Source organism: Parazoarcus sp. PS-13 R2A (assembly GCF_057621855.1).
The window spans coordinates 1-55,601 of the sequence record NZ_JBYEXN010000024.1; the positions used below are offsets into that span (position 1 = coordinate 1).

The 55,601-nt window shown below is 60.3% G+C and carries 57 protein-coding genes and 1 tRNA gene (1 of these 58 running past the window's edge); 22 read left to right on the forward strand and 36 right to left on the reverse strand.

All coding sequences use genetic code 11. From position 1 onward, the window contains the following. Positions 1-181 precede the first annotated feature (181 nt). Together AC22G6_RS18325 and AC22G6_RS18330 are read right to left on the reverse strand one after the other, a co-directional pair. The gene (locus AC22G6_RS18325; protein ID WP_487367971.1) at positions 182-802 is read right to left on the reverse strand and encodes a DNA-binding protein; all 621 of its coding nucleotides are present in this window, start codon (positions 800-802) and stop codon (positions 182-184) included. 41 nt (positions 803-843) lie between these two features. Next, positions 844-2,586, reverse strand: a complete 1,743-nt coding sequence (locus AC22G6_RS18330; protein ID WP_487367972.1) for a recombinase family protein — start codon at positions 2,584-2,586, stop codon at positions 844-846. Positions 2,587-2,920: 334 nt separating this feature from the next. Between AC22G6_RS18330 and AC22G6_RS18335 the strand changes: the two genes are divergently transcribed. Further along, positions 2,921-4,513 (forward strand): tyrosine-type recombinase/integrase, encoded by a 1,593-nt coding sequence (locus AC22G6_RS18335; RefSeq protein ID WP_487367973.1) that lies wholly within the window; start codon positions 2,921-2,923, stop codon positions 4,511-4,513. A gap of 8 nt (positions 4,514-4,521) precedes the next feature. Here AC22G6_RS18335 and AC22G6_RS18340 read toward each other — a convergent pair whose 3' ends face one another. Beyond that, positions 4,522-5,409, reverse strand: a complete 888-nt coding sequence (locus AC22G6_RS18340) for a hypothetical protein (protein ID WP_487367974.1) — start codon at positions 5,407-5,409, stop codon at positions 4,522-4,524. Further along, a complete protein-coding gene (locus AC22G6_RS18345; protein ID WP_487367975.1) occupies positions 5,402-6,709 on the reverse strand; it encodes a tyrosine-type recombinase/integrase in 1,308 nt (435 codons plus the stop codon). The genes AC22G6_RS18340 and AC22G6_RS18345 overlap by 8 nt, the downstream gene beginning before the upstream one ends. Before the next feature lie 259 nt (positions 6,710-6,968). On the opposite strand from AC22G6_RS18345, the gene AC22G6_RS18350 reads away from it, so the two are divergent. After that, on the forward strand, positions 6,969-8,222 hold the full coding sequence (locus AC22G6_RS18350) for a tyrosine-type recombinase/integrase (RefSeq protein ID WP_487367976.1): 1,254 nt from the start codon (positions 6,969-6,971) through the stop codon (positions 8,220-8,222). Between the two features lie 170 nt (positions 8,223-8,392). Here the strand turns inward: AC22G6_RS18350 and AC22G6_RS18355 are convergent, their stop codons facing one another. After that, positions 8,393-8,536, reverse strand: coding sequence for a hypothetical protein (locus tag AC22G6_RS18355; RefSeq protein WP_487367977.1), 144 nt, complete (start codon positions 8,534-8,536; stop codon positions 8,393-8,395). A gap of 729 nt (positions 8,537-9,265) precedes the next feature. Between AC22G6_RS18355 and AC22G6_RS18360 the strand changes: the two genes are divergently transcribed. From AC22G6_RS18360 to AC22G6_RS18390, 7 genes are all read left to right on the forward strand, one after another. Then, positions 9,266-9,850: a recombinase family protein gene (locus AC22G6_RS18360; RefSeq protein ID WP_487367978.1), complete on the forward strand. Its 585-nt coding sequence runs from the start codon at positions 9,266-9,268 to the stop codon at positions 9,848-9,850. A 205-nt stretch (positions 9,851-10,055) separates the two neighbouring features. Then, positions 10,056-10,331: a hypothetical protein gene (locus AC22G6_RS18365; RefSeq protein ID WP_108974332.1), complete on the forward strand. Its 276-nt coding sequence runs from the start codon at positions 10,056-10,058 to the stop codon at positions 10,329-10,331. Then, complete coding sequence (locus AC22G6_RS18370; protein WP_487367979.1) at positions 10,328-10,642, forward strand: hypothetical protein; 315 nt, start codon at positions 10,328-10,330, stop codon at positions 10,640-10,642. Before AC22G6_RS18365 ends, AC22G6_RS18370 begins: the two co-directional genes overlap by 4 nt. 16 nt (positions 10,643-10,658) lie before the next feature. Then, on the forward strand, positions 10,659-10,925 hold the full coding sequence (locus AC22G6_RS18375; protein ID WP_487367980.1) for a hypothetical protein: 267 nt from the start codon (positions 10,659-10,661) through the stop codon (positions 10,923-10,925). 6 nt (positions 10,926-10,931) lie between these two features. Continuing rightward, positions 10,932-11,762 (forward strand): hypothetical protein, encoded by an 831-nt coding sequence (locus AC22G6_RS18380; protein ID WP_487367981.1) that lies wholly within the window; start codon positions 10,932-10,934, stop codon positions 11,760-11,762. A gap of 91 nt (positions 11,763-11,853) precedes the next feature. Further along, complete coding sequence (locus AC22G6_RS18385) at positions 11,854-12,498, forward strand: hypothetical protein (protein ID WP_487367982.1); 645 nt, start codon at positions 11,854-11,856, stop codon at positions 12,496-12,498. A 27-nt stretch (positions 12,499-12,525) separates the two neighbouring features. Then, a complete protein-coding gene (locus AC22G6_RS18390) occupies positions 12,526-12,930 on the forward strand; it encodes a hypothetical protein (RefSeq protein WP_487367983.1) in 405 nt (134 codons plus the stop codon). A gap of 637 nt (positions 12,931-13,567) precedes the next feature. Here the strand turns inward: AC22G6_RS18390 and AC22G6_RS18395 are convergent. The 3 genes from AC22G6_RS18395 to AC22G6_RS18405 all read right to left on the reverse strand — a co-directional run bounded on the left by AC22G6_RS18395 (position 13,568) and on the right by AC22G6_RS18405 (position 15,162). Further along, positions 13,568-13,984 carry a KilA-N domain-containing protein gene (locus AC22G6_RS18395; RefSeq protein WP_487367984.1) on the reverse strand — a complete coding sequence of 139 codons (417 nt, stop codon included), beginning with the start codon at positions 13,982-13,984 and terminating at the stop codon, positions 13,568-13,570. A gap of 682 nt (positions 13,985-14,666) precedes the next feature. Then, a tRNA-Ser gene (locus AC22G6_RS18400) sits at positions 14,667-14,756 on the reverse strand. A gap of 58 nt (positions 14,757-14,814) precedes the next feature. Further along, positions 14,815-15,162, reverse strand: coding sequence for a carboxymuconolactone decarboxylase family protein (locus AC22G6_RS18405; protein WP_487367985.1), 348 nt, complete (start codon positions 15,160-15,162; stop codon positions 14,815-14,817). 122 nt (positions 15,163-15,284) lie between these two features. Between AC22G6_RS18405 and mltF the strand changes: the two genes are divergently transcribed. Next, the gene (gene mltF / locus AC22G6_RS18410) at positions 15,285-16,715 is read left to right on the forward strand and encodes a membrane-bound lytic murein transglycosylase MltF (protein WP_487367986.1); all 1,431 of its coding nucleotides are present in this window, start codon (positions 15,285-15,287) and stop codon (positions 16,713-16,715) included. 10 nt (positions 16,716-16,725) lie between these two features. On the opposite strand, the gene serS is transcribed toward mltF, so the two are convergent. Beyond that, complete coding sequence (serS, locus tag AC22G6_RS18415; RefSeq protein WP_487367987.1) at positions 16,726-18,018, reverse strand: serine--tRNA ligase; 1,293 nt, start codon at positions 18,016-18,018, stop codon at positions 16,726-16,728. A gap of 260 nt (positions 18,019-18,278) precedes the next feature. Between serS and AC22G6_RS18420 the strand changes: the two genes are divergently transcribed. Continuing rightward, complete coding sequence (locus AC22G6_RS18420; RefSeq protein ID WP_108947904.1) at positions 18,279-18,542, forward strand: hypothetical protein; 264 nt, start codon at positions 18,279-18,281, stop codon at positions 18,540-18,542. A 34-nt stretch (positions 18,543-18,576) separates the two neighbouring features. Here AC22G6_RS18420 and AC22G6_RS18425 read toward each other — a convergent pair whose 3' ends face one another. The 4 genes from AC22G6_RS18425 to AC22G6_RS18440 form a co-directional block, all read right to left on the reverse strand. After that, entirely contained in the window at positions 18,577-19,911 is a 1,335-nt protein-coding gene (locus AC22G6_RS18425) for a replication-associated recombination protein A (protein ID WP_487367988.1), read from the reverse strand. Between the two features lie 10 nt (positions 19,912-19,921). Continuing rightward, positions 19,922-20,545, reverse strand: a complete 624-nt coding sequence (lolA, locus tag AC22G6_RS18430) for an outer membrane lipoprotein periplasmic chaperone LolA (protein WP_487368041.1) — start codon at positions 20,543-20,545, stop codon at positions 19,922-19,924. Between the two features lie 2 nt (positions 20,546-20,547). Then, the gene (locus tag AC22G6_RS18435) at positions 20,548-22,839 is read right to left on the reverse strand and encodes a DNA translocase FtsK (protein ID WP_487367989.1); all 2,292 of its coding nucleotides are present in this window, start codon (positions 22,837-22,839) and stop codon (positions 20,548-20,550) included. A 142-nt stretch (positions 22,840-22,981) separates the two neighbouring features. After that, positions 22,982-23,653: a Crp/Fnr family transcriptional regulator gene (locus AC22G6_RS18440; RefSeq protein WP_108947901.1), complete on the reverse strand. Its 672-nt coding sequence runs from the start codon at positions 23,651-23,653 to the stop codon at positions 22,982-22,984. A gap of 266 nt (positions 23,654-23,919) precedes the next feature. Here AC22G6_RS18440 and trxB point away from each other — a divergent pair, with 266 nt between their 5' ends. Together trxB and AC22G6_RS18450 are read left to right on the forward strand one after the other, a co-directional pair. Next, positions 23,920-24,873 carry a thioredoxin-disulfide reductase gene (gene trxB / locus AC22G6_RS18445; RefSeq protein WP_487367990.1) on the forward strand — a complete coding sequence of 318 codons (954 nt, stop codon included), beginning with the start codon at positions 23,920-23,922 and terminating at the stop codon, positions 24,871-24,873. 21 nt (positions 24,874-24,894) lie between these two features. Continuing rightward, on the forward strand, positions 24,895-25,938 hold the full coding sequence (locus AC22G6_RS18450) for a Smr/MutS family protein (protein ID WP_487367991.1): 1,044 nt from the start codon (positions 24,895-24,897) through the stop codon (positions 25,936-25,938). A gap of 34 nt (positions 25,939-25,972) precedes the next feature. Here the strand turns inward: AC22G6_RS18450 and AC22G6_RS18455 are convergent, their stop codons facing one another. Next, positions 25,973-26,311, reverse strand: a complete 339-nt coding sequence (locus AC22G6_RS18455; protein ID WP_108951141.1) for a P-II family nitrogen regulator — start codon at positions 26,309-26,311, stop codon at positions 25,973-25,975. A 48-nt stretch (positions 26,312-26,359) separates the two neighbouring features. Next, a complete protein-coding gene (locus AC22G6_RS18460; RefSeq protein ID WP_487367992.1) occupies positions 26,360-27,976 on the reverse strand; it encodes an NAD+ synthase in 1,617 nt (538 codons plus the stop codon). Between the two features lie 196 nt (positions 27,977-28,172). Here AC22G6_RS18460 and AC22G6_RS18465 point away from each other — a divergent pair, with 196 nt between their 5' ends. From AC22G6_RS18465 to AC22G6_RS18485, 5 genes are all read left to right on the forward strand, one after another. Further along, complete coding sequence (locus AC22G6_RS18465) at positions 28,173-29,303, forward strand: GNAT family N-acetyltransferase (protein WP_487367993.1); 1,131 nt, start codon at positions 28,173-28,175, stop codon at positions 29,301-29,303. A gap of 222 nt (positions 29,304-29,525) precedes the next feature. Beyond that, positions 29,526-29,795 (forward strand): hypothetical protein, encoded by a 270-nt coding sequence (locus tag AC22G6_RS18470; RefSeq protein WP_487367994.1) that lies wholly within the window; start codon positions 29,526-29,528, stop codon positions 29,793-29,795. 56 nt (positions 29,796-29,851) lie between these two features. Next, on the forward strand, positions 29,852-30,466 hold the full coding sequence (locus AC22G6_RS18475; protein ID WP_487367995.1) for a TetR/AcrR family transcriptional regulator: 615 nt from the start codon (positions 29,852-29,854) through the stop codon (positions 30,464-30,466). A gap of 114 nt (positions 30,467-30,580) precedes the next feature. Then, on the forward strand, positions 30,581-31,738 hold the full coding sequence (locus tag AC22G6_RS18480) for an iron-containing alcohol dehydrogenase (protein WP_487367996.1): 1,158 nt from the start codon (positions 30,581-30,583) through the stop codon (positions 31,736-31,738). A gap of 13 nt (positions 31,739-31,751) precedes the next feature. After that, positions 31,752-32,786 carry an NADP-dependent oxidoreductase gene (locus AC22G6_RS18485; RefSeq protein WP_487367997.1) on the forward strand — a complete coding sequence of 345 codons (1,035 nt, stop codon included), beginning with the start codon at positions 31,752-31,754 and terminating at the stop codon, positions 32,784-32,786. 85 nt (positions 32,787-32,871) lie between these two features. Here the strand turns inward: AC22G6_RS18485 and AC22G6_RS18490 are convergent, their stop codons facing one another. The 4 genes from AC22G6_RS18490 to AC22G6_RS18505 form a co-directional block, all read right to left on the reverse strand. Further along, positions 32,872-33,159 (reverse strand): type II toxin-antitoxin system HicA family toxin, encoded by a 288-nt coding sequence (locus AC22G6_RS18490; protein ID WP_487367998.1) that lies wholly within the window; start codon positions 33,157-33,159, stop codon positions 32,872-32,874. Between the two features lie 243 nt (positions 33,160-33,402). Then, positions 33,403-33,930, reverse strand: coding sequence for an inorganic diphosphatase (gene ppa, locus AC22G6_RS18495; RefSeq protein ID WP_108947891.1), 528 nt, complete (start codon positions 33,928-33,930; stop codon positions 33,403-33,405). Positions 33,931-33,979: 49 nt separating this feature from the next. Next, a complete protein-coding gene (locus AC22G6_RS18500; RefSeq protein WP_108947890.1) occupies positions 33,980-34,189 on the reverse strand; it encodes a heavy-metal-associated domain-containing protein in 210 nt (69 codons plus the stop codon). 30 nt (positions 34,190-34,219) lie between these two features. Then, positions 34,220-36,454 (reverse strand): heavy metal translocating P-type ATPase, encoded by a 2,235-nt coding sequence (locus AC22G6_RS18505; RefSeq protein ID WP_487367999.1) that lies wholly within the window; start codon positions 36,452-36,454, stop codon positions 34,220-34,222. Between the two features lie 71 nt (positions 36,455-36,525). On the opposite strand from AC22G6_RS18505, the gene AC22G6_RS18510 reads away from it, so the two are divergent. Then, positions 36,526-36,936: a MerR family transcriptional regulator gene (locus AC22G6_RS18510; RefSeq protein WP_487368000.1), complete on the forward strand. Its 411-nt coding sequence runs from the start codon at positions 36,526-36,528 to the stop codon at positions 36,934-36,936. 41 nt (positions 36,937-36,977) lie between these two features. Here the strand turns inward: AC22G6_RS18510 and AC22G6_RS18515 are convergent, their stop codons facing one another. Continuing rightward, positions 36,978-37,691 (reverse strand): sulfite exporter TauE/SafE family protein, encoded by a 714-nt coding sequence (locus tag AC22G6_RS18515; RefSeq protein ID WP_108947887.1) that lies wholly within the window; start codon positions 37,689-37,691, stop codon positions 36,978-36,980. A gap of 68 nt (positions 37,692-37,759) precedes the next feature. Next, a complete protein-coding gene (gene hemN / locus AC22G6_RS18520; RefSeq protein ID WP_487368001.1) occupies positions 37,760-39,151 on the reverse strand; it encodes an oxygen-independent coproporphyrinogen III oxidase in 1,392 nt (463 codons plus the stop codon). A gap of 122 nt (positions 39,152-39,273) precedes the next feature. Here hemN and fnr point away from each other — a divergent pair, with 122 nt between their 5' ends. Continuing rightward, positions 39,274-40,014, forward strand: coding sequence for a fumarate/nitrate reduction transcriptional regulator Fnr (gene fnr / locus AC22G6_RS18525; protein ID WP_487368042.1), 741 nt, complete (start codon positions 39,274-39,276; stop codon positions 40,012-40,014). A 17-nt stretch (positions 40,015-40,031) separates the two neighbouring features. On the opposite strand, the gene AC22G6_RS18530 is transcribed toward fnr, so the two are convergent. Beyond that, complete coding sequence (locus tag AC22G6_RS18530; protein ID WP_487368002.1) at positions 40,032-40,421, reverse strand: SirB2 family protein; 390 nt, start codon at positions 40,419-40,421, stop codon at positions 40,032-40,034. 121 nt (positions 40,422-40,542) lie between these two features. Between AC22G6_RS18530 and AC22G6_RS18535 the strand changes: the two genes are divergently transcribed. Next, positions 40,543-41,229: a Crp/Fnr family transcriptional regulator gene (locus tag AC22G6_RS18535; protein ID WP_487368003.1), complete on the forward strand. Its 687-nt coding sequence runs from the start codon at positions 40,543-40,545 to the stop codon at positions 41,227-41,229. 118 nt (positions 41,230-41,347) lie between these two features. Here AC22G6_RS18535 and AC22G6_RS18540 read toward each other — a convergent pair whose 3' ends face one another. Next, positions 41,348-43,033, reverse strand: a complete 1,686-nt coding sequence (locus tag AC22G6_RS18540; protein ID WP_487368043.1) for a PHA/PHB synthase family protein — start codon at positions 43,031-43,033, stop codon at positions 41,348-41,350. 145 nt (positions 43,034-43,178) lie between these two features. Beyond that, a complete protein-coding gene (locus AC22G6_RS18545; protein ID WP_487368004.1) occupies positions 43,179-44,588 on the reverse strand; it encodes an MBL fold metallo-hydrolase in 1,410 nt (469 codons plus the stop codon). A 121-nt stretch (positions 44,589-44,709) separates the two neighbouring features. Between AC22G6_RS18545 and AC22G6_RS18550 the strand changes: the two genes are divergently transcribed. Further along, on the forward strand, positions 44,710-45,153 hold the full coding sequence (locus tag AC22G6_RS18550) for a universal stress protein (RefSeq protein ID WP_487368005.1): 444 nt from the start codon (positions 44,710-44,712) through the stop codon (positions 45,151-45,153). 132 nt (positions 45,154-45,285) lie between these two features. Here the strand turns inward: AC22G6_RS18550 and AC22G6_RS18555 are convergent, their stop codons facing one another. From AC22G6_RS18555 to AC22G6_RS18610, 12 genes are all read right to left on the reverse strand, one after another. Then, complete coding sequence (locus AC22G6_RS18555) at positions 45,286-45,531, reverse strand: hypothetical protein (RefSeq protein ID WP_487368006.1); 246 nt, start codon at positions 45,529-45,531, stop codon at positions 45,286-45,288. A gap of 138 nt (positions 45,532-45,669) precedes the next feature. Beyond that, positions 45,670-45,825: a DUF3149 domain-containing protein gene (locus AC22G6_RS18560; protein ID WP_487368007.1), complete on the reverse strand. Its 156-nt coding sequence runs from the start codon at positions 45,823-45,825 to the stop codon at positions 45,670-45,672. A gap of 23 nt (positions 45,826-45,848) precedes the next feature. Further along, a complete protein-coding gene (locus AC22G6_RS18565; protein WP_487368008.1) occupies positions 45,849-46,361 on the reverse strand; it encodes a FixH family protein in 513 nt (170 codons plus the stop codon). A 12-nt stretch (positions 46,362-46,373) separates the two neighbouring features. Beyond that, positions 46,374-47,801 carry a cytochrome c oxidase accessory protein CcoG gene (ccoG, locus tag AC22G6_RS18570; RefSeq protein WP_487368009.1) on the reverse strand — a complete coding sequence of 476 codons (1,428 nt, stop codon included), beginning with the start codon at positions 47,799-47,801 and terminating at the stop codon, positions 46,374-46,376. Between the two features lie 75 nt (positions 47,802-47,876). Beyond that, positions 47,877-48,773, reverse strand: a complete 897-nt coding sequence (gene ccoP / locus AC22G6_RS18575; protein WP_487368010.1) for a cytochrome-c oxidase, cbb3-type subunit III — start codon at positions 48,771-48,773, stop codon at positions 47,877-47,879. Then, a complete protein-coding gene (locus tag AC22G6_RS18580) occupies positions 48,766-48,954 on the reverse strand; it encodes a cbb3-type cytochrome oxidase subunit 3 (protein ID WP_487368011.1) in 189 nt (62 codons plus the stop codon). Before AC22G6_RS18580 ends, ccoP begins: the two co-directional genes overlap by 8 nt. Positions 48,955-48,970: 16 nt before the next feature. Continuing rightward, positions 48,971-49,606, reverse strand: coding sequence for a cytochrome-c oxidase, cbb3-type subunit II (gene ccoO / locus AC22G6_RS18585; protein WP_487368012.1), 636 nt, complete (start codon positions 49,604-49,606; stop codon positions 48,971-48,973). A gap of 15 nt (positions 49,607-49,621) precedes the next feature. Next, complete coding sequence (gene ccoN / locus AC22G6_RS18590; RefSeq protein WP_108947874.1) at positions 49,622-51,052, reverse strand: cytochrome-c oxidase, cbb3-type subunit I; 1,431 nt, start codon at positions 51,050-51,052, stop codon at positions 49,622-49,624. A 378-nt stretch (positions 51,053-51,430) separates the two neighbouring features. Continuing rightward, the gene (ccoS, locus tag AC22G6_RS18595; protein WP_487368013.1) at positions 51,431-51,664 is read right to left on the reverse strand and encodes a cbb3-type cytochrome oxidase assembly protein CcoS; all 234 of its coding nucleotides are present in this window, start codon (positions 51,662-51,664) and stop codon (positions 51,431-51,433) included. Between the two features lie 2 nt (positions 51,665-51,666). Further along, on the reverse strand, positions 51,667-54,156 hold the full coding sequence (locus AC22G6_RS18600) for a heavy metal translocating P-type ATPase (protein ID WP_487368014.1): 2,490 nt from the start codon (positions 54,154-54,156) through the stop codon (positions 51,667-51,669). 165 nt (positions 54,157-54,321) lie between these two features. Next, entirely contained in the window at positions 54,322-55,089 is a 768-nt protein-coding gene (locus AC22G6_RS18605; protein ID WP_487368015.1) for a 3-hydroxyacyl-CoA dehydrogenase, read from the reverse strand. Between the two features lie 102 nt (positions 55,090-55,191). Next, a protein-coding gene (locus tag AC22G6_RS18610; RefSeq protein ID WP_487368016.1) for a LysR substrate-binding domain-containing protein crosses the window boundary here: on the reverse strand, positions 55,192-55,601 show its final stretch. 493 nt of this gene lie beyond the right edge of the window; only the last 410 of its 903 coding nucleotides appear in the window; its start codon lies off the right edge, out of view; the stop codon is at positions 55,192-55,194.

Below are 55,601 nucleotides of genomic sequence, written 5' to 3' on the forward strand. Positions count from 1 at the left end.
GCCGACGACCAGCCTTCGGCCTTGGCTTACAAATCGTACTGGCGCTAAAAATCTTTGGCTCAAGTCACCACTGCGACGATGAGAGCGTATTTCGTAGCCACTGGAGAACCTTCGCAACCCTCGTGCAGTCCCGAAACCATGCCAAAAGATTGAGATTACCCCTACTCCCGAGACTGCACAGCTAGCTGCTTGCACTGCGTTGCTTTGGTCGTGCCAACCGCCGCCGCAGTTCGATGACTTCTGCAGCCATTCGCGATGTCCGTTCTGACTCCAAATTTGATTGAAGTTCGGCTACCTTTGCGGATAGCGCCTCCGCCTCCTTTACCTTGGCACGTAACGCAGCAGCAGCCTCGGCAGCCGTCAACGCCCGCAGCTGCCATTCGCTAAGCTCTTGCCTGATTAGCGAGAGCTGACCATCTGATTTCGACAAATGATCCTGAAGCCGCTGGATCTCCTGCTCCCTCATCTCAAAGCGGGCAAGCAAGTCCGCCGACTCCGCAAGAAGGTCCGAATTGTCGCGACGCGACGCGTCGAGCGCTAGGCGAAGCCCGGCTGTCTCACGAGAAACCTGCTCAACGAGATAGCTCTGAATCCCGCGCTCGATCTCCTCCGGAAGTGTTACGGGTGAGAGTTTCTGCCGCTCACGCACCTCGCTCCACTCGTTCAGAAACCTCAGTATGGTATCCATACTTCCCCGACCTAGCGCTGCGCGCATAGCGCGCGCGGTCGGATGCTCACCCCGTGCAAGCATCTGCTCCGCATGCCCTCTTACTTCAGCCGCTGTAATCGTCGTCTGTCGCATCTCTTGCGTCCGCCAGCGTGTGTAGTTTGTGCCCCGTTACGTTATGGAACGTTGCGATTGACCTCGTGACCCGGACCTGAGGGTAGCGGTGAGCGCGGCTTGACCCGCTGCGTCTCAAGTTTCCACTCGACCGGCCGTTTTGCGCTGCACGATATGCGCACTTCGAGGGCGCAAATGCTCTCGTCCACAACGGCACTATCAGTCAGCCATGCGGCAGCCACGCCCGGCCTAAACTCGATATAAAAAATCGAGACACGGCCTTCCCGTCCGGTCAGCACGAAGTACGAGAAAAGCTTAGATAGAACAGTTCTGACATGTGCGACCTCAAGTTCCCCATCAAGCAGCTTCCCGGCCAAATCCTCAGGTGTGAGGCTCAACTGGGCCACCAGATCTCGCTTCAGGAGCACGTCTGCGGACCCCTCCGCTCGTTTGAGCGCCTGCTCCGCGACTTTCAACGCATCCTTTGCTGCGGCGTATTCGGTCTCCGCCAGCTCGTCCGACTCGGGATCCAGGCTGATCAAGCGCAGCACCCTCTGCGCACGTTGCTTCGCGTGCTCACGGGCAAGCCGCAGTCGTTTGAGTTCGGACTCAGGGTCCTCGGCAAGGCGCTCCTTCAAGCGCTTACGAAGCTCGTCCAACCGATCAGCACTCAGCGTGTAGCTGAGGGCGTGTCGAACGACCTGTTCGATGCCTCTCTTCGAGATTGTGGGAACCGCAGCAGGTGCCGCCGGATCAGCCGCTCGCCGGTTCGAGATACACCCCCCGCACGAGAACGCGCTTCCGCCTGACGTCGCTGATAGCAAAGAACCACAGTGACCACAGCGCATCCACCCCGAGTAGATATTTCGCCCACCTCCGTACTGAGTGCGTCCCTCACCACTTCTTGAACGGGGTTGAGCTGCGTACCACACTTCATCGGAAACAATCCTGAGCAGCGGGCGATCGAACGAGACCGCCTGCGGGGCCAATTTTGCTTTTTTCCGAAGCTTCCTCGCCTTTGTTTTCGCGAATGAGCTACCGTTCAGAATGAATTCACCGCGATAAATTGTGTTCTCTAGCAGCCGCTGTATGCCAGCCGCTCGCCACAGTCGACCGTTGCGGGGCGTAGGAACTCCGCACCCATTGAGCCAAGCAGCCATGCTTCCGAACGACTCACCTTTGCCGCGCCGCGCGTACATTTCACGCACGAGGCTGGCACTTGCCTCATCTACACTCCACCTTGTACCGAGCTCGCGGCCATTCTCAAAGACCCGCTCTGATTGATAGCCGATCGGGGGCTGCGCAATCATGTAGCCGCGTTCAAGCTGCCCGCGCATCCCGCGTATCACGCGAAAGCTCGTCGCTCTGCTCTCCTCTTGAGCCATCATGCCTTGTATGTTGAAGACCAACCGCCAACCCTCAAGAGCTGAGTCAATCCCGTTCGCTGTTAAAAAGCGGACCCCGGTCGAGTCGATCGACTCAAACAGCTCGAGTTGCTGGCGCCCGTTCCGTGCAAGTCTGCTCAGTTCATCGACGATCAGTATGTCGATCCGCCCCTGCTCCCAGGCCTCCATGAGCTTGCGATAGCCCTCGCGAGACGCAGCTTTGTCAGCTCGAAAGCTCGACACTTCTTCGTCAGTAAATACCAGGGCGTTGGATGTCGGGTAACCGTGCCGATCGGCGATGTCCCTGCAACGTCGAAGTTGATCGTCGATCGACGTCGGGCTTTGTGATTCATCAGAGTAGCGCGCATAGAACGCCAAACTAGTCGCTGCCACTTGCAGCAGTGTTGCCGAAGTACTCATTCCGTATTTTCTCCAGATCTTGACGTCGCCCTCGCATGCTCAAGATCAAGCACGAGACGTTCGACGAGGAGCGAAATGAGCGCGTCGACCGGGGGCGGCAGTCCGACCAACCTGCCGGAGGGTCCATCAGTGAAGACTGCACTCCGTATAGCCAATGACGCCACTCTTTGAGATTTTTTCTGCTTCCCCATGACTTATCCCCTCAGCGCACTATTTTCGTTCCGCCCCGCGTAAACCGCGCCCTAGTCGCTAGACTTTCCGTCAGCAGCTCACAAACACGTGACGCACCCCCTTCGTCTCGCTGCTGATACGAGGAGGGTCCGTGAGACGTTGAATGAGTAAAGCGAACTACTTGACGTATGAGACCAAGCGAGAACGGTGGGTTTTTCAGATCCGGGTGCCGACTGGACTCCGTTCCAACTTCGGGAACAGAACGACGATCCGAGTCGCGATCGGCAAAGTATCGGAGGGGGCTGCAAAACTTCGTGCGCGGGAACTGTTGGTGCTTTGGATAAATCGCTTTGCCGAGGCAAGAGGCATATCCACGGTCGAGCGACAGTCTATGCGGAAGCGCGTCAAGACAGAACGCATTCACATCGACGAACGAATGACCGACCGAGTGCTTGCGTCGATTCGAGCAGTCCACCTTAGAGCATTGAAGCGGCGACTCGATGCACTTCGGACGTCCGGTGCAGACGCTTGGGACCGGGAGGAAAGCGATAGTCGCAGGACGCTTCTGGCGCTCAAGCATGCTGCAAGACGCGCAGAAACGACTGCGGCTACGTGTGCCCTTCGCGAACTGGAAGCAAACCACTCGGTTGTTTTCGACATGAGTGAGCTTGAGAAGCGGGCCTTCGTTGATGCATTCAATGCTGATCAGGTTGCAATCTCGATACACTGGCTCGATGTTCTCGACGGCACGCGAAAGTTGACGGACTTGAGCGTCAAAGCGGACGAAATGCTGCCCCTTGTCGAAGTGTTCGGTACAGATGCGGCAAAACTCGAGACCCTGTGGCGTGATCGGCTCAAACGGCTCGGCAAGCAGGTTCGGCCGAAAACAAGCGCCAAGTTTGAGCGGATCGCGCTCCAGCTTGCGGTCGTGCTGCAACGACGGCCTGTCGAATTGCTGACCGTGGCAGATCTCGAACGCCTTGCACTTCAGTGGCAAGAAGATGGAAACACGGCAACTACAATTCGCGACAAACTGACGATTTTGGCATCGTTGATAACGCCGGTTTCGGAAGCAGGGGGAAAACTGTGCAAACGCTTCGTTCCCCGGACTGCCCTCGTGCACCGCAAAAGACACCCGTTCACGGGCAAAGAGCTTCAGGCCTTCCGGACAGCCATTGAAGACCGCGAGCTTCCGGAGGACGACGTCCGCCTGGTGGAGCTCATGACGCTCACCGGTGCACGACTGGGCGAAGTCCTCCAACTGAAAGCGACGGATATTGAGCATCTCGCCGGGAATCAGTTCTCCGTGGCTTTCAGCGATGATGAGCACACTCTGAAAAACGGCACATCGGTCCGTGAGATCCCAATCGACCTCACTGGGCTCACGGAGTTTAGAAAGTGGATCGACGCGAGAGTGGCGTCCGGTGAAAAGCTCTTTCCTGATGCGACCCCTGACAAGTACGGGCACTTGGGGAACGCCGAGAGCAAGCGTCTCAACCGCACCCTCCGCATGATCACATCTGATCGCAGACTTGTTCTCCAATCCACGCGCAACACTGCCGGGGTGAACCTTCGCCGCGCTGGAGTTGATCCGCGTGTACGGCGGCGTCTCCTCGGGCACGCGGACATCGACATACACGACCGGCACTACGATCCCGCTGAGCTGTTGACGGCTGAAGACCTGATGTGTGCAGCCCCGACCCTGAACAGTCTCGTTATCGGCACTCAACCCGCCCGTTCGGAAATGACAAGCTGAGGGGGGCATCATGTACCCTCCGGGCCGTGCCAGAGCGAGGTCGGGCTGAGTAACTGAGCAAGCGTGGGCGCATCTTCGCTTCGCCCGACCCCGGCGCGCCGCAGCTGGATTCGAACGTGCTGCATGAATGCAACGACACTTCCGGGCTGTTCAATGAGCGACGCGCTGAGTTCAACGTAATGCCAGCCTCTTTGCGCTGAATCATCGCTCACGCATGCGCTGTCGAAGTGGAAGATTACGCCCCTTGAAACGAGCTCGAAGCTCACCAGGCTGCTAGCCGGATCACGAACCTCGAAGCTTTCGCTTTGGTGCTCTAGGTAACGCGCGAACATCAACTCGGGCAAGAGAAACACCTCGCCCCCAACAGTCGGCCAGCCCACGGAGCGCCGCCTGATTGCGTCAGCCAAAAGCGGGATGCTCGCGGATACATCCAAGGCACGAGACGCTTGTGCATCCAGAGCAACTAGCTGCAGGATGCATACTTCGAGATGATGCTTTGGCGGTAGAGACCCCTTGCAGGCAGCGTCGGTGCCATTCAGATCAATGGAAAGAAAATCGAAAGTCAGGTTGAGGAACCCGTGCTCGAGGTACTGCTCGCAAAGGTCTGGCACTTCAAGCCAGACCTCCAGCGCATTCTGATATCCGCGACACAAGAGGCAATCAAGATCCGCAGCAAAACCAGCTAACGAGCCAGCAAGCCCAGAGACCGCCGTATTCCAACCCTGATCTACTGCAATGTGCCGACGCACCAGCGGTTCAATACATAAACGGGTCCAGAGCCCGGGCGCGCGAAGGGCACAGTCAACAAACCCGGTTATCTGCCTTTTCAGTATTCTTTTGGTCGCTTTCCGATACAGCCGAGATTGCTCATACGACAAACATGCGAGCTCAGTCATTGCGAACACCTCCCACAATTCGCGGCAGGTTGACAGGAAGCTTGATCCGTTCAACAGCACGAACGAGTGGAGCAATGGGCATTTCGCCATACGTGCGACTGACTGAACCCGAAACATGCCCGGTCAACGCGTCGTGCACGTCTTCAGAAATTTCTGCAGCACGGCAAAGCGTCTTGAACGTGTGGCGAAATGAATGAAAGACGAGTCGTGGATCCTGAACATTCACCCCACCTCTGGAGCGCAGTTGGCGCATGAACCACTTCCCAAAGTTCGCGCCTCGGCGACCGTCGTGGTCAGGGTCAAGTGCGGGAAATAGCCACTTTTGCCGAGCTGCGCGGACGTCAGAGATGTAATCTACGAACCCGGACTGGATCAACTGAGCGTGGGCTGGAACGATCCGCTTTGAGCCCTCGGTCTTGACCCGCTGCTCGGGATCTTCATCTGTGACGCGAATCAGTACGCCGTGCTCGGGGTCGTTCAGGATGTCGATGGTACGAAGCTGTGCGATCTCCTCAAGCCGCAGACCACTTGCGAGGGCAATCATCGGGATCCAGATGCACGCCTCCCCGCCGGCGCCAGCAGGGCGAACACCCGTTCGATAGGCAGGGAGATCAAACAAGCGGGTGAGTTCGTTAGCCGTGAAGATTCGGCGCACGATTGTTGGGATGTCCGCCTTGGGTATCTTGAGGCCTCGTGCAACATTTGAGGGCAATACCCCGGCATCGAAACCGGTCTGAAGCAGCGTCGAGATCATGCCGACACGTTTCGCAACGGTCTTTCGTGCAAGCCCTTTCTTTAGCTGTTGATCGCGAAAACTTGCGATGTCTGCACGGGTCACTTCGGACCAAGGCAGTTTGCATTGGGCACGAAAGAAACGGATCGCAGCACGCATTTCCCGAACCGTCGTTGACGCGCGGTCGGGATCGATGCGTTTCCAACCAACGAGCAAGCTGTCGTCAGATACTGTGTTGGCAGCCGATGCGGGCGGCTTTCGCTTCGGTAGCGGTGAGGGAATGGATCCGATACTGACGTCGTTGTCGTTTCTCGTGGTTGAAATGTCCACGTGCTGAGGCGCAAGGGAAGATCCAATCGCTTCAACCGCGGATGAAGCCAGACCAGCGAGATCTGCTTCGAAACGAGAGAGCCAGTCGCCTGCAAGTTTGAGCGCAACTATCTTCGCGAAACGCTCATCTACGGTCTGAAGATTGGTTCGGATCAGCGGACCGTGGTGCTCAACGAGGGGCTTGGGGACGCGAAGCTGGAAGTAGTAGGAACCGTGGTGAAACGTCAAGTAACTCATCGCAACATCTCCTAAAAATCAGAAATGCTGCTGGTGCTTGTACGCCACCGAGTAACACCACGTGCAGAAGCGCTAGACGCGCTTTACCTAGAAACGGCGCCGGATAGCGCCGTTATGGTGTTACTGGCGGAGAGGGTGGGACACTCCGCACTTCGACCCTTAAGCCCAACAACCACGGCATTTGTGGGCTTTCAGAGGTATAGCGTGTGGTAACTCCGTGTGGTAACTTCACCACTCCCGAGACCTATTCATCACTGCAATGCCGAATATCGAGAAGCGTCGAAACGTCTGGTATGCAACGCTCCATGTCCCCGAAGATGTCCGCTTTCAGCTGGGCAAGTCGAAGCTGTTCCAGTCCCTCCAGACAACCGACAAGAGGACCGCTGAGAGCCGAGCGGCAATCGTGGTCGCCAAGTGGAAAGCGGAGATTGCCCAAGCAAGAGGGACGTCTGATCCCTTCCTGAACGAAGCCATGAACTGGCGACGAAGTGTCGAGCAATACGACGACAAGGATCTTGCAGAGTCCATCCTACTGGAGCATGTCGAGACCGTTGTCGAACCGGTGAAAGGCTTCCAGACCGCCAAGCAGTTCTACGACATCGCCTCAGGGCAGCGCCGAGCGTTGGCTCTGATTGTTCCCGAGTGGAAGGCAGGCCTGCAGCTGGAACCGAAGACAATCGATCAGATGGTGAAAGACGTCGGTCGCATGGTTGAGAAGTTTCCGACCACCGAGGGGCTGGACCGGAAGTCCGTCCGCAAGTGGCTTGAAGGACTGTCGACAGGACCAGAGCAACTGTCCCCCTCCTCCATCCGGCGCATTGTCGGGTTCTGTCGGAACTTCTGGCGATACCTGCAGGAGACACAGGAAGTGTCCGCCGACAGTGACTCACCGTTCGTTGTCCCCTCCTTCGCCAAGGAGTCGAAGCGGAGCAAGACCTCCTCCAAAAATGGCTGGATACCGTTCCATCCTGCAGACGTCATGAAGCTCCATCAGAAGGCCACCGAGAAGAAGGACCACCAGCTGGCCGACCTGATCCTGATCGGTGCCTATACCGGCGCACGAATCGAGGAGATCTGCTCCCTCAAGGTCTCGGATGTTGGTCTCGACTTCCTGAAGATCACCGACTCGAAGACCTCCGCAGGGGTGAGGACCATTCCGATCCACTCATCACTGATAGACACGGTCGAGAGGTTGACGAAGGAGTCGACCGACGGCTACCTCCTGTCGGGCCTGACGTTCAACAAGTACAACGACCGGTCCAACGCTGTCGGGAAACGCTTCGGGCGACTGAAGGACGCTTCAGGGTATGGCGAGAAGCAGGTCTTCCACTCGATACGGAAGACCGTGGTCACCCTGCTGGAGAACGCAGGAGTGAGTGAGAACCTGACGGCAGACATTGTCGGACACGACAAGCCACGCATCACATATGGGCTGTACTCTGGAGGGGCCAACTTGGAGGTGATGCGAGAGGCACTGGAGAAGGTCAGGTATCCAAAGGACTTTACAAATTGACGCGACTTGCTCGTCTACGAGCAGCAAAAATTTCACGAAAACGACTAGGCCTACGGCAATCCCTCGTTGACGCCCGATAGATCGATCCGTAATCTGTCAACTGGTAGCTCACTGCTACCAAAAAAAACCCCGGCCATCACGACCGGGGAACGAGGTAGATACGTTTGAAATTACCTGATGCCACCAAGGAGGTGGTGGAACACCTCCAACACTTGCTGAATAAACACCAGCAAGTGGGTGGCAGTCAGGAGCAGTTTGCTTGTTTCACTCATCAGTGCGACAAGCAACTTCAAGATGACAATAGCTTCTGTCATTTTGACTTCTCCTTTTGCTCGGTTGAATTCAGCGTTGGGCCTTGTGGGCTTCGACTGACTACCGTGCCCCACTGCACGGAGCACGATAAGCGTACATCCGGCACGCCGATTCCGCAAAAAAATTAAAGCCATTAAAAACAAACAGTTAAAATAAAGGCTTGTGCGTCAAGCTCTATTTTTGACTATATACAGGCTGTTTTTTGCGCGAAGTATCAGTTTTCCCTAAAAACTTCCGTTCTCATTTATTCCGCGGTGTGGATTCCCAACCCCGGATGGCCCAGTTTTGGTCTTGTGGACTTTAGCTGATCACCGTGCCCAACTGCAGGTGACGAAACAAGCGTACCGGACAGAGGCCACTACTGACAATTACCGCAAGATGAAGAGGCGCGAAGTTGTCCGTAGCTTTAGTTTTTCCTGAAAATTTCCGTGACCATATCTTCCCCAGCGCGGATTTCCAGTTACCCCCCGGCGGCCCAGTAGCCCCCTCCCAGCGGCACCTCTCCTTTTCCTAGGCCTACCGGCAGCAAGACCGACTGCGACCTCTCGTCCAGCCCAGCCGGGAACAGCAGCACCTCTCCAACCTGGGACACACTGTCCGTTTGAGCTACACCCTAACCTGACGTCAGACACTGCGCTCTAATGTGTGTATCTAGGGTCTGTTCTGCCATTGCTTGACACTCTGATTTGTGGGTCTTAGAGTCTATCCTGACACTTTCAGGAGGCGACACCATGAACACCAACCAGACACCCAAGGGCCAGACTGTCGGATACATCCGGGTCTCCTCGGTCGACCAGAACACAGACCGCCAGCTTGACGGGCTTGTCGTCGATCTCGTCTTCACAGACAAGGCCAGCGGCAAGGACACCGAGCGCCCCCAACTTCAGGCAGCACTGGCACACGTCCGAGCGGGTGACACCTTGGTCGTCCATTCGATGGATCGACTAGCCCGGAACCTTGATGACTTGCGGTCCATCGTGAAGGGGCTGACCGGTCGGGGTGTCGTTGTCCAGTTCCAGAAGGAGGGGCTGACCTTCACCGGGGAGAAGAACCCGATGGCAGAACTCCTGCTGTCGATGCTGGGGGCTGTCGCACAGTTCGAGCGGGAGTTGATCCGAGAGCGTCAGCGCGAAGGGATCGCCATTGCGAAGACCAAGGGTGTCTATAAGGGACGCAAGAAGGCCTTGGATGACACCAAGGTGGCCCAGCTGCTGGCCCGAGACAAAGAGAACGGAGGCAGGAACAGAGCGGCACTGGCGAAGGAATTCGGGATCAGCCGAGAGACGCTCTACACGTATCTGAAAGGCGCTCAGTAACCTTTTAGATTTCAGATACTTACGAGAGGTTGAATTAATGCAGGAGATATTTCCTGTACTGGCTTACTGACGTTGCTCCATTCCTTGGTGTGTGTCGATTCAGGGGTTGCACTTCAATGTGCGCCCCTGTTTCGCATTCTGGGCTTTGGGAAACGGTCGGTTGAGCCTGTTCCTTTTTTCAGTTCAACTCCTCAAGGACCACGCAATGTCCCTCCGTAAGTTCCACTTCCAGAACCCCGCATCCCTTTCGGCCTACTTGGTCACCCTCTATTCAGACCACACCGGCAAGATCTCCGGCCATGCCAACCGGCAAGCCCTCAAGAGCGACCGAGGTCTCAACGCTGCCGAGATCCCGACCGTCTATCTCAAGGTCGACCAGCAGATCGGCTCGATCCTCCTCGGTGCCGGTGCGACCGACAGCTACCTGTCCCAAGTTCGAGCCTTCGACGACGGCAAGCTACTGGCAGACGTCCTCCCATGAGCTTTCGAGACTCCCACCGGCAGCTGACCTATCAGAACCCGAAGTCCTTCTCGGTCTGGGCTGTCCGCATCGCTTGCACCCCTGATGGTGTGAGCAAGGCTGTTCAAATATCGCAGGACGGCGTTCGTATCGCCTCACAGTCCGGCCAGTGGCTTGAATCCAGTCCGCTGCCTCGCGTGGTCTTCCATGTCCACCCGAAGAAGCTTTCCGACATCCTCGGCAAGACCGAGAGCCTGATCCACCAGATCCCGGCCTTCATTGCCGACCCAGAAGACCAGAAGCCCGTCCGACTGGCAGACCTCCTCCCGTAACTCACTGAGACACCGAATGCACACCACACCTCACGAACAGTTGTGCGCCCTGCTTGGGCCAATTCAACCGCGTCCGATCCAGATCGCCCCTGTCCTCTCGACAGAGAAGAAGGCCCACCACCTTGGTCTCCACCTGTCGGCAGAGGAGCACGAAGCTCTTCAGAAGGGTGTCGACTCCCTGATCAAGTCGGGCTTTCCCATGAACAAGTCCGCCTTCGTGCGTCTGGCAATCATGCTGACCTCGCAGGCCTACTGCCAGATCCCCAAGAGGGACGAGGAGTAACCACCAATGAGCGACATTCAGCAGGCCGAAGCCCCCGAGATCAATGTCCAGTCCTACGAGCGACTTACGTGGTCCGAGGCTGACCTCGTTCCCGACTATGACGCGACCGGAGTCTTTGCCACTGCACAGAAGCCGGGAGGCGGACGCGCAAGGACACTGACGCCTGAGACACGGATCACTGTCGGTCGGGTACAGATGCCGATCAGGGCCGCTATCGCTGCCGGTATCGTCCGACAGGAGGCCGATGGATCCTACCGTGAAGTGTCCCAGGATGAGATCCGAGCGGAAGCCGAGCAGAAGTCGGAAGCGGAACAGAAGGCCTACAAGGAGAACCACTTCGATGTTCCCGACAGTGAGCCCGCAGCCTTCCTGACCGACCTTGACGCATCCTTCAGGGAAGCAAGGATTGACCCGATGACCGCTGCCGCTGCCTACCTCTCGGGGAGCGCCGAGTCTCAACTGAAGGCGGTCGCCATCGCTGAAGGCGTGAGTCTCGAGACCCTGCAACAGAACATCGACGCTTGCTTCGACCGCTACAAGGCACAAGCGGACGACTTCCTGTCCTCGATGGGTCTCGATCCTGAGCAGGTCTGGGAGTTCGAGCGGGACAACGTCGACCGACACCGGTCAATCGGTGGCTACCTCCGACACCTCCAGACGGGCGACAAGTCCTACTACCGGGATCTTGCCGACCAGTTCATGAAGTCCGGTAGGTTCCAGCCGAAGCTGCCCGAGGGGGTGACGATGAAGAAGACTCCTGCAGGTCGGGAGTATGTCGACATCCCCGGCTATCCGCCGATGAGCCTGTCCAACGCTCGACGACTCAAGCTGATCTGATTTCTTGCCATCCACATTCGTGGAATGTTTTCCCCCTGCCGGTCATCCGGTGGGGGGATTTTTTACGTCCCGATCCGCAGGATTACCAACGATGAGCAAAAGAGATGAAGACAAGATCCCTCCGGGAGTGATGCCAGCCCCACCGAAGTTCGACGAGGACGGTAACCCGATCTGTCAGCTGTGCGGGAGACATTTGGCCACCGGCATCAGGACCGGGGGTAACTGGTCGCGGGACCACGCCAGACGGGGAGTGCACATCTGCAGCCTTCACCCGAAGATCAAGCCAAGCAAGAAGCCCCTTGTCCTGCGTCCGAAAGGACAACTGAGCGATGCCCTTCAGGCCCACAAGCGGAGGAAGGAGGTTCGAGCCAACGCACACACGAGGCGAGAGAGAGCCTTGGCAGCACTCCGAGACGAGGTCCGACAGTTTGCCGAGTTCGTTCTCAGCTTCAGGAACAAGCGCGGCTCCTTCACTCCCGACATGAACCAGCTGTGCAAGTGGTACGCCTTCATGCTCGACAGGAGGCCCGACAACGTCCGCCGACTGATTCCGAAGCTGGCCGAAGGCGGGATCGTTGAACAAGCCCCGCACGGTGAGTGGGTGCCGACAAAGGACTTCATGTGGATACACACCAGAACCTCCCTGTCGGCAATCCACCGTGAGTACACAGCCGCACTGAAAACGCTCGACCAGATCCTGCTCCATAGGCAAGCCGAGCAAGACACCACCAACTGACACCACACACATTCAAGGAAGCAAGCAATGACGACAACCAAGAACGAAGCCAGCAAGGCACTTCACTGGCACCCCGTAAACCACAACGACGTGATCCGCTATTCGATCACCCTAAGTCCCGGGCAGATCGGCTATTGGCTGATCCTTCGGAGTCACTTCTACAGCAATGGGTGCGCCCCTTTGCCGATGCGGACTGTGTCCAAAATCCTCCGAGTGAAGGAGACCGACAAAGGCCTTCTGGAGCTACTGGAGGGAGACTTCGGGTTCCTGAAGACCGATCAGGGGCTGATCATTCCCGAACTGATTGAGCAGCAAAGGAAGGCGACAGAGATCAGCCAGAAGCGGAGAGCAGCTGGGCAGCAAGGGGGACGGAGGCGGAAGCAGAGCGAGAACCCAGCCGGGAATGTGGGTGACGACGATGAAGACTTCTAGCAAATGCTCAAGCAAATGCTTTGCAAATGACCAAGCAAATGCTTAAGCAAATGCTTAGCAAGTGAAGAAGCAAATGCTAAGCCATAACATTACATAACAAAACAAGACAGAAAAAGAGACTAGAAGAGGGACTGTAAGTGTCCTTCAGCATGACCACCTTCAGGACGGATCTTTGATCCGTCACCCCATGCTGTAGCCACCCTCCACCCTCATCACTGAGGAAGACAATCAATGATGGTCTCTCTTGATTGATGGGATGGAAGAGAGGTTAAAGGGGTCAGCCTCCCCGGTCGGATGATTACGGCTTCGCCTACATCCTCCCTCTCCAGCAGTAGGGACTGATAGTTCCCCCTTCATCCTGACTTGTCTTCCCCATCCTTGGATTGTCTTCCAGTCCACCTAGGTGGACCTACAGTCGACGATCAGCCGCTCGGGTTAACCACCCTACATCCAAGACCTTCAAACCGCTTGTAGAGCCTCCAAAGGCCTTCCAGCCATTCCTACACTTTGTGTCTACCGCTTGTGGCACCCGGGACTGTATCCGACCAGACCACCCGTCTTCCGGTCAACGGAGAAGGCCTAGGAGCCGCTTTCAGGGGCCGAGGCAGGCTACCCTATGTCGACGATATGTCGACCGCTAGAAAGCGATTTGGGGGGTCTCTTGTGTGGTCTGCTGCAGGGCGACCAAGGTATCCGGCAGTCCCACCGCCAGCACAGCCGACTGTTCCGGCTTGGTGATCGTCACCTCGGCCTTCTTGGTCAGGATGTCGTCGATCATCATGTCGCACCAGACAGCGAACTTGACGTCGAGCCAACGGGCGAAGAACACGGCCAGCTTAGGGTGTGCCCAAGTTCCGACCATCGGGGTGTTGATGTTGCCCCTCTTGGCTAGGATCACAGAACCCCGGATTTCGGGGATCTGGTCTTCGAGAGCAGCGATGTACGCCCTTGTCTCCACTGCAACAGTGAAGTGATCCAGCCGCTTCCCGAAGTGCTTCGCTGCGACGGTCATGTTGAAGTAGCCATCCTCGCGGAAGACGAAGGGTGTTCCCAAGTACCACCACCGGGACCGCGTCGGGTTTGGACAACCTTCATTTCCCCCGAATTCGGGGTATTTAGTTGGGAGGTCAATGCTTCGACGTAGGCGGCCGTGTCGATGTTGCCTCTCTTGGCTAGGATTACAGAACCCTGGATTTCAGGGATCTGGTCTTCGAGAGCAGCGATGTACGCCCTTGCGGACGCTAACGAGTCCCTTGTCACGCTGATTGGCGTGATTAAGGCCCATAGCCTGCTTGATGTCGTGACCGAAGGAGCCTCGGTCCTCATTGGAATTCCAATGAAGATACCCGGAGTTCCGGGCATCACTTCTTCAAGTGCCTTCACGTACTCCGTCGTGGAACTGTTCTCCAAGAAGTGGTCGATACGCTTCCCAAGTGCCGGTGGTTGGGTACAGGCTGGAACCCTTGCGGGCGATAACGAGTTCCTTAACCGGGAAAATCCCGGACAAGGCTTCGAGGTACTCCACCGTCCCCGGCAGACGGAGGAACTCGTAGGTGTCCTTCCCGAAGTGCTGCATATTAGGGGGAAAGCCCCCACAAGACTTCGACCTCCAGAAACAACAAGCCCCACTCGGTCTAGGACAGGTGGGGCGTGTGGTAACTGCGTGTGGTATATCAGGCTATGCTAATTTTCCTGAGTCCCAGCATTGGCGCGGGTTTCACGGCCATCAGGGTAACTGGCGGAGAGGGTGGGATTCGAACCCACGGTAGGCTTGCACCTACGCCTGATTTCGAGTCAGGTACATTCGACCACTCTGCCACCTCTCCGCTCGAAGGCCGCGATTATAGACCATTCGCGGAAAAAGTGAAGAGGTTCGAACGAATTTCAGGCTTTGGGCGAAAATTCGTCGAAAGCGCGCACGGCTTCTGCTGCATACATCAGGGCCGGGCCGCCGCCCATGTAGGTGCATACGGCAAGGGTTTCCATCAGCTGCTCGCGCGTTACACCGAGACGAATCAGCGCCTTGACGTGAAAACCGACGCAGGCATCGCAGCGCGAAGAGACGCCGATCGCCAGTGCGATCAGTTCCTTGTCGAGGGCAGACAGGGCGCCCGCCTTCATTGCAGCTTTCGACATGGCGCCGAATGCCTGCATGGTGTCGGGGATCTCGGAGCGCAGGTTGCCAAGGGCTTGAGAGACGTCACCGGTGATCTGGGTAAAGGATTTGGACATGGGGGCTCCAACAGTATTTAATGTAACGCTAATTTAACATCTCGCTCGAGTCCGTTTCATGACTTCGATCAAACCAGCATTGCGCAACGCAGCACGGCTCACGGGCTGATTGCAGATCGGAGATGCTACGCGCAGAATCCGGCGACCTCATCGAGCAAACGACGCCCTTGCGCCTTTTCCTTCTGTTTCTTTCCACGCTGCTGCTTGCCGCCTGTGAGCCCCAGCCGCCAGCCCGCCTGCCCGACTTCCGGACGCAGGGCGAGCTGCGGGTCGCCACGCGGATAGATGCGATCTCGTACCGGGAGGACGAGGACGGCACGATCTCGGGTTTTGAGCACGACCTGCTGGAGCGCCTCGGCGAGTCGCTCGGGGTGCCTGTGCACTACGTTATCTACCCTGATGCAGCGCGGGCAATCGATGCTGTACTCAATGGCGAAGCCCACATGGCTGCAGCCGGGCTCGCACGCAATGATCGCTTCCCGTTGCGCTGGTCGGCACCACTGCGGGACGTCGAATATGTACTGGTCGGCACAGCGGGGAGTCCCGAGATCACGCGTGAAAGCGATCTCGCTGGACGCACGGTGACCGTGCGCAGGGGCTCGCTGTCATCGGAGACCATCGACCGCATCCGCAGGCGGGTTCCGACCCTTACCGCGAAGTACGCGGCACGCGAGGGCGATCAGGCGCTGCTCGCCCAGCTCGCAGAAGGCAAGCACGACCTCGTCGCGACCGACCGCGTCCATTACAGCGTGGCAGCCCAGATCGCGCCCGAACTTACCGTGGCCTACGAGTTGCCCGTCAAGAGTCATGTTGCCTGGGCCCTGCCGATCGAAGGTGACGGCGGCTTGGCCGGACACGTTACCACCTTCATTGAGGAGGCGCAGTCGGGCGGCCTGATTGCCCGCATCACCGACCGCTATTTCGGCCACGTACGGCGACTCGACGAACAGGACATCACCACCTTTCTTGCCCGCATTCAGGAGCGCCTGCCCCGCTACCTCAAGCACTTTCAGGATGCCGAAGCGAAGACCGGCATCGACTGGCGCTACCTCGCGGCCATGGCCTACCAGGAGTCGCACTGGGATCCGCTGGCGACCTCACGCACCGGGGTGCGCGGGATGATGATGCTGACCTCGGAAACGGCAGACCGCCTCGGGGTGAGCAATCGTCTGGATGCGCGCGAGAGCATCCTGGGCGGCGCCCGCTACTTTTCAATGATGGTGGACCAGTTGCCGGACGAAATTCCGTCTCCCGACCGCCTGTGGATGGCGACTGCGGCGTACAACCTGGGGATGGGGCACTTCAACGGCGCGCGTGCGATCGCTCGCCGGCTGGGCAAGGATGAAACTTCGTGGTGGGAGATGAAGTCCGTGCTGCCGCTGATGTCGCGGCCAGAGTATGCGGCGCGCCTGAAGTCGGGCCCCGCACGGGGTGGCGAGGCGGTCATCATGACCGAGAACGTGCGCAACTTTCACGACATTCTGACCCGCCTGCATGTTGTCAGCCCTACCCTGTCGGGCTCACCGCAACTGCGCTTGAGCCGACAGGAGTAGGCAGAGTGGCTCAGGCCCCAGGCGTGAGCACCTCGATACCACCCATGTAAGGGCGCAGCACCGCAGGCACTTCGACCGATCCGTCCGCGCGCTGGTAGTTTTCGAGCACGGCAACCAGGGTACGACCGACCGCGAGACCCGATCCGTTCAGCGTATGCACCAGTTCATTCTTGCCTTGGGCATTCTTGAAGCGGGCCTGCATGCGGCGTGCCTGGAAGGCTTCGCAGTTCGACACACTGGAGATCTCGCGATAGGTGTTCTGCGCGGGCAGCCACACCTCGAGATCGTAGGTCTTGGCGGCAGAGAAGCCCATGTCGCCGGTACACAGGGTGATGACACGATAGGGCAGTTCGAGCTTCTGCAGAATGGCCTCGGCGTGGCCGACCATCTCCTCGAGCGCGGCATCGCTCTGCTCGGGATGGGTGACCTGCACCATTTCAACCTTGTCGAACTGGTGCTGGCGGATCATGCCGCGGGTGTCGCGCCCCGCACTGCCCGCCTCGGAGCGGAAGCACGGGCTGTGGGCCGTCAGCTTGATCGGCAGCGCATCAACCGGCTGCACCTGTTCGCGGACGCTGTTGGTGAGCGAGATCTCGGCGGTCGAGATCAGATACTGCTCGGGACTCTCGTCGTCGCCCCCGCGCAGCACCCAGAACATGTCTTCCTTGAACTTGGGCAACTGACCCGTGCCGACCAGTACGTCGCGATTGACGATATAGGGCGTGTAGCACTCGGTATAGCCGTGCTCGCCGGTCTGCGTGTCGAGCATGAACTGCGCAAGTGCGCGATGCAGGCGCGCAATCTGGCCGCGCATGAAGGTGAAGCGTGAGCCGGAAAGCTTGGCACCGGTATCGAAGTCGAGACCGAGGGCTGCGCCCAGGTCGACATGGTCCTTGACCTCGAAATCGTAGGCAGCGGGCGTTCCCCAGCGACGCACTTCGACGTTCGCGGTCTCGTCCTCGCCCACCGGAACGCTTTCCTGCGGCAGGTTGGGGAGACCCGAAAGAAAGTCGTTGAGCTTCTCCAGCACCAGCGGCAACGCCTGCTCGCAACGCTTCAGCTCGTCGCCGAGCTGGCCGACCTCGGCCATGACGGCGGAGGCATCTTCGCCCTTGCCCTTGAGCATGCCGATCTGCTTGGACAGGCTGTTGCGCTGGGCCTGCAGGTCCTGGGTGCGGGTCTGGAGTTGCTTGCGTTCTTCTTCGAGCGCGAGGAAGGCAGCGGTGTCGAGTTGAAGCCCGCGCGTGGCCAGGCGGGCCGCCACCACGTCGAGCTGAGAGCGAAGCATCTGGATATCGAGCATCGGTTATTCCTGAAGCGGTTTTGAATCAAATATTTAGACAGGGTAGCTGAGAACTTGCTGTTGCTCAGGCGTCTAAGCCAAGGGCCAAAAAGCGAATTTCAAGATTGCACCAAAATGGTACAATGCACAAATTGATTATATAAAACAATCGCTTACAACACATTCAAAGCGTAAATTTTCTTGTAAATGAAACGCCACAGCATAAAATGGAATGGGGAAACAAAGCTGCGTCAGACAGCACACAACTGGAGGAGTAAAGGATGCTATCCATTCGAGACTGCCTGGACTACTGTGATCTCACTGAAGACGAAGTTGCCTTGATTGCCGAACATGAAGGCATTCCCGACTGTGCGGCCGCTCAGATGGCCTGCGGTCTGGTGCAGACCCCCGAAGGGGTCGTACTGTTGACGCGTTACATGCTCGACCTGATCGAGAAAGCCGACGCCCGTGGCGAAACCGACAAGGCCACGGTAGCGCGTGACCTGTGCTCGAAGTTCATGACCGACCACCCTCTGCCGCACTGAGTCTCTCCGCATCAAATCCATCATTTCGCAGTCGTCAGCGTGAAGTCTGCGCCGGGTCGGGTCGCGCGTTAGCGGCCTCGTCCAGGCGGCGCAGATGTGCGAGTTTGTCGGCGATCTTCGCTTCCATTCCGCGTGGCACCGGCTGATACCAGCCCGGCGCCGCCATGCCGTCAGGTAAGTAGTTCTCGCCCGCTGCGTAGGCTTCGGGCTCGTCGTGTGCGTAACGGTAGGTCTTGCCGTAGCCGAGCGACTTCATGAGCCGCGTCGGCGCATTGCGCAGATGCAGCGGAACCGGCTGCGAACCGGACTCGGCTACATGCTTGCGCGCAGCATTGTAGGCCTTGTACACCGCGTTCGACTTGGCCGCGCACGCCAGAAAAATGGCGGCCTGGGCAAGCGCAAGCTCGCCTTCGGGCGAGCCCAGGCGTTCGTAACTTGCACAGGCATTCAGGCAGATCTCCTGCGCCCGGGGGTCTGCAAGGCCGATATCCTCCACCGCCATGCGCAGCAGACGACGGGCGATGTAGTGCGGATCGGCGCCGCCATCCAGCATCCGGCACAGCCAGTAGAGCGACGCATCGGGGTTCGAGCCACGAATCGACTTGTGCAGCGCCGAGATCTGATCGTAGAAGGCCTCGCCTCCCTTGTCGAAACGACGCAGGTTGCGCGACAAGGCCTGATCGACAAACTCGGCACCAACCGGATTCACACCGGCCGTTTCGGCTGCAACCTGAATCTGTTCGACGAGATTCATCAGGCGACGCCCATCGCCATCGGCAAAGCCGACAAGGCGTTCGCGCGCAGCCTCGTCCACTTCAAGCTCGGGGCAGGCGATCAGGCGCGCACGTTCGAACAGGCCATTCATCGTCTCCGCATCAAGCGACTCGAGTACATACACTGCCGCACGCGACAGCAACGCGGAGTTGACCTCGAAAGACGGGTTCTCGGTGGTCGCGCCGATGAAGGTGACGAGGCCCTGTTCGACGAAGGGCAGAAAGGCGTCCTGTTGTGACTTGTTGAAGCGGTGTACTTCGTCCACGAACAGAATCGTGTGCCGGCCGCGCGCCTTGGCTGCCTGGGCCTGCTGTATGGCCTCGCGGATTTCCTTGACGCCCGAGAACACCGCGGACAGGGCCAGAAAATCGGCATCGAAGCCTTTTGCCATCAGACGCGCCAGCGTGGTCTTGCCCACACCCGGCGGCCCCCACAGGATCATCGAGTGCGGCTTGCCCGATTCGAAAGCCAGCCTCAGCGGCTTGCCCGGCCCGAGCAGATGACGCTGCCCCGCCACTTCGTCCAGCGTGGCCGGGCGCATGCGCTCTGCCAGCGGCACGCTTGGCGGCGATTGTGATTCGAAAAGATCGCTCATCGGCAGTGCGTCAGGGGGTACCGATCACGTCAGCACCGGCAGGCGGCACAAAACGGAAGCGCCCTGCGTCCTGCGCCGGGTTGGCCTGCAGGCGGGTGAAGCGAATAAGCGTGGTCTGACCAAAGTTGTCACGCAACTCCATGCGCTTGAGCTGGCCGTCGAGCAAACCGATGCGCATCGACTCGAAACTGCTCTCGGCCTTGCGCGGGCTGGCATCGACCCAGGAGAGGCCGTCGCTGTCGCCACCTTCGCCAAGCACGAAGTCCTTCTCCAGATCGCCTTGCCCGAACAGGATCGCCGCAGGCGTAGCGCCCAGCGCATCGCCGATCGGGCGTACCGTAACCTGATTGAGATCACGGTCCCACGACCACAGTCGCTCGCCATCGCCTACCAGCAGTTGCTGGTAAGGCAGTTCGTATTCCCAGCGGAACTTGCCCGGCCGTGAAAACGCGAAACGGCCCGCCGCCTGCTGCGGCTTGCGCCCCGAGCGCGCCACCACGGTCTGCTCGAATTCACCTTCCGCGCTGCGCGTCACCAAAACAAACTGGCGCAACTGGGCAATCGCGTCCGCCGCCAGTGTCGAACCGGCGGCAAGCGTCAGCACCATCGCCGCAGCGAGCTTGATAGCTTTCATATTCATTCGCCTTCCTTCGGCGGCACGATCACTTCGCGGTTGCCGTTGCTGCCCATCGGCGACACCAGCCCCGCCCGCTCCATCTGTTCGATGAGGCGCGCCGCACGGTTATAGCCAATGCGCAGGTGTCGCTGCACCAGTGAAATGGAGGGGCGACGGGTCTTGACCACGATCTCGACCGCCTGGTCGTAGAGCGCATCCGTTTCGGTGTCGCCACCCTCGCCCCCGCTGCCAAGCGCAGCCTCGAGATCGTCCTCGGGCGCAGCCAGAATCCCGTCGATGTAGTCCGGCGGCCCCAGACGCTTGAGGTGATCAACCACCTTGTGCACTTCCTCGTCGGCCACGAACGCGCCGTGCACCCGCACCGGCAGGCCCGTACCCGGCGCCAGATAGAGCATGTCACCCATGCCCAGCAGTGCCTCGGCACCCATCTGGTCGAGGATGGTGCGCGAATCGATCTTGCTCGACACCTGGAAGGAAATACGCGTCGGCACGTTGGCCTTGATCAGGCCGGTAATGACGTCGACCGAAGGACGCTGGGTGGCGAGAATCAGGTGGATGCCTGCTGCCCGCGCCTTCTGTGCCAGACGGGCGATCAGTTCTTCGACCTTCTTGCCCACCACCATCATCATGTCGGCGAGTTCGTCGACCACCACCACGATGTACGGCAGGGTTTCGAGCGGCTCGGGGCTATCCGGGGTGATCGAGAACGGGTTGGTCAGCGGAGTTTCGTTCTTGCGCGCTTCCACCACAGCCTTGTTGAAGCCCGCGAGGTTACGCACACCAACCGCTGCCATCAGCTTGTAGCGCTTGTCCATCTCGGTCACGCACCAGTTGAGCGCGTTGGCCGCGTGCTTCATGTCGGTCACAACCGGGGCCAGCAGGTGCGGAATGCCTTCGTAGATCGACAGTTCCAGCATCTTGGGGTCGACCATGATCAGGCGCACGCGCTCGGGCTCGCTCTTGTACACCAGCGACAGGATCATCGCGTTGATACCGACCGACTTGCCCGAACCCGTGGTACCCGCCACCAGCAGGTGCGGCATCTTTGCCAGATCGGCGACCACCGGCTGACCGCCGATGTCCTTGCCCAGCGCCACGGTGAGCGGCGAATTCATGTCGTTGTAGGCACGCGAGCCGAGAATTTCCGACAGACGCACGGTCTGGCGCTTGGGGTTCGGCAGTTCGAGCGCCATGCAGGACTTGCCGGGCACGGTTTCCACCATGCGGATCGACACCATCGACAGCGCACGAGCAAGGTCCTTGGCCAGATTCACCACCTGGCTGCCTTTCACGCCGACGGCAGGCTCGATCTCGTAGCGCGTGATGACCGGGCCAGGATAGGCCGCGAGCACTTTCACTTCAACGCCGAAATCGGCCAGCTTCGTTTCGATCAGACGCGAGGTAAATTCAAGCGCCTCAGGCGAAGGCGGTTCGCCATTGACCGTTGGCGGGTCGAGCAGGCCCAGCGGCGGAATCGCGCCGTCGCCGACATCGGTAAACAGCTTCTGCTGACGTTCTTTCTCGAGCCGTGGCGAACGCGGCACTTCGACCACTGCGGGCTCGATGCGGAGGGGCTGCGGAGGCGCCTGCTCGACCTTGCGCCGCCGGGTCTCGATGACCGCTTCACGCTTCTGGGCCACCTCCTGGCCAACGCGGCGGTCCTGCCAGCGCTTCCACATGGCCTGGGTGCCAAACACCGCCTGCTCTATCAAGCCGCCCATGCGCTCAGCGGCAGACAGCCAGGAGATGCCGGTAAACAAGGACAGGCCGGACGCCATCAGCGCCAGCAGCAGCAAGGTGCCGCCGGTGAAGCCGAAGTTGCGCTGCACGATCTGTCCGAACTCCATGCCGAACAGGCCACCGGGCGTGAGCGGCAAGGATGCGCCATGCGAATGAAAACGGAGAAACTCGAGCGCGCTGCTGGTCACCAGCACAACCAGAAAGCCCGCGAACACGAAGAAGAAGGAGCGGCGATCAAGCGTGAGCTGCTTCTTGATCCGCCGCAGCCCCCACATCAGTGCGTAGCCGAGAAAGACGAACCACCACCAGGCCGAAATGCCGTGGAGATAAAGCAGGAGATCGGCCAGCCATGCACCGAAGCGGCCGCCGGGATTGCTGACGCGCGATACCGCAGAGGCGTGGGACCAGCCGGGATCGGCCTTGTTGTAGCCCAGCAGCACCAGACCGATATAGAGCGACATCACGCCCAGAATCAGCCAGCGAGCTTCCTGCAACAACAGCGAGATTTTTTCGGGCAGAGGCTGGGAACGGGATGACGAGCGAGACAGCATCAGGAGGATCTGCAATCGGGACAGGAACGACGGACCCCGATTATATGCGATCAGCCGGCCCCGCCGCCCCCGATGTTGCCCCGCGAAACAAACTGGCACACTGCCAACGCCCGCCGGCGTGCCTCGGGACAGGTTTCGATACTCAGATCTCGCTCAGACGGTCACGCAGGATAATGCCCTGCGAAGTCTCTTCGATGAGCCCTTGCTGGCCAAGGTCCTTCATGACCCGGCTCACCATCTCGCGCGAGGCCCCGATCATCTTGGCAATGTCCTGCTTGGAAATCTTGCGCACCACAACCGTCTCGCCATCGACATCCTCGGCCATCTCGATCAGCAGACCTGCGACCCGGCCGTACACGTCCATCAGCGCAAGGCTTTCGATCTTTCGGTCCGCATTGCGCAGACGCTCAGCCAGATTGCACATGATGCGCCATGCGACTTCGAAGTTTTCCTGCATAAGCTGGCGGAAATCCTGCTTGGAGATCATCACCAGATCAGCCGCCACCACCGCCACCACCGAAGCCGAACGGGGCTGCTCGCCAAACATGCCCATTTCACCGAAGAGTTCGCCCTGCCCTAGGATGGACAGGATGACCTCGCGCCCGTCCTCGTCGCTGACCACCACCTTGAGGCTGCCGGTCAATACAAAATAGACGTAATCGGTGCGATCGCCCGCACGGACCACTGACTGCCCGCGCGGAAAACGCCGCATCATCGCAACACGCGCGACCGATGCGAGCACGTCGTCCGGAAAACCGACGAACAGCGGGAAGGTTTTGAGAGCAGTGATTGAAACCGAAGTAGCTTGACTCATGAAGTCTCCGTCTGGCGGGCGTTTGAACGGCAACGATCGTCTGAATTTATATGATGGGCGAGAGTATAAACGAATGGGTGGCAACGCTGCTCAACATGGGCCGCGCGACCATAGGCTCTTGCTCGTCACTCGCTGCGAGGCCGCCATGCCCGCTGCCTTCCACGCCCCGGCCTTCAATTGGCGGGGGCTATCGAATCGATTGCGCTGAGTGCTGCGGCCGGTCGGCTATAATTCGCGCCATTGCCAACTCGCTGGAACGCTACACAATGACCACCAAGCATGCCCGCCTGCTCATTCTCGGCTCCGGACCCGCAGGCTACACCGCAGCTGTCTACGCGGCCCGAGCCAACCTCAACCCGGTCATGATCACCGGCCTCGCCCAGGGCGGACAGCTGATGACGACCACCGAGGTGGACAACTGGCCGGCGGACGCAGACGGCGTAATGGGACCCGACCTGATGTCGCGCTTCCAGAAGCACGCCGAGCGCTTCAACACCGAGATGATCTTCGATCACATCCACACGGCGAAGCTGACCGAGCGCCCGTTCAGACTCATTGGCGACTCCGGCGAATACACCTGCGACGCGCTGATCATCTCCACCGGCGCCACCGCAAAGTATCTCGGCCTGCCGTCGGAAGAAAAGTTCGCCGGTCGCGGCGTGTCTGCCTGCGCAACCTGCGACGGTTTCTTCTACCGCAATCAGGACGTGGCCGTGGTCGGCGGCGGCAACACCGCCGTTGAGGAAGCACTCTACCTCTCCAACATCGCCAAGAAGGTCACCGTGGTCCATCGTCGCGAGAAGTTCCGCGCCGAGAAGATCATGATCGACAAGATGATGGAAAAGGTTGCAGCCGGCAAAATCGAACTCGTGCTCGACTCCACCCTCGACGAAGTGCTCGGCGACAATTCCGGCGTGACCGGAATGCGGGTGAAGAACGTAAACACCGGCGAGACGCGCGACGTGGCGCTGCAAGGCGTTTTCATCGCCATCGGCCACAAGCCCAACACCGACATTTTCGAAGGCCAGATCGAGATGGAAGGTGGCTACATCGTCACCGAAGGCGGTCGCAACGGCAACGCAACCCAGACCAGCATCAAGGGTATCTTTGCCGCAGGTGACGTACAGGATCACATCTACCGTCAGGCCGTAACCTCGGCCGGCACCGGCTGCATGGCTGCGCTCGACGCCGAGCGTTTCCTCGACGCGCTGGGTCACTGAGCCCGGGCCGCACAAGCGCCGATGGCACGCCAATCACGCCCGGCATCCGCAAGCACGAAAAAAGCGGATGCCGGCAAACGTGCAGACAACCCTTTCAAGGCCCTCGTGGCCCTGAGGGGGCGCACCGCACCGTCTGGCGTGCCTGCCGAAACGCCAAGAAAGCAAGCCCCGCCACCGGATGCAGCAACCGACGCCGACGATCTCGAGCTTTTTAGACGCTCGCAGGCCGGCGTCGCACCGCTGGCCAGGCAGGACCGCGCCGAAATCGACACTCCTCGCCCTGCCCCGGTCCCGCGCAGCAAGACGCCCGAGGCAGCGCCCGACCCTGCCCCCGCCCGCAAGACAGGCGACCCCTTGTACGCAGCGTATGCAGACGTCACGCCGATTGCTGACAGTGGCCGCGTCGTTCTCGGACAGGCGCCGAGTCGCCGCGTGTACACGTCGGATCAACCCGAGACCACAGACAAGGCCAGCCTTGCGTCCGGCGAATTGCCACCTGTCGTGCTGCCACCGGACGCCGACCTGTCCGATCCTTCCAAACTGTTCCGCCTCGCAGCACACGGTGCGCAACAGATCGACGACCGCAATCGGGTCGAGCTACCGACAAACGCCCCGGCTCCCGCACCACTCAAGCGCGAAGCCGACGAACGCGAGGCCTTGAGCGAATCGCTCTCCGCCCCGCTGACCTTTGAAGACCGCCTGGATATGGGCGATGAGGCCGCCTTCCTTCGCCCCGGCCTGCCCAGACGCGTGCTGACCGATCTGCGCCGCGGGCGCTGGGTGCTCCAGGGCGAACTCGACCTGCATGGTCTGACCCGTAACGAAGCACGCGATGCGCTCGCTCATTTTCTCGCGCACAGCCTGCAACAGGGCCGGCGCTGCATTCGGGTGATACATGGAAAGGGACTGGGCTCACCCGGACGGGTGTCCATTCTCAAACAACTCTCGCGCGGCTGGCTCGCTCAGCGCGAAGAGATTCTCGCCTTCTGCCAGGCGGGGCCGCACGATGGCGGCGGCGGAGCCCTGCTGGTGCTGATGAGGGCACCGAACGCAGCCCGTCGCTGAACAACCCCGGCAACCCGTGCCGGGGCAAGCCCGATCAGATGGCAGCTTCGTCGGTTTCACCGGTGCGGATGCGCACCACTTGCTCAACCGAGGACACAAAGATCTTGCCGTCGCCGATCTTGCCGGTCTGCGCAGCCTTGATGATGGCTTCAACGGTCTGTTCGACCAGGTCGTTGCCGATCACGATCTCGACCTTGATCTTGGGCAGGAAGTCGACGACATACTCGGCGCCACGATAGAGCTCGGTATGGCCCTTCTGGCGACCAAAGCCCTTCACCTCGGTCACGGTCAGGCCGGTAATGCCCACTTCGGACAAGGCCTCACGGACTTCGTCGAGCTTGAACGGCTTGATGATCGCTTCGATTTTCTTCATTTCATTCTCCTGGTTGGCGCCACGGCAAAGGCCATGACGCATGCGCGCTCAATATTCATCCTGATAGCGCGATGTTATCGGATAACGCCAATCCCTGCCGAAACCGCGCTGCGTCACGCGGATACCAACCGGGGATTGCCGGCGTTTGTATTCGTTGCGTTTGAGCATGCCCACGGTGCGCCGCACGTCTGCTGCAGGGTAGCCAGCGGCGATGATCTCCCGCGGCGACTCGTCACGCTCCATGTAGGCCTCGATGATGGCATCCAGCACCTCGTACTCGGGCAAGCTGTCCTGGTCGGTCTGATCCGGCTTCAGTTCTGCCGACGGCGGACGGTCGATGATGTTCTGCGGAATCACCTCGCCGACCGAATTACGCCAGTTCGACAGACGATAGACCAGCGTCTTGTAAATGTCCTTGAGTACCGCGAAGCCACCCGCCATGTCGCCGTACAGCGTTGCGTAGCCGGTCGCCATTTCGCTCTTGTTGCCGGTGGTCAGCACGATGGCACCGGTCTTGTTCGACAGCGCCATCAGGATCATGCCCCGAATCCGGCTCTGCAGGTTCTCCTCGGTCGTATCGGCCGGCAAGCCTTCGAACTGCGGTGCAAGCAGCGCTTCAAAGCCCTTCATCACCGATTCGATCGGAATCTCGTCATAGCGTACCCCAAGCCGGCGCACCATCTCGCGCGAGTCGTCGAGACTCATCTGCGCAGTGTAGGGCGAAGCCATCATCACCGCACGCACACGGTCTGCACCCAGCGCATCGACCGCAATCGCGAGCGTGAGCGCCGAGTCGATACCGCCCGACAGGCCGATGATCACCCCCGGAAAGCCGTTCTTGCCGAGATAGTCCCTAACGCCCACGCGCAGCGCTTCATACACCTCGGCCTCCGTCCCCGGCCGCTCGTAGCGGATATCCGACACCCAGCGTCCGTCGCGCAAGGCCAGGATATCGACCCGCTCCTCGAATGCGCTGGCCTGATAGGCGAGCGCTCCGTCAGCATCGAGCGCGAAGGAGCCACCGTCGAACACGAGTTCGTCCTGCCCACCCACCATGTTGCAATACAGCACCGGCAGGCCGGTTTCGCTAACCCGTTCGCGCAGGACTTCATGGCGCAGCGCCTGCTTGTTGACATGGTAAGGCGAGGCATTGAGCGACAGCAGCACCTCGGCCCCCGCCGCACGCGCAGCATCCGCAGGCCCCGGCGCCCAGACGTCCGCACAGATATTGATGCCCAGCTTCACGCCCTTCAGGCTGAACACACAGGCATCCGAACCCGCCTCGAAATAGCGCAGCTCGTCAAAGACTTCGTAATTGGGCAGAAGGTGCTTGTGATAGGTCGCGACGATCTCGCCATTCGTGATCACGGTGGCCGCGTTATAGCGTCGCTCACCGCGCTGCTGCGGATGGCCGACCACGACACACAGCCCGTCTGCGGCCTGCGCAATGCGCTGCAGTTCGCGATCGCAGGCGCGATAGAAGTCCGGGCGCAGCAGCAAGTCTTCCGGCGGGTAACCGGCAAGCGCGAGTTCTGGAGTCAACAGCAGATCGGCCCCCGCCGCGCGTGCGCGTGCGATGGCATCGATAATGCGGTCCGCGTTGGCAGCGAGATCGCCAACGGTGAAATTAAGCTGGGCAACAGCGATCGAAAGCGTGGTATTCATGGGATATAACTATACCGCGTCGAGCCCGTGCCGCTGCGGTGCGTAGCGCCAAAATCTTCACAGACTGCGTGGGCAAAGCTGTGGATAAGAGCGGGGCACCATGCTCAAGCAGTTGCATGCAAAGCATTTTTTGCAATTGCACAAAAAACAGGCAGTCGCGAGCCATCCAACACCGCCCGACAGTAAAGACAGAAAAATGTCCGAGAAAAACGGTTTCCACCTCATCCCATCCCTCGTCGACGTCGAAGCTGTGCAATGGAACGCCATCGCTGGCGGACAGGCCTGCCTGTCCCACGCATTCCTCAGCACGCTGGAAAGCACCGGCTGTGTTGGTGGAAAAACCGGCTGGACGCCACAGCACGCCACCCTCTGGCGCGATGGCGAACTGGTCGCGGCCATGCCGCTGTACCTGAAGGTCCACTCCTACGGCGAGTACGTCTTCGACTGGGCCTGGGCCGACGCCTACGCACGCAACGGCCTCGACTACTACCCCAAATGGCTGTCCGCCCTGCCCTTTTGCCCCATCCCCGGTACGCGCCTGCTCGGACGCAGCCCGGACGACCGCAAGACGCTGCTCGCCGCGGTGCTCGCACTGGCGGCGGACAGCGGACTGTCGTCTTTCCACCTCCTGTTTCCGACCGAGGAGGAAGGCCTGTGGATGCGCGAAGCCGGCATGATGCTGCGCAACGGCGTTCAGTTTCACTGGCATAACGCCGGGTATGCCGACTTCGACGCTTTCCTCTCCCACCTCAACCACGACAAGCGCAAGAAGATCCGCCAGGAGCGCCGTCGCGCCGGAGACCACGGACTGTCCGTACGCTGGCTCGACGGACATACGGCCACTGCATCCGACTGGGCGTTCTTCTACCGCTGTTACGCCACGACCTACGCCCTGCACCGCTCGACCCCGTATCTGACCCCCGACTTCTTCACCACGCTGGCCCGCGACATGCCGGACGGCGTACGTCTGCTGCTCGCCGAGCGCGATGGCAAAGCGCTTGCGGGCGCCTTCTACCTCTGCGACGGGGAAGCCCTGTACGGACGTTACTGGGGTGCGACCGAGCCCCTGCCCTTTCTGCACTTCGAGCTGTGCTACTACCAAGCGATCGACTACTGCATTCGTCATGGCCTGAGCCGTTTCGAAGGCGGCGCCCAGGGCGAGCACAAGCTGTCGCGGGGTCTTGAGCCGGTCGTCACCCGCTCGGCCCACTGGATCGCAGACCGGCGCTTTCGCGATGCGGTCGACCGCTTTCTCGAGCAGGAGAGCACCGGCATCCAGTTCTATCTGGACGAGCTCTCCGAACGCTCGCCTTTTCGCAATACATAAGGCGTCCAGCGCCGCCGGGAATCATCACTCGACACCCTCTGAATCACACGAAGATTGCAAAAAAGCGACAAATCGCGATTCTGTGTACCGAAAAATCAATCAATCGTGTCAAAGCGCACAACATGGGCGCACTATTGAGTCGACAGTAAGTCAAGACCGGGACGCAGTTGCCGTTAGTAATAGCAAGAGCAATCCGTCTGGAATAACTGACAGAGGCCCATCATGAACAGGACGCAACTTGTCATCGTTGACGGCGATCGCAGCAACGAAGACCCCAACCACTGGCATGGCTCCATCGAACATGCCATCGCAAGCGCCATACAGGACGGCTACTGCATTGGCCGCCGGGTAAGGATCGGACAAGTCGAAGGCCGCGTAATCGGCTTCAACATCGGCACGTTCGGGTCTTATCACGGTGCCGTCTATCCCTTGCTGGTTTCAACCGACCTTGGCACTGCCAAGTGCCGCATGAGCGAGATCACGCCGATCTGAGCTTCATTGCAGAAAAACTGCCCGCGTACGAAGCAAGGCACTAGACGACCGGTCTAATGGAGCGTATCGTTCGCCCCATGGTCACCGAACACACCGACGTGCGTCAGCACATTCTCGATACCGCCAAACCCATCATCCTGGGCAAGGGCTTCTCCGCCGTCGGGCTCAACGAACTGCTGTCGGCTGCCGACGTACCCAAGGGTTCGTTCTACCACTACTTCAAATCCAAGGAAGCGTTCGGCGAAGCGCTGCTCGACAGCTATTTCTCCAGCTATCGCTCGCGCCTGTCCGATCTGTTGAACAGTGGCGGCGGATCGGCTGGCGAGCGCCTGATGAATTACTGGCAGCAGTGGCTCGACACCCAGGCCAGCGACGGCACCGACGGTAAGTGCCTCGCGGTAAAACTGGGCGGAGAAGTGTCAGACATCTCGGAGCCGATGCGGATTGCACTTGCGCGCGGCACCAGCAGCATTGTCGAACTTATCGCCGGCTGCATTCGGGCGGCACAGCAGGATGCCTCACTTCCCGCCGACATCGATGCCGATGACTGCGCCCTGACGCTTTACAACCTCTGGCTGGGTGCAACGGTACTGACCAAGATCCGTCGTGACAGCAGTGCGCTCGAAGCGGCCATGACAACCACCCGGCAACTGCTGAAACAGGCTCCCTGAGCGTCAATTCAGACACGCCATCGCTTTTTCAAACCCCACTTGGCTGTGCACCACCCTCATCAGCCAACATTGACCCCACTTCAAGACGACCGGTCTAATACAGGAAATACAGCAATGCAGAATTTCGAGTTCCACAACCCGACCAAGATTGTGTTTGGTACTGAAACCATCGCCCGGCTCGCCGAACTCGTGCCATCCGAGGCCCGCGTGCTGGTTCTTTACGGTGGCAGCAGCGCACAGAAAAATGGCACGCTGGACGAGGTCAGGTCGGCACTGGGTACGCGTGCCATCCGCGAGTTTGCCGGCATCGAACCGAACCCGACCTACGAGACCCTGATGCGCGCAGTGGAGCAGGTCCGCAGCGAAAAGCTCGACTTCCTCCTCGCAGTTGGCGGCGGCTCGGTCATCGACGGCACCAAATTCGTCGCCGCGGCCGTGAATTACAGCGGTGATCCGTGGGACATCCTCCTCACTCACGGCAAGAACGTCGCAGGCGCACTGCCCTTTGGCACCGTGCTGACCCTGCCGGCAACGGGTTCGGAGATGAACGCCGGCGCAGTCATCACCCGCAGCGAAACCCAGACCAAGCTCCCGTTCCTGAGCGCCCATGTGTTTCCGCAGTTCTCGGTACTCGACCCGAGCAAGACTTACACCCTGCCGCGCAGGCAGATTGCCAACGGCGTGGTCGACGCCTTTGTGCACATCGTCGAGCAATACCTTACCTACCCCGTCGGTGGCATGGTGCAGGACCGCTTTGCCGAAGGCCTGCTCCAGACCCTGGTCGAGATCGGCCCCCAAGCGCTCGAGACGCCGGAAGACGCCAATGTACGGGCCAACCTCATGTGGGTCGCGACAATGGCGCTGAACGGCCTGATCGGTGCCGGCGTGCCGCAGGACTGGGCAACGCACATGATCGGTCACGAACTCACCGCGGCTCACGGCATCGACCACGCCCGCACCCTGGCCATCGTGCTGCCGTCGCTGCTGAACGTCCAGCGCGAACAGAAGCGGGAAAAGCTGCTGCAGTACGCAGCCCGTGTCTGGCAGATCGACAGTGGTACCGAGGATCAGCGCATCGACGAGGCCATCCGCCGCACCGTGCAGTTCTTCGAGTCGCTCGGCGTCAAGACCCGGCTCGCCGACTACGAGCTCGGCACTGAGGCCATCGACAATATCGTCGCTCAGCTCGAGGTCCACGGCATGACGAAGCTTGGCGAACGCAAGGACATCACCCTGGCCGTCAGCCGGACCATTCTGGAAGGGGCACGCTGAAATGACTGAACAGATGAATCAGAACACCACCCGCAACCGCCGCATTCTGCTCAACTCGCGCCCTGTCGGTGCGCCGGTCGACGCCAACTTCCGCCTCGACGAAGCGCCGATTCCGCAAGCAGCAGCGGGTCAGGTGCTGCTGCGCACCCTGTATCTGTCACTCGACCCCTACATGCGCGGCCGCATGAGCGACGGTCCGTCCTATGCAGCGCCGGTCGGCATCGGCGAAACCATGGTCGGCGGCACGGTCGCAAAGGTCGAGGCCTCGCAACATCCTGACTATCAGGTGGGCGACCTCGTACTCTCCTTCTCCGGCTGGCAGGACTACGCCATCTCGGACGGTACCGGCCTGATCAAGCTCGCGCCCGACATGGCTCAACCCTCGATGGCGCTCGGCGTGCTCGGCATGCCCGGCTTCACCGCCTACATGGGCCTGCTCGACATCGGCCAGCCGAAAGCAGGTGAAACCGTCGTCGTCGCGGCTGCGAGCGGCGCCGTCGGCGCCCTTGTAGGTCAGATCGCCAAACTCAAGGGCTGCCGCGTGGTGGGGATTGCAGGAGGCGAGAAGAAGTGTCGCTATGTGCTTGAGGAACTCGGCTTCGATGCGTGCATCGATCACCGCAGCCCCGATCTGCCAGCTGCGCTGGCCGCGGCATGCCCCGATGGCATCGATGTGTATTTCGAGAGTGTGGGCGGAGCGGTTTTCGACGCGGTATTGCCCCTGCTCAACACCAGTGCACGGGTTCCGCTGTGCGGGATGATCTCCCACTACAACGACACCGAACTGCCCGCCGGCCCCGACCGCCTCGGCCTGCTCACACGCACGCTGCTGGTCAAGCGCATCAAGATGCAGGGCTTCATCATCTTTGATGACTACGGCCATCGCTACGGCGAGTTTTTCACCCAGATGAGTGCCTGGCTCAAGGAAGGCAAGATCAAGTTCCGCGAGGACATCGTGGACGGACTCGAGAATGCGCCGCAAGCCTTCATGGGCCTGCTCGAGGGGCGCAACTTCGGCAAGCTGCTGGTACGCGTCGCCGGCTCGTGAGCGCCGGCTGAGTCCCGCCGCGGGCGTTCCGTCCGCGGCAGTCGGGCCAGGCAGGCCAGGCAGCAACAGCACGCCCAAGCCGGGCCTACTGTTGCTGCCTGGCCTGTTCTTCGTATGCGGACGGACTCACACCCGCATGCGTGAGGTGCTCGCGCAGCATCTTGATGTCCTGCTTGGTGCAGGTACTGCTGTGGTGCGGCTGATGCAGAAAGAATTCAACCTTGTTCAGCACCACCCGGAATCTTGCGCCATGCGCAGGTTCGACGGAGGCGCCGAGGTTTTGCAGCAAGGACTCGACCTCGCGCCAGTGGATATTGCCGTTGACCGGATCCTGGAAGATCGTGCGCAGCAGGTTCAGATGTTTGTGGCTCATGATGACACGCCCCCTTATGGCGAGCACCACCGCAGACACTGACGGAGGCCATCGCCAATCATCGTCGTTTCAACGCCTTGATTATGATCCTTTGCTCGTCCGTCGGCGACCGTCGTGTGCAAGGCCTTTGACCAAGGACAAGTGGGCGCCCTCCAACGGACATGGCCGCAGGCGGCACCCATAAAAAAACCCGCTCGAAAGCGGGTTTTGCGCTGCGAAACCGGCCCGGGCCGGTCGCAAGACTTACTTGGCTGCAGCGGCCACGCCGTTGAGGATCTCCTGACGGGCCTCGTCAACTGTGCCCCAGCCCAGGATCTTGACCCACTTGCCGGGCTCGAGATCCTTGTAGTGCTCGAAGAAATGCACGGTCTGCTTCATCAGCAGTTCCGGCAGATCGTCGGTGGACTGCACCTTGTCGTACAGCGGGGTGAGCTTGGAGACGGGGACTGCAACAACCTTGGCATCCATGCCGCCGTCGTCTTCCATCTTGAGCACGCCCACCGGACGGCAGCGGATGACTGCACCGGGGAACAGCGGGAACGGCGTCACAACCAGCACATCCACGGGATCGCCATCGCCAGCCACCGTATGCGGCACGTACCCGTAGTTGATCGGGTAGCGCATCGAAGTACCCATGAAGCGGTCAACGAAAACTGCGCCGCTTTCCTTGTCGACTTCGAACTTGATCGGATCGGCTTGCGCCGGGATCTCGATGATGACGTTGATATCGTTCGGCAAGTCCTTGCCGGCTTTTACGAGGTCTAAGCCCATTTAACCCTCCCGTGGAAAAAGTGTCCGAATTATAAGATATAAGAGCGGGTCACGCCGGCGAGTCGAAGCCAGCATTCTCGATAGCCTGGCGCAAACCGGCAACATCGACCTTCGAAGGGTCGAAACGCACGGTCGCCGTGGCCTGTTCGAGCGATACCTCGGCGTCATCCACGCCGGCCAGCGCCTTGAGCACGCCGGTTACGTTGCGCACGCAGCCGCCACAACTCATGCCAGCCACCTTGATCGTCACTTCAGTCACCGTTCATTCTCCTTGAGAAACAACCCGCTTTCACCGCCCAGGCTTCCAGCGCTTGAGCAGCAATGAATTGCTGACCACCGATACCGAACTCATGGCCATCGCCGCCCCGGCCACAACGGGATTGAGCATCCCCATTGCGGCAAGGGGGATGCCGAGCACATTGTAAACAAAGGCAAAGAAAAGGTTCTGCCGAATCTTCGACAAGGTCGCGCGTGACAGGTCGATGGCATCGGCCACACCGTGCAGGCTGTTGCGCACCAGGGTGATATCCGCCGCCTCGACCGCGACGTCGGCGCCCACCCCGATCGCAAACGACACGTCCGCGGCCGCCAGCGCCGGCGCATCGTTGATGCCGTCGCCCGCCATGCCGACACGCTCGCCTGACGCCCTCAGCGCGTTCACCGCAGCGGCCTTGTCCGCCGGCAGAACCCCGGCGCGCCACTCCGCAATGCCCGTCTGCTCGGCAATGGCCTTTGCCGTTGCGGGGTGATCGCCGGTCAGCATCACCACTTTCACACCGTTTCGTTGCAGTCGTTCGACCGCGCCAGCAGAGTCGCTGCGTACGCGATCGGCAACCGCAATCACCCCCGCATACATGCCGTCGATGGCCACGGCGACGAGCGTCTTGCCTTCGGCGGCGAGCGGCGCACTGTCTGCGTCGGGTACAGAAACGCCCTGCGCCACCAGAAAGGCGGGCGCGCCCAGCATGACCAGCTGATCGCCCACCCTGCCCTCCACGCCTTTCCCCGCAGTGGCAAGGACATCGACCGTCCGTGCGAGCGCCAGCCCCTCGGTGTGCGCGGCCTCACACACTGCAGCGGCAATCGGGTGCGCACTGCTTTGCTCCAGCGCGGCTGCAGCCGAGAGCAGGGTCGATCGTGTCCAGTCACCAGCCGGTACCACATCGGTCACCGCCGGCTTGCCTTCGGTCACGGTCCCGGTCTTGTCCACCGCGAGCACCGTCAGCCGCTCTGCCAGCTCGAGGGCCTCGGCGTTCTTCACCAGCATTCCGGCGCGCGCGCCCTGCCCTGTACCCACCATGATCGCCGTCGGCGTTGCAAGGCCAAGCGCACACGGGCAGGCGATCACGAGCACTGCCACCGCATTGATCAGGGCCAGCTGGAAGTCGCCCGACCACAGCCACCATGCTGCGAAGGTAAGGCTGGCAATGGCCACGACCACCGGGACGAATACCGCTGCAATGCGGTCCGCCAGACGCTGCACGGGCGCCTTCGAGCCTTGCGCCTGCTCGACCAGGCGGATGATGCCCGCGAGCAGGGTACTGGCACCCACGCCGGTGGCACGGCAGCGCAGCACGGCATCGCCGTTCACCGTGGCGGCAAACACCTTGTCGCCCGGCTGCTTGTCCACCGGCAGGCTTTCTCCGGTGAGCATGGCTTCGTTCAGGGCCGAATTGCCCTCCTCGACCACGCCATCCACCGGCACGGCATCGCCCGGGCGCAGCACGAATACCGCACCCGGAGACAGGCTCTCGACCGGCACCTCGACCAGCACGCCATCGCGTTCGATACGCGCCATTTTCGGCTGCAGGCGCAGCAAGGCATCGAGCGCTGCCGTGGTGCGGGCCTTGGCCCGTGCCTCAAGCAGCTTGCCGAGCAGAATCAGGGTGATGATCATCGCCGAGGCTTCGAAATACACGTGCAGATCGTGCCGTCCCGCCAGCGTCACCACCAGACTGTAGAAATACGCCATCGAGGTGCCGAGCGCGACGAGGACATCCATGTTCGCACCGCCACCGCGCAGCGAGGCCCAGGCGCCGCGATAGAAGCGCGCACCAAGCCAGAACTGGACGGGCGTTGCCAGCAACAGCTGCAACCAGCGCGGTACAAGGTCGTGCTGCACCTCACCGCCCGGCCACAGGCCGAACATGGCCGGCATCTGCAGCGCAAGAGGAAGGGTGAGCGCCGCAGCGATCCAGAAATGCCGCAATTCGACATCCCACGCCGCCTTCTGCTTCGCACGGGCCTCTTCACGCACAATGGTGGCCGCCTCGCTCGCACCAAATCCGGCACGTTCGACGGCTGCCTTCGCCGCATCAAGCGTGAGCGCGCCGGGCTCGAAGTGGAGGACTGCACGCTCGGTTGCAAGATTGACCGTGGCCTCGACACCGGGAAGGCGATTGAGCACCTTCTCGAGGCGGGTGGAACATGCAGCGCAGGTCATGCCGCTGATGGCGAGTTCAAGCGTCGCGCTAGCGGACGCTGATTGCGCCGGACCTGCCGATGGTGTTGATTGTGCGGTCATTGAGTTTCTCCCTTGCGGGACGATTCGATAGAGCGCAGTGTAAACCCCGTACCCATGCACGGAGTCAAGCAATGAATGAGCAAACAAGCAAGGGGCTTACGATCGGCGCACTTGCAAAGGCAGCGGGCGTGGGCGTGGAGACCGTCCGCTACTATCAACGCCGCGGCCTGCTCGCAGAACCTCAGCAGACACGCGGTGCATATCGGGTGTATGGCGAGCACGAACTTGCTCGTCTGCGCGCAGTGCGCCGGGCACAGCAACTGGGGTTTTCGCTTGAAGAGATCGATGGCCTGCTGGCGCTCAACGAGGACACCGACCGCGCCCGCGCGCGCGCACTGGCGCAGAGCAAGATCGAACTGCTGGATGCCCGCATCCGGCAGATGCAGGAGATGCGCAACGCGCTCACCGAACTGGTTGGGTGCTGTCAGCGCACTGATGCCCCCGCCCCCTGTCCGATTCTTCGCGCACTGTCGAGCGAGTAAGACCTCGCGTCAGCGCTGAACCATTGCTCCGAAGGCGGCGCTCAGACCGCGCACACCACTCCGCTCCACAGTTGGCCGCCCAGCGTCTGGGCGTGGAACAGGCCAAACACGCCGAAGCCGAGCACCAGCAAGCCCGAGGCGAAGCGGACCTTGCCATTGCGCGTGATGTCACGAAAACGCTTGAACAGCATGCCGGCCAGCATCAGGTTGGGCAATGTGCCAAGCCCGAAAGCCAGCATCAGGCCCCCACCGCGCAGCGCAGAGCCGGTTACCAGGGAAGTCGCCAGCACCGAATACACCAGTCCGCAAGGCAGGAAGCCCCACAGCAGGCCAAGCGGCAAAGCCTGCTTGACCGAGCGGGCCGGCAGGAAGCGACGGCTCAGCGGCTGAATGCGGCGCCACAGGCGGTGACCGAGCTGCTCCACCGGAACGAGCAGCTTGGTGAATCCGGTGAGATAGAGCCCGAGCGCCACCAGCATGAGGTTCGCGAGCACGTAAAGCGTGATCTGGACCGGCAGCACGCCATCGTAGAGCATGCCGACCGAGCCCAGCGCGCCAAGTCCGGCGCCAATGCAGGTGTAGGTGGTGATCCGGCCAAGGTTGTAGGCGAGATGAATCGGCCACTGCCGACTGCGACTCGACGGCGTCTGCACCTGTACCGTGAGCGCGCCGACAATGCCGCCGCACATCGATACACAGTGGGTGCCGCCAAGGAGGCCGATCAGGAAGACGGCGAGATAACCGGTTTCGGGCATGTTCAATCAGCTATGAAGCGTTTGATGCGGTGCGCGCATTCTACGCTGCACCGCGCCTCCCCGCCCGGTCAGATCACCCGGGAGTAACGGGCCCGCTCGCGATCCGAGCGCAGATAGCGATCGAAGAACATCGCAATTCCCCGCACCAGCAGACGGCCCGCGGGCAGCACGCTGATCCAGTCCTTGTCGATCTTCACCAGCCCGGCCTCTTCCATTTCCTTGAGGTCGGCGATTTCGTCTGCAAAGTACTCATGGAACTTGATGAGGTGTGCAATCTCGATCGACTCGATCGACAGCTCGAAATGGCACATCAGCGCCTGGATGATCGAGCGCCGGAGGAGATCGTCGGCGGTGAGCTCGATGCCGCGCAGCACCGGCAGCTCGTCGCGATCGAGCGCATCGTAGTACTCGTCGAGCGTCTTGACGTTCTGCGAGTAGACCGGACCGATCTTGCCGATCGCCGACACACCGAAGGCCAGCAGGTCGCACTCGGCCTGGGTCGAATAGCCCTGGAAATTGCGGTGCAGACGCCCCTGCCGCTGCGCCACGGTCAGCTCGTCATCCGGCTTCGCGAAATGGTCCATGCCGATATAGACGTAGCCGGCGTCGGTCAGGCGACGGATGGCAAGCTGCAGAATCTGCAGCTTGGAGTCCGCTGACGGCAGATCGATCGGAATGATCCTGCGCTGGGGCTTGAACAGTCCCGGCAGGTGCGCGTAGCTGTACAGCGAAATTCGATCGGGCGAGAGTTCGAGCACCTGCTCCAGCGTGCGGTTGAAGCTGATCACGTTCTGCTTGGGCAGACCATAGATCAGGTCCATGCTGATCGACTTGAAGCCGGTTGCCCGCGCCGCGTCGATGACGAGCTTGGTCTCTTCGACGCTTTGCACGCGGTTGGTCGCAATCTGCACATCCTCGGCGAAGTCCTGCACGCCGACGCTCATGCGATTGAAGCCGAGGTTGGCCAGCATCTCGACGGTGTCGAAATCCACCTTGCGCGGATCGACCTCGATCGAGTATTCGCCATTCGGCACCAGGTTGAAGTGCTTGCGGACCGCATCCATCAGCTGATGCATCTCCGCGTGCGAGAGGAAGGTCGGCGTTCCGCCCCCGAGATGTAACTGTGTGACCTGACGTGCGCCACCCAGGGCCGCCGCCTGCATTTCGATCTCTTTTTCCAGGTAATTCAGATATTTGGCAGACCTTCCATGATCCTTGGTGATGATCTTGTTGCAGGCGCAGTAGTAGCAGATCGTGTTACAAAAGGGGATGTGGAAGTATAATGACAGCGGTCGGCTCACACCGCCGACGGCACGTTTTCCCAGCCAGTCTGTCAGTGCTTGTGCATCGAACGCCTCCACAAACCTGTCTGCGGTGGGATACGACGTATAGCGAGGCCCGTTGATGTCGAATCGTCGAATCAACTGGGGATCAAAGATGAGGTCTGTCTGGCTGGTCATGGTCTGGCTGCGTCGATGTGTTACTTAACAATGGCAGAAAGCCGGCGTTTTGTGGTTGACTTGGATCAACGGCAACATTCTGACTACCCCCAATCCGGAATCGGAGCAAGTTTACAGTGCAAATGAAGGCGACGGTGCCGATCACCGCGGCGGGGCTCAAAACCGCATGTTCACAATGCAATCTGCTGGAGCTGTGCCTGCCGTTCGGCATGACTGACACCGAACTCAACCGCCTCGACGAACTCGTCGGCGGACGTCGGAAGATCAAGCGTCAGCAGCCGCTCTATCGAGCGGGCGAGCTCTTCGAAGCCATCTATGCGATCCGTGCCGGTTCCTTCAAGACCGACGTTCTGCTCGAAGATGGTCGCGAGCAGGTCACCGGATTTCAGATGACCGGCGAGATTATCGGTCTCGACGGCATCAGCACCGAGCTCCACTCGTGCAATGCGGTTGCGCTCGAAGACAGCGAAGTCTGCGTCATTCCCTACGCCAAGCTGGAAGAACTGTCGCGCGAGATCGAAGGCCTGCAGCACCAGTTCCACAAGGTCATGAGCCGTGAGATCGTGCGCGATCACGGCGTGATGATGCTGCTGGGCTCCATGCGCGCGGAAGAGCGTCTGGCGGCCTTCCTGCTCAACATGTCGCAGCGCTTCACCGCTCGTGGCTTCTCGGCCGCCGAGTTTCACCTGCGCATGACCCGCGAAGAGATCGGCTCCTATCTGGGCCTGAAGCTGGAAACGGTCTCGCGTGCCTTCTCCCGCTTTCAGGAAGACGGCCTCGTCGCGGTGCAGCAGAAACATATCCGCATTCTCGACAACGACGGTCTCAAGAAACTCATTCAGCACCAGCCCGGCGCGCGCTGAGCCCCGGACTGTCGCGCTCAGGCAAAGGCGGCGAACCAGCCGCCGACGTTCTTGCTGAGCGCGACCGACACGATCCAGCTGAACACGAGCAGCGCAGCAACGAACGCAGCCCCGCGCACGGTGCGCGTTCGGCCACGTTTCAGGGCAACGGCGCCCAGCAGGATGTAGACGATCAGGCCGATGACCTTGGCGGTCACCCACGGTGCCTGCAACGGGTACTGTTCGATCATCACCGCCAGCGTGATCGCACTGCCAAGCAACACGGTATCGACCACATGCGGCAGAACGCGCGTCAGACGATGTGTGAGCAGACGGCTATCAACAAGCATCCACACTCCCCTGAGCGCGAAGCCGGCAAGGCTCAGAATCACACAGGTGACGTGGATGTGCTTGATCGCCTGATACATCTTTCGTTCCTCCTCGGGGAAAATGCTGACCGGTGCGCCCTGGTCGGGCACCGAACAATGACAGAACAAACAGGATTCGGCCACGCAGGCTAGAATCGAAAGTGAAATGCAGGAGCACGGAATGAACCAGACCGCCTCAGACATCCTTACCCAGCTCCGTCAGATCTCCCTGTTCGGGGAGCTGTCGGAGAGTGAGCTGGAACGTGTTGCACGCTATACCCGCGAACGCCGACTGGGCAAGGGCGAACTGCTGTTCCAGCGCGGCGACGTTGCCCACGGTTTCTATTTCGTCACCGAAGGACAGCTCAAGCTCGGTTTCTCGTCAGCTCAGGGCAACGAGAAAGTGGTCGAAATCGTCGGCCCGCAGCAAAGCTTTGGCGAAGCGGTGATGTTCATGAACCGCCCCTACCCCGTTTTTGCCGAAGCGCTTACCGACATGTCGTTGCTTCATATCGGCCAGAACGTCGTATCCGACCTGATCGATCAGGATCCGCAGTTTGCACGCAAGCTGCTGGCAGGCATGGCGGTCCGCCTGCATAACATGGTGCGCGACGTAGAAACCTATTCCCTGCGCTCAAGCACACAGCGCGTAATCGGTTACCTCCTCCAGCAAACCGAAGAGGACGGCACCAAGGCTTGCGACATCTCCCTGCCCACGAGCAAGCAGGTCATCGCGTCACGCCTGAACCTGACGCCCGAGACCCTTTCGCGGATCTTCCACGACCTGGCAGACCATGGACTCATCACCGTTCACGGCAAGCGCATCACGCTTCACAATCCGCAGGCACTGTCGCGCTACAGCGGGTAGCACTTCACCCGCTCAAGTCCTTCCGTCCCCCCCGAAAAGCAACGGCCTCTTGAACGAGCAAGAGGCCGTTTTTCACGATACCCGGGTGCTGAAAGCCGAAGCCTTCACGCGTCAGCGCTCAGGACTCAAGCACATAGGTTCCTGGCGCCGGTGCGAGAGAAGGAAACTGCTCGCTTGCCGCCGGCCTCGCTTCGATCAGCTCTCCGGCGTGGGGTTTGACCCAGTCCATCCAGTCGGCCCACCAGCTGCCCGCCTGCTCTTCAGTGCGATTGCGCCACTGCTCGGCCGTATCCGAGCGATGCGCTTCACCGGCCCAGAACCTGCGCTTGGGCGGCGTGACGACCGGATTGACGATGCCGAGAATGTGGCCTGAGCTCGAGAGCACATAGCGCTTCGGACCGGTGACGTGGTTGACCACACGGAAAGTCTGCAGCCACGGCGCAATGTGATCGTCCTCTGCGGAAACGACGTAGAGCGGTTGCGTGATACGGCCGAGATCGAGCGGCTCACCCGCCACCTCGAGTGCGTCGGGATGAATCAGCTTGTTGTTCAGGTAAAGCTCGCGCAGGTACCACGAATGCATCGCGTACGGCATACGCGTGGTATCCATGTTCCAGTACAGCACGTCGAATGGCGGCGGCGTTTCGCCGTACAGCCAGCCTTGCACAACGTAATGCCAGATCAGGCCGTTCGAGCGCAGCAGGCGGAAAGCGGAAGCCATTTCCTTGCCGTCGAGATAGCCCTTGCTGGCCATGTTGTCGATGATGTAGCGGATGCTGGCTTCGTCGATGAAGACCTCGATGTCGCCCGGCTTGTGAAAATCGACAAGCGTGGTGAGCAGGGTCCAGTCCGCAACCGGCACCTCGTCCTCTGGGAAATGGCGGTTTGCCCATGCCATGTACATCGACAGTGCAGTGCCTCCGATGCAGTAGCCAACTGCATGCACCTTGTCCTGCCCGGTGAAGCTTCGCGCGCACTCGATGATGGCATGTACGCCTTCGGTGAGGTAATCGTCGAAACTGCAATCGCGCATGGACGCGCCGGGGTTTTTCCAGCTCGTGATGAAGACGTCCATCCCCTGATCGAGGAGGAAGCGGATCATGCTCTTGCGCGGCACCAGGTCAAGAATGTAGAACTTGTTGATCCACGGCGTGACGATCACGATCGGCTTCGCATGCACCTTTGGCTGCGTCGGCGCGTAATGGATCACCTCCAGCAGATTATTGCGAAAGACCACCTCGCCTGGCGTCGTGGCGAGATTTTCGCCAACATGGAAATCGTCCGGGTCGGTCATCCGGACATTGCCGGCCTTGAGATCCTCGAGGAAATTCTTGAAGCCATTGGTCAGGCTTTCACCGTTGGTTTCGACGGCCTTGCGCATCGCCACCGGATTGGTCCACAAGAAATTCGTGGGGGCCATCGCGTTGAGCAGATTACGCCACCAGAATGCCGCCCGCCTGCGCTCCTTGCTCGCCAGCCCGGGGGTGTCGTAAAGCATGTCCTGCATGTTGCGGGTGAAAGCGAGGTACCACTCCTTGCTCAAATCCCAGGTCGGATACTCCGTCCATACGGGATCGGCAAAACGCGCGTCGTCGGAGTGAGGACGTATCGGATCCGAACTCGCCAGCCCGAGCATGCGATTGACCGAGTGCAGCTGCAGTTTCCACAGGTCCGTCGACAGCCGTGTGAAGCGCTCCGCCAGTTCCTGTGGATGCGCCAGCCATGCAAGCTGGGCATGGACGAGCGGCGCGGCCATTCCAAGTGGATCCACCGTACCTTCCACGCCGTCATGGAGTTCGCGCATGGCGCGCTTGACGACCTGTCCCGGGTTGAAATCTTCGGCACGCCTTCCGGTCCTGCCCGATGCAGGCCGTTTGCCTGTGCTCTTGCTTGCTCTGGCCATTTCTTGCTCCTTGAATCTCAAGCGGTAAACAGACTGGGCTGTCACCTCAATTCACATGATAGGTTTCTCCGGCGACCGGCTCGGTCAAGCCGGACCAGCCCAGCTGCTCGGTCACGGCAGCGCCAAACGCCGCACGTGCCTCGGTTTCGCCATGCACCAGAAAAGTCTGCCGCGGCTGCGTTTCAATATGATGCATCCATTCGAGCAGCGCAGGTTTGTCCGCGTGCGCGGACAAGCCGCCTATCGTATAAACATCCGCCCTCACCGGCACCTTGTCGCCAAAAAGCGTGACGACGCGTGCCTTGTCCACCAGTCGCCGCCCCAGCGTGCCAGCGGCCTGAAAACCGGCGATGATGACTGAGCACTCCTTGCGGTCGATGTTGTATCGCAGATGGTGCTTCACGCGCCCGGCATCACACATGCCGCTCGCCGAGATGATCACCAGCCCGCCGCGCTGATGGTTGAGCGCGATCGACTCTTCGACGTCGGCGACAAACCGCAGGTGAAAGCGCTCGGAATTCGCCCTCATCCAGGAAGAAAGTTCACGGGTCTCGTCATCCCACAGTGCCTCGTGCTGCATCGTGAGATCAGTGACCGCCGTCGCCATTGGCGAATCGACGATGACCTCGAGTCGCGCCACCTTCTCCGCCCGTGCCAGCTTTGCAAGGATGAACAGCACCTCCTGGGTACGCCCGACCGCAAAGGCCGGAATGATGACGTTGCCGCCCTTGCGCTGAAGCGTGTCATTGAGGGCATGAACGAGTTCGTCCTCGGTCTCGTTCAAGGGGCGGTGAGCGCGATTGCCGTACGTCGTTTCGATAAACAGGTAGTCCGCCGCGCGGACCTGATAGGGATCACGCAACACCGGGCGGTCGGGCTGACCGAGGTCACCCGAGAAGACCAGCCGTCGGGTGGCGCCGCCCTCCATCACATCCACTTCAATGATCGCAGACCCCAGGATGTGCCCTGCATCGCGAAAGCGGCAGGAAACCCCCTTTCCGGGGTGAATGAGCGCATCGTACTGGACGCGTTGAAGCCGGTGCAGACTGGCCCGTGCCTGTTCGACCGTGTACAGCGGCGCCGCGGCGGAACTCCGGCGTCCATGACGCGAGCGGTTGCGACGACTCGCCCACTCGAACTCCTTTTCCTGGATGTATGCCGAATCAAGCAGCATGACGCCGAGCAGATCGACCGTTGCATCCGTCGCATGGAGCCGTCCCTTGTACCCAAGGGCGATCAGCCGCGGAACCAGCCCCGTATGATCGAGATGCGCATGCGTGAGGAGGACGAAGTCGATGGAATCGAGGTCGAAATCGAGCGCCCGGAGATTCTTGAGCCCGGCCTCGCGCCCCCCCTGAAACATGCCGCAGTCGACCATGAAGGCACCGCCGTCATGCCGGACCACTGCGCAGGAACCGGTGACTTCACCGGCCGCGCCATAAAAAGTGATGTCCATGATGCACCTCCGATAACAGCATCAACCTTCCCGTCTGATGCGGGGTTGACCCTGATCAAGCCCGGGAGCGATGCATCGGTGGCTATAATTGGACACACACCGCGACCCATGGAGTACTTACATGTTCAAACATATTCTCGTACCTACCGACGGCTCGCCCCTTTCTGAAGGCACCGTATCACGTGCTGTGTCCTTCGCCAAAGATGCGGGCGCACGAATCACCTTTTTCTACGCCCAACCGGATTTCCCGATGCCGATTTACGGCGAAGGTGCTCTCATAGACCCCACCACGCCCGAGCTGTTCGCCAAGTCGGCACAACAGGAAGCCGAACGCATTCTGGCGAGCGCAAAAGCAGTGGCGGATGCATCCGGTGTTCTCGCCGCAACCGACACCCTGGTCAATGAGGTGCCCTATGAGGCAATCATCGACGCAGCGGAACGCCACGGCTGCGATCTGATTTTCATGGCTTCTCACGGGCGCAAAGGCATCGCGGGCCTGCTGCTCGGAAGCGAAACACAGAAAGTGCTGACACACGGTACGACGCCGGTACTGGTCTATCGCTGATAGCAGCGATCCAGCAAGAAAAAGGGAACGGCCCGCTGTGCGGGCCGTTCCCTTTTTTGCTCCACGCTTTCCTGCGGAAACCATGAAGCGCTCCAATCGGGCGCGGCTCAGATCACGGCCAGCGCAGACCGCTTACTGCTTTGACTCAAGGTGATTGATTTCCGACGCCGTGCGTTGAAAATAGACCGTTGTCAGGCTGGATGCCGCACAGATCAGCCAGAATGCAAAAAAACCGATGGAATAAGTCGAAAGCATATCTAGATGAACCGGCGACCCGAAAAAATACAGCTCCCGAGGGTTGATCACGGTAAAGAATATCGCCTCCACCACGCCAGCCACCAGAAAAGACGGCCACAGAATCTGAATCAATTTCTGCATGGAAACTCCTCCTTACCGTGCCATGAAACGGGACCTGCTCCAGCATCTGACAAGCACTGGTAGCAGCACTACGCAAGCCAGCAGGAATCGATGTGTGCCAGCCTGCGTTTGGCGACTACAGCCAGCCAACTCATTGAATTACAAATGGTGCCCCAATGTTCTCTCTTTTTGCTCATCCTCGGCAATATGCCGTTTGGCAAAACGATAAATGTACACCGCCATCGCCAGTACAAAACCGATGGTGAACAGACTGAGCAGACCGATATCGGTGCTGAACAATTCATTCCAGGCCATGATGAGACTCCTTCTTCGACGGGTTAAGAACCAGATGGATCAATCCTGATTTCCGTCTCTGTCGGGAGGTAAGCGGCCCCGTTCATGCGCCAGCTGCGGGACTCATTCTCGATTTGAAACAACCAGCGGCCCGTACTCAGGGGCGCCACAGCGCCCTCGAACACGCCACCCTGCCCGTTCAGGACCAGCTCCTGATCGGACCCGCCCTGGGTCGGATGTGCAATCGTGAGGCGAATGACACCAGGTACGTTGTCGATGTCGGCAGCCGCCACCTCGATGCGTACCGATTCGCTGCGCACCTGAACCAGGGCCTTCAGCCCCAGCTCACGTGCCCGCTCGGTGCGGCCGATCGTCTGAACGATCGCCTTGCCCTCTTTGTAGTAATCATCAACGACCAGCCCGTCCCAGGTTCTGACTGCGATCACCATGGTGATGGTACCGGCGACAACTGCGGTTGCCGGCAACGCGATCAGGAACCAGGGCCAGCCCTGCTTGTACCAGGGGTCGGGTTTCTTTTCGGACACTAATACACTCATTGTCAGGAAGTCTCAGCGAGGGAACAGGAATGTTGTCTTCTCGCGCAGCTTGAGACTCGGTTCATCTTCAGCGTAGACCTCGAAGAAGACTTCGTTCGCGCCGGGCTTGCCCGAATCATACGGGACATGGACCTGCAGGGTCACCGCTTGCGTGCCGGCAGAGCCAACTTCCATGCGATGCTCGCCACCAATGGCGATACCTTCCAGTCCGGAGGCCGAGAACACGAAGGTACGCGCCTTCTCCGTCATGTTCATCACCTGGAGCTGGTACACGTTTTCGATCATGCCGCCTTCGATCTCACGGGCAAGCGACGCGCGATCGCGGATCACGTCGACGCGCAAGGGGTCACGCGTAGCGAGCGCCCAGACGAAGGCGAGACTGATGAGGATTAGGACCGAACCGTAGATCAGCGTGCGCGGCCGGAACACATGGGCAATGATTTCCTTGTTGCCCCAGCCCTTCTTGATCGCATTCTCGGTCGAATAGCGAATCAGCCCGCGCGGATACTCCATCTTGTCCATCACCTGATCACAGGCGTCGATACAGGCGGCACAACCAATGCACTCGTACTGCATGCCCTGACGAATGTCGATACCCGTCGGACAGACCTGGACACAGATGCCGCAATCGACGCAATCGCCCTTGTCGAGTGTTTTCGGATCAGCACCTTTCTTGCGCGGACCACGCGGTTCGCCACGTGCGTCGTCATAGGTAATGACCAGTGTATCGGGGTCGAACATCACGCTCTGGAAACGGGCGTACGGGCACATGTACTTGCACACCTGCTCACGCATGACCCCCGCAAACAGGTAGGTGAAACCACCGTAGAACAGGATCCAGAACAACTCCCACGGGCCGAAGCTCAAGGTCGTGGCCGACTGCAGCAACTCGCTGAGCGGCGAGAAATAGGCGACAAAGGTAAATCCGGTCCAGATCGAGACCGCGGCCCACGCACCGTACTTGGCCAGCTTGATCCCGACCTTTTTCGCGCTCAGCGGCGCCTTGTCGAGCTTGATTCGCTTGTTGCGGTCACCCTCGATCTTCTGCTCGATCCACATGAAGATCTCGGTGTACACCGTCTGCGGGCACGCGTAGCCACACCAGAGGCGACCGGCAATCGCAGTGAAGAAGAACAGACCGTAGGCGGAAATGATCAGCAGGATTGCCAGGAAGAAGACGTCCTGGGGCCAGAACACCCAGCCGAAGATATAGAACTTTCGCTCTGTCAGATGCAGCAGGACGGCCTGGCGATCGTTCCACATCAACCAGGGCAATCCGTAAAAGAGGATCTGGGTAAACCAGACGAGCGCCCATCGCCAGTTTGCAAAGATGCCCGTAACCGCGCGCATGTAGACCTTCTGTCGTACCGCGTACAGGGAATCCTGTTCAGGTGGTGGAGGTGGGACCTTGGCTTGAGAGTTCGGGGCTGTGCTGTTCATGATCGCTTTATTAGTGGATTCTTATTTTTATGATTGAAAACGGCTCCGGGGGCATAAGCCCCCGGAGCGCACTGCTTACTTCTGTTCCTTGCTAAGACTCAACACATATGCCGCGAGGAGATGAACTTTGGCATCGCCAAGGAACTCCTGGAACGCAGGCATCTGGTTTTGACGACCGTTGGTCACGGTTTCGATGATCGTCGCTTCAGACGAACCATACAGCCATGATTTGTTGGTCAGGTTGACCGCACCCAGCATCGGGTTGCCCTTGCCATCCGCACCGTGACACGCCACGCAGTTCGTATCGAAGACTTCCTTGCCACGCTGGGCGCGCAGGGAATCGTGAGCCAGGTTCGAGAGCGAGCGGACGTAGTTTGCTACGTCCTTGACACCCTCACCGCCAAGCGCAGCACCGAAAGCCGGCATCACGCCCATGCGCCCACCCACAATGGTGGTCTTGATGGTGTCGGGCTCGCCGCCCCAGTTCCATTCGTCGTCGGTCAGGTTCGGGAAGCCCTTGGCCCCCTGAGCAGCAGAACCGTGACACTGCGCACAGTAGGTCAGGAACATGCGCTTGCCCATCGCGTTGGCTTCGGGATCCGCCGCAACCGCCATCAGATCCATGTCCTGGTACTTGGCAAAGATGGGGCCGTACTTCTCGTCGGCGGCCTTCATTTCTGCATAGTACTGGCTGTGCTCGCCACGATCGGCGTTGTGATTGCCAAAGCCGGGGTAGATCACGAGATACACGATGCCGAAAACGATGGTGATCCAGAACAGATACAACCACCAGCGCGGAAGCGGGTTGTTGTATTCCGCAAGGGTCTCATCCCACACGTGACCATGCAGTTTGACCTCGCCCGGCTCGCGCTTGGTCATGTTCGAGACCAGCACGAAAACGCAGAACAGGATGCTCAGGGTCACGAGACCCATCACGTACATGTTCCAGAAACCGCTGATAAAGTCAGCCATTTGTTTTTCCTTCCTTTTCCAGCCGGTCATTCGAAACCGGCAGATCGTCATCGGTCAGGGGCAGGCGCGCCGCCTCATCGAAACCAGTCTTGGCGTGACGGCTGTATGCCCAGGCACAAATCCCCAGAAAACAGGCAAAACCCAGGACTGTTACGATGATTCTCAGGTCGTTGATTTCCACGGCGCGTCCTCTTTCCTTACCTTACGTTCTTAAGTGCGGTACCCATACCCTGAAGGTAGGCAACCACCGCATCAAGCTCGGTTTTGCCCTCGAGGGCAGCAGGCGCAGCGGCGATTTCCTCGTCGCTGTATTTGTGCAGGCCGACCTTGTTCAGAGCACGCATCTTGTCCTGGATATCGTCACCCTTGACCGGACGATCAAGCCACGGGAAGGCTGGCATGTTCGACTCGGGCACGACGTCGCGCGGGTTCAGCAGGTGAACCTTCTGCCATTCGTCGGAATAACGACCGCCGACGCGAGCCAGGTCAGGACCGGTACGCTTGGAGCCCCACTGGAAAGGATGGTCGTAAATGTACTCACCCGCGACCGAGTAGTGACCATAACGCTCGGTCTCTGCACGGAAGGGACGGATCATCTGCGAGTGGCAGTTGTAGCAGCCTTCGCGAACGTAGATGTCACGACCGACCAGGCGCACCGGATCGTACGGCTTTACATTGAGCTCGTTGCCCTTGTAATCGATCGGTGACGTGGTGGTGTGCTGGAAGAAGAGCGGAACGATTTCCACCAGACCACCCACGCTGACAGTCATCAGCGTGAGGACGATCATGAGGAATACGTTACGTTCGATCTTTTCGTGTTTCGATTGTGCCATGTTCTTGTTCTCCGCTTAGGCGTGTGCAGCCGCAGGTGCAATCACGGGCGCGTTGTATGCCTTCTCACCGGCGATGGTTTTCACCATGTTGTAGAACATGATCACCATGCCAGCCAGGAACAGGGCGCCACCCACCAGACGGATCGTCCAGAACGGGTAGCTGGCCTTGACGCTCTCAACAAACGAGTAGGTCAGGGTGCCGTCCGCGTTGGTTGCACGCCACATCAGGCCCTGCATCACACCGGCAACCCACAGCGAGGCGATGTACAGCACGATACCGATGGTCGCAATCCAGAAGTGGGTGTTGATCAGCTTGGTGCTGTACATCTCGGTCTTGCCGTACAGACGCGGCAGCAGGAAGTACACCGCACCGATCGAGATCATCGCAACCCAGCCCAGTGCGCCGGAGTGCACGTGGCCAACGGTCCAGTCGGTGTAGTGCGACAGCGCATTCACGGTCTTGACCGACATCATCGGGCCTTCGAACGTGGACATGCCGTAGAACGACAGCGAGGTGACCAGGAACTTCAGGATCGGGTCGGTACGCAGCTTATGCCAGGCGCCCGACAGGGTCATGATGCCGTTGATCATGCCGCCCCAGGACGGAGCCAGCAGGATGAGCGAGAACACCATGCCGACAGACTGGGTCCAGTCAGGCAGCGCGGTGTAGTGCAGGTGGTGCGGACCCGCCCACATGTAGGTGAAGATCAGTGCCCAGAAGTGAACCACGGAGAGGCGATAGGAATAGACCGGACGCTCAGCCTGCTTGGGCACGAAGTAATACATCATGCCGAGGAAGCCGGCGGTCAGGAAGAAGCCCACCGCGTTGTGGCCGTACCACCACTGGATCATGGCATCCTGGACACCGGCATAGGCCGAGTAGGACTTCATGCCCATGAAGGACACCGGGATGGCAGCGCTATTGACGATGTGCAGCAGCGCGACGGTCAGGATGAAGGCGCCGAAGAACCAGTTCGCCACGTAAATGTGGCTGATCTTGCGCTTGGCGATCGTACCGAAGAACACAACGGCGTAGGACACCCACACCACGGCGATCAGCAGGTCGATCGGCCACTCGAGCTCGGCGTACTCCTTACCCTGGGTGTAACCCAGCGGCAGGGTGATTGCGGCCAGAACGATGACCAGCTGCCAGCCCCAGAAGGTGAAACCGGCGAGTGCAGGCGCAAACAACTTGGTATGACACGTACGCTGCACAACGTAGTAGGACGTTGCAAACAACGCGCATCCGCCAAAAGCGAAAATGACCGCGTTGGTATGCAGCGGACGCAACCTGCCAAAGTGCAGGAACTCGTGCACGTTCAGTTCAGGCCACACGAGCTGTGCTGCGGCAATGACACCGACCAGCATGCCCACGATGCCCCACACCACCGTCATGATGGTGAACTGGCGCACGACTTTGTAGTTATAAGTCGCTTGCGATTGCATGTGAAATCACCTCTTTGATTAAAAACCCCTTGGTACAACTGTTCAGATCACGGCATGTAACTCGTCATCCGCGGCAAGGATACCGCTCGACCGGATCTACAATTTGACACAGATCAACATTGTATTGCACCGCACGGGTCGGGGAAAGCACGCAGGCACCGGATCGGGGCATTTCAGCGGTACACGGCAGAATACTGCGCACCGATCGGGTACAGGCGAAAAAAAAGGGTGCGTCTTGAACGCACCCCCAACCCCAACAGAGAGACAAAAATACCCTTTCAGATCACCGCAGTTCGTCACTGCGCACATCCGAAAACCATGGGGGCATTATGCCTACTGCCTCAAAGCGGCCGTTGACCTAGATCAAACGGGTAACGCTTAATGCCCCTGTTTGCTGTCGGTTTTTTCGGTCTTGCCATCAGTGCGAGTCTCTCCCTCTGTTGCTGCATTGCAACGTTCATCCGGAAGTTCGTCCTTGTCGTCCATCAGCAGTCGATAGGCCGGCCCTTCAAGGTCGTCATACTGCCCGTTGCGCAGAGACCACCAGAACAGCATGCCGATGACAAAGACCAGCACCACCGACAGCGGAATCAGGATGTAGAGACTTTCCACGCTTACCTGCCTTTGCTCTTGTGCGACCGTCGCTGCAGCCGCAATGCGTTGAGTACCACGAGCAGCGAACTGCCAGCCATGCCGATGCCCGCCATCCACGGCGTCACCAGTCCGGCCATGGCCAGCGGGACCGAGGTGAAGTTGTACGCAAACGACCACCACAGGTTCTGACGGATGATGCTCAGCGTGCGGCGTGCAAGATCGGCACCCTCGCCGAGATCGGCCAGATTTTCGCTCAACAGCACGATGTCCGCCTGGTTGCGGGCCAGATCGGTCCCCCCGCCCATCGCTACCGAGACGTGCGCCTGTGCCAGCACTGGCGCATCATTGACGCCGTCACCCACCATGGCCACGACCACACCCGGGCGCGACTGCAGGTCGGCGATGAAGGCCTGCTTGTCCTGCGGCGTCATGCCGCCATGCGCCTCGCCAATTCCGAGATCATGCGCCACCGCGCGGACCACCTGGGGTGCATCGCCAGACAGCACGGTCATCGGAACGTGCGCGTCGCTGAGCTTGCGGGTCAGTGTTGCGGCCTCTGCACGCGGAACATCGGCGAGGCGGAAAAGGCCCAGCCAGCCGCTGCTCCCCCCCAGTGCAATGACAGTACCACCCTTCTGCTCAAGCGCATCGAGTGCAGCAGGCACGGGCAAGCCGAGACAACCGGCAACGTAATCAGGGCGTCCGATCCACGCTTCGCCCTGCGCGTACCGGCCGGAAAGCCCCTGCCCGGTGATTGCCACAACGTCGCTGACCGCCGGCAACACGGCCTCGCCTGCGCCATCGCGCACGCCGGCCGCGATCGGGTGCTCAGAGCCCTGCTCCAGCGCCGCGCCGAGCGCACAGAGTTCGAGCGCTGACATGGACGACAGCGAAACGACCTCCTCCAGACTCATCTTGCCCTGAGTCAGCGTACCGGTCTTGTCGAACAGGTAATGATTGGCGCGGGCAAGCGTCTCGATCGCATGCCCTCGGGTCACCAGCACCCCCATTCGTGCCAGGGAATCGGTTGCCACCGTCAGTGCGGTCGGGGTTGCAAGCGATAGCGCACACGGGCAGGCCACCACCAGCACGGAAACAAACACCCACAGCGCGCGCTGCGGATCGATGAAATACCACGCCACGCCGGTCGCTCCCGCGAGCACGAGCAGGGTGACGATGAAATACACCGCAACCCGGTCAGACTGGGCTGCGATCGCAGGCTTTTCGATCGCGGCCCGCTCCATCAGGCGACAGATGGCGGCGAGGCGGGTTTCGTCGCCCACATGCTCCACCTTCACCACCAGCGGGCTGGAGATGTTGATACTGCCCCCGGTGACGAGATCACCCAGGCGCTTGGATACCGGTCGGCTCTCGCCAGTCAGCAAGGCTTCATTTGCTTCGCCCTGCCCGTCGATCACGACACCATCGGCCGGAATCACTTCGCCCGGGCGCACCCTGACGCGATCGCCCGGCACCAGTTGCGACACCGGCACCCGCTCGGCGGCCGGCGCCGGCCAGTCCGGCAAGCGCTCGGCAAACACCGGCAGCACCTTGCCCAGCTCTTCCACCCCGCGCACCGCCTTCTGCCGCGCCAGCATCTCCAGGTAGCGGCCACCGAGCAGGAAGAACACGAACATCGTCACCGAATCGAAATACACCTCCGGCCCATCGGAGAGCGTGGCCCAGACACTGGCGAGAAACGCGCTGCCAACCCCCAACGCAACCGGCACGTCCATCCCGAGGCGGCGCAGCTTGATGTCCCTGAGCGCACGCTGGAAGAATGGCGCAGCGGAATAGAGCACCACCGGGAGTGTCAGCAGCAGGCTTGCCCAGCGCATCAGCAGATCGATATCCGCCGTCATGTCGCCTTCGGTGGCGATGTAGGCCGGCAGCGCGTACATCATCACCTGCATCATACCGAAACCGGCCACGAACACCCGCCACAGCATGGAGCGCCGCTCCTTGTTGGCGATCTGCTCGGAACGTGTCGCATCGTAGGGATAGGCGCGGTAGCCGATCGCCTGGATCGCGGCGAGGATGTCGGAAAGATGGATCTCGCGCTCGTCCCAGCGCACTCGCGCACGACGCGTCGCGTAGTTGATCTCGACCGCCGACACCCCTTTCTGATGCGCCACATGCTGCTCGTTGAGCCAGACGCAGGCCGCGCAGGTAATGCCTTCGAGGATCAGCGAAGCCTCACGTTCGTGCTCACCGATGGGGCGCACGAAGCTTTTTTGGAACTCGGGGTGATCGAACAGGCCGAGCTCCTGCAGCTCCGAGGGCATCGCCTCGCGCCGGGTCTCGGGCATCGCATCGCGATGACGGTAGTAGTCGACCAGACCGTTATCGACAATGGATTCGGCGACCGCCTCGCAGCCAATGCAGCACATGCGCCGGTTCTTGCCGTTGATACGCACGTAGTGACTGGTCTCTGGCGGGATCGGCAGGCCGCAGTGGTAGCAGTCGCGATCTTCTTCCACCGCGACGGGAGATGCTTGATCTGAATTCATGAACAGCGGGAACGCCGGTGACGGCCCCGGCAAGCCCGGGGTACGCTAAAGAGAAGCGCTCTTTTAGCACATTTGCCCTGCTCCACCAATGCGCTCGCGCAGAGGAAAGTGAAATGAGGCTGGCGCGACTCCGGCACCGCACCAGCCCCGGCGAAACGACGCAGCTTACTTGGCCGCCATGCGGATGGCGCCGTCGAGGCGAATCACCTCGCCGTTGAGATAGGCATTCTCGATGATGTGGCGCACGAGGCTGGCAAACTCGGCCGGCTTGCCCAGACGCGAGGGGAAAGGAACCATCTTGCCCAGCGAGTCCTGCACCTCCTGCGGCATCCCCATCAGCATCGGCGTTTCCATGATGCCCGGAGCGACGGTCATCACCCGGATGCCGAAACGCGACAGTTCGCGGGCCACCGGCAGGGTCATGCCCACAACGCCGGCCTTCGACGCAGCATAACCGGCCTGCCCCACCTGGCCGTCGAATGCGGCCACCGAGGCGGTGCTGACGATCACGCCACGCTCGCCGCCGGCATCGGGCTCGGCCTTGCTCATGACATCAGCAGCCAGACGGATCATGTTGAACGAACCGATCAGGTTGATCGCGACGGTGCGCGAGAACGACTCCAGACGATGCGGCCCCTCGCGGCCCACCACCTTTTCGGCCGGCGCCACACCGGCGCAGTTGATCAGGCCGTTCAGGCCGCCGTACGCCGATACCGCCAGATCGATCGCAGCCTTTGCGCTCGCCTCGTCGGTCACGTCGGTGGTCACGAAAGTTGCAGCCACGCCGAGTTCCGCTGCCACCGCATCGCCCGCTTCGCGATTGACGTCGGCCAGCACCACCTTGGCACCCGCCTCGACCAGCATGCGGGCCGTTGCCGCACCCAGACCCGAACCACCGCCAGTAACCACGAACACGCCATTCTCGATCTTCATTGTCTGCTCCCTCTCTAATCGGCCTGAACCGGAATATCCAGCCCCGAAACATAGTTCCAGTTAACGTAAACGTCAACCTGACAGACGGGCCCCGGCCACTGCTCAACCCGGTGCCGACACACGGTATTCCGGACGCATTGCAAGTGCATCACGCAGATAGTCCACCAGCAGGCGCACCTTGGGCGACAGATGCCGCTGCTGCGGAAACACGGCCCACACAGCCGTGTGCGGCGGCTGATTCTCGGGCAGCAAGGCCCGCAGGCGCCCGTCCTGCAAGTGGGAAAGCACATAGTAGTCGGGCAGCTGACACAGGCCGAAGCCACGCAAGGCCGCGTCAAGCACGGCCTGGCCGCTGTTGCAGCGCCAGTTGCCGCGGACCTTCATGGTCAGCGCTTCACCCCCCGCCTGGAACACCCAGTTGTCAGAGGTGCCGAGCAGGCAGTCATGGTCGGCGATGTCCTCCAGCCGCTGCGGCGCGCCCCTGCGCTCGAGATAGGACGGCGCGGCGCACA

What these genes read in the sequence shown, in the direction of transcription:
- AC22G6_RS18325 (WP_487367971.1), bottom strand. Translation starts at nt 802, where the DNA reads ATGCGACAGACGACGATTACAGCGGCTGAAGTAAGAGGGCATGCGGAG.
- AC22G6_RS18330 (WP_487367972.1), bottom strand. Translation starts at nt 2,586, where the DNA reads ATGAGTACTTCGGCAACACTGCTGCAAGTGGCAGCGACTAGTTTGGCG.
- AC22G6_RS18335 (WP_487367973.1), top strand. Translation starts at nt 2,921, where the DNA reads ATGAGTAAAGCGAACTACTTGACGTATGAGACCAAGCGAGAACGGTGG.
- AC22G6_RS18340 (WP_487367974.1), bottom strand. Translation starts at nt 5,409, where the DNA reads ATGACTGAGCTCGCATGTTTGTCGTATGAGCAATCTCGGCTGTATCGG.
- AC22G6_RS18345 (WP_487367975.1), bottom strand. Translation starts at nt 6,709, where the DNA reads ATGAGTTACTTGACGTTTCACCACGGTTCCTACTACTTCCAGCTTCGC.
- AC22G6_RS18350 (WP_487367976.1), top strand. Translation starts at nt 6,969, where the DNA reads ATGCCGAATATCGAGAAGCGTCGAAACGTCTGGTATGCAACGCTCCAT.
- AC22G6_RS18355 (WP_487367977.1), bottom strand. Translation starts at nt 8,536, where the DNA reads ATGACAGAAGCTATTGTCATCTTGAAGTTGCTTGTCGCACTGATGAGT.
- AC22G6_RS18360 (WP_487367978.1), top strand. Translation starts at nt 9,266, where the DNA reads ATGAACACCAACCAGACACCCAAGGGCCAGACTGTCGGATACATCCGG.
- AC22G6_RS18365 (WP_108974332.1), top strand. Translation starts at nt 10,056, where the DNA reads ATGTCCCTCCGTAAGTTCCACTTCCAGAACCCCGCATCCCTTTCGGCC.
- AC22G6_RS18370 (WP_487367979.1), top strand. Translation starts at nt 10,328, where the DNA reads ATGAGCTTTCGAGACTCCCACCGGCAGCTGACCTATCAGAACCCGAAG.
- AC22G6_RS18375 (WP_487367980.1), top strand. Translation starts at nt 10,659, where the DNA reads ATGCACACCACACCTCACGAACAGTTGTGCGCCCTGCTTGGGCCAATT.
- AC22G6_RS18380 (WP_487367981.1), top strand. Translation starts at nt 10,932, where the DNA reads ATGAGCGACATTCAGCAGGCCGAAGCCCCCGAGATCAATGTCCAGTCC.
- AC22G6_RS18385 (WP_487367982.1), top strand. Translation starts at nt 11,854, where the DNA reads ATGAGCAAAAGAGATGAAGACAAGATCCCTCCGGGAGTGATGCCAGCC.
- AC22G6_RS18390 (WP_487367983.1), top strand. Translation starts at nt 12,526, where the DNA reads ATGACGACAACCAAGAACGAAGCCAGCAAGGCACTTCACTGGCACCCC.
- AC22G6_RS18405 (WP_487367985.1), bottom strand. Translation starts at nt 15,162, where the DNA reads ATGTCCAAATCCTTTACCCAGATCACCGGTGACGTCTCTCAAGCCCTT.
- mltF (WP_487367986.1), top strand. Translation starts at nt 15,285, where the DNA reads ATGCTACGCGCAGAATCCGGCGACCTCATCGAGCAAACGACGCCCTTG.
- serS (WP_487367987.1), bottom strand. Translation starts at nt 18,018, where the DNA reads ATGCTCGATATCCAGATGCTTCGCTCTCAGCTCGACGTGGTGGCGGCC.
- AC22G6_RS18420 (WP_108947904.1), top strand. Translation starts at nt 18,279, where the DNA reads ATGCTATCCATTCGAGACTGCCTGGACTACTGTGATCTCACTGAAGAC.
- AC22G6_RS18425 (WP_487367988.1), bottom strand. Translation starts at nt 19,911, where the DNA reads ATGAGCGATCTTTTCGAATCACAATCGCCGCCAAGCGTGCCGCTGGCA.
- lolA (WP_487368041.1), bottom strand. Translation starts at nt 20,545, where the DNA reads ATGAAAGCTATCAAGCTCGCTGCGGCGATGGTGCTGACGCTTGCCGCC.
- AC22G6_RS18435 (WP_487367989.1), bottom strand. Translation starts at nt 22,839, where the DNA reads ATGCTGTCTCGCTCGTCATCCCGTTCCCAGCCTCTGCCCGAAAAAATC.
- AC22G6_RS18440 (WP_108947901.1), bottom strand. Translation starts at nt 23,653, where the DNA reads ATGAGTCAAGCTACTTCGGTTTCAATCACTGCTCTCAAAACCTTCCCG.
- trxB (WP_487367990.1), top strand. Translation starts at nt 23,920, where the DNA reads ATGACCACCAAGCATGCCCGCCTGCTCATTCTCGGCTCCGGACCCGCA.
- AC22G6_RS18450 (WP_487367991.1), top strand. Translation starts at nt 24,895, where the DNA reads ATGGCACGCCAATCACGCCCGGCATCCGCAAGCACGAAAAAAGCGGAT.
- AC22G6_RS18455 (WP_108951141.1), bottom strand. Translation starts at nt 26,311, where the DNA reads ATGAAGAAAATCGAAGCGATCATCAAGCCGTTCAAGCTCGACGAAGTC.
- AC22G6_RS18460 (WP_487367992.1), bottom strand. Translation starts at nt 27,976, where the DNA reads ATGAATACCACGCTTTCGATCGCTGTTGCCCAGCTTAATTTCACCGTT.
- AC22G6_RS18465 (WP_487367993.1), top strand. Translation starts at nt 28,173, where the DNA reads ATGTCCGAGAAAAACGGTTTCCACCTCATCCCATCCCTCGTCGACGTC.
- AC22G6_RS18470 (WP_487367994.1), top strand. Translation starts at nt 29,526, where the DNA reads ATGAACAGGACGCAACTTGTCATCGTTGACGGCGATCGCAGCAACGAA.
- AC22G6_RS18475 (WP_487367995.1), top strand. Translation starts at nt 29,852, where the DNA reads ATGGAGCGTATCGTTCGCCCCATGGTCACCGAACACACCGACGTGCGT.
- AC22G6_RS18480 (WP_487367996.1), top strand. Translation starts at nt 30,581, where the DNA reads ATGCAGAATTTCGAGTTCCACAACCCGACCAAGATTGTGTTTGGTACT.
- AC22G6_RS18485 (WP_487367997.1), top strand. Translation starts at nt 31,752, where the DNA reads ATGAATCAGAACACCACCCGCAACCGCCGCATTCTGCTCAACTCGCGC.
- AC22G6_RS18490 (WP_487367998.1), bottom strand. Translation starts at nt 33,159, where the DNA reads ATGAGCCACAAACATCTGAACCTGCTGCGCACGATCTTCCAGGATCCG.
- ppa (WP_108947891.1), bottom strand. Translation starts at nt 33,930, where the DNA reads ATGGGCTTAGACCTCGTAAAAGCCGGCAAGGACTTGCCGAACGATATC.
- AC22G6_RS18505 (WP_487367999.1), bottom strand. Translation starts at nt 36,454, where the DNA reads ATGACCGCACAATCAACACCATCGGCAGGTCCGGCGCAATCAGCGTCC.
- AC22G6_RS18510 (WP_487368000.1), top strand. Translation starts at nt 36,526, where the DNA reads ATGAATGAGCAAACAAGCAAGGGGCTTACGATCGGCGCACTTGCAAAG.
- AC22G6_RS18515 (WP_108947887.1), bottom strand. Translation starts at nt 37,691, where the DNA reads ATGCCCGAAACCGGTTATCTCGCCGTCTTCCTGATCGGCCTCCTTGGC.
- hemN (WP_487368001.1), bottom strand. Translation starts at nt 39,151, where the DNA reads ATGACCAGCCAGACAGACCTCATCTTTGATCCCCAGTTGATTCGACGA.
- fnr (WP_487368042.1), top strand. Translation starts at nt 39,274, where the DNA reads ATGAAGGCGACGGTGCCGATCACCGCGGCGGGGCTCAAAACCGCATGT.
- AC22G6_RS18530 (WP_487368002.1), bottom strand. Translation starts at nt 40,421, where the DNA reads ATGTATCAGGCGATCAAGCACATCCACGTCACCTGTGTGATTCTGAGC.
- AC22G6_RS18535 (WP_487368003.1), top strand. Translation starts at nt 40,543, where the DNA reads ATGAACCAGACCGCCTCAGACATCCTTACCCAGCTCCGTCAGATCTCC.
- AC22G6_RS18540 (WP_487368043.1), bottom strand. Translation starts at nt 43,033, where the DNA reads ATGCGCGAACTCCATGACGGCGTGGAAGGTACGGTGGATCCACTTGGA.
- AC22G6_RS18545 (WP_487368004.1), bottom strand. Translation starts at nt 44,588, where the DNA reads ATGGACATCACTTTTTATGGCGCGGCCGGTGAAGTCACCGGTTCCTGC.
- AC22G6_RS18550 (WP_487368005.1), top strand. Translation starts at nt 44,710, where the DNA reads ATGTTCAAACATATTCTCGTACCTACCGACGGCTCGCCCCTTTCTGAA.
- AC22G6_RS18555 (WP_487368006.1), bottom strand. Translation starts at nt 45,531, where the DNA reads ATGCAGAAATTGATTCAGATTCTGTGGCCGTCTTTTCTGGTGGCTGGC.
- AC22G6_RS18560 (WP_487368007.1), bottom strand. Translation starts at nt 45,825, where the DNA reads ATGGCCTGGAATGAATTGTTCAGCACCGATATCGGTCTGCTCAGTCTG.
- AC22G6_RS18565 (WP_487368008.1), bottom strand. Translation starts at nt 46,361, where the DNA reads ATGAGTGTATTAGTGTCCGAAAAGAAACCCGACCCCTGGTACAAGCAG.
- ccoG (WP_487368009.1), bottom strand. Translation starts at nt 47,801, where the DNA reads ATGAACAGCACAGCCCCGAACTCTCAAGCCAAGGTCCCACCTCCACCA.
- ccoP (WP_487368010.1), bottom strand. Translation starts at nt 48,773, where the DNA reads ATGGCTGACTTTATCAGCGGTTTCTGGAACATGTACGTGATGGGTCTC.
- ccoO (WP_487368012.1), bottom strand. Translation starts at nt 49,606, where the DNA reads ATGGCACAATCGAAACACGAAAAGATCGAACGTAACGTATTCCTCATG.
- ccoN (WP_108947874.1), bottom strand. Translation starts at nt 51,052, where the DNA reads ATGCAATCGCAAGCGACTTATAACTACAAAGTCGTGCGCCAGTTCACC.
- AC22G6_RS18600 (WP_487368014.1), bottom strand. Translation starts at nt 54,156, where the DNA reads ATGAATTCAGATCAAGCATCTCCCGTCGCGGTGGAAGAAGATCGCGAC.
- AC22G6_RS18605 (WP_487368015.1), bottom strand. Translation starts at nt 55,089, where the DNA reads ATGAAGATCGAGAATGGCGTGTTCGTGGTTACTGGCGGTGGTTCGGGT.